Annotated in this window: 59 protein-coding genes (1 of these 59 only partly in view); 12 read left to right on the top strand and 47 right to left on the bottom strand. The window is 75.1% G+C overall.

The features are described from left to right. From nuoN to O2W17_RS12440, 18 genes are all read right to left on the bottom strand, one after another. Positions 1-590 carry the 5' portion of an NADH-quinone oxidoreductase subunit NuoN gene (gene nuoN / locus O2W17_RS12525; RefSeq protein ID WP_269192768.1) on the bottom strand. It extends 952 nt beyond the left edge of the window, so the window shows 590 of its 1542 coding nt (coding positions 1-590); the start codon lies at positions 588-590; its stop codon lies off the left edge, out of view. Further along, positions 587-2191 (bottom strand): NADH-quinone oxidoreductase subunit M, encoded by a 1605-nt coding sequence (locus O2W17_RS12520; protein ID WP_269192767.1) that lies wholly within the window; start codon positions 2189-2191, stop codon positions 587-589. Before O2W17_RS12520 ends, nuoN begins: the two co-directional genes overlap by 4 nt. Before the next feature lie 28 nt (positions 2192-2219). Next, a complete protein-coding gene (gene nuoL, locus O2W17_RS12515) occupies positions 2220-4115 on the bottom strand; it encodes an NADH-quinone oxidoreductase subunit L (RefSeq protein WP_269192766.1) in 1896 nt (631 codons plus the stop codon). A gap of 16 nt (positions 4116-4131) precedes the next feature. Then, complete coding sequence (nuoK, locus tag O2W17_RS12510) at positions 4132-4431, bottom strand: NADH-quinone oxidoreductase subunit NuoK (RefSeq protein WP_269192765.1); 300 nt, start codon at positions 4429-4431, stop codon at positions 4132-4134. After that, positions 4428-5282 carry an NADH-quinone oxidoreductase subunit J gene (locus tag O2W17_RS12505; RefSeq protein ID WP_269192764.1) on the bottom strand — a complete coding sequence of 285 codons (855 nt, stop codon included), beginning with the start codon at positions 5280-5282 and terminating at the stop codon, positions 4428-4430. The genes nuoK and O2W17_RS12505 overlap by 4 nt, the downstream gene beginning before the upstream one ends. Continuing rightward, positions 5279-5914, bottom strand: a complete 636-nt coding sequence (gene nuoI / locus O2W17_RS12500) for an NADH-quinone oxidoreductase subunit NuoI (protein WP_269192763.1) — start codon at positions 5912-5914, stop codon at positions 5279-5281. Before nuoI ends, O2W17_RS12505 begins: the two co-directional genes overlap by 4 nt. Continuing rightward, a complete protein-coding gene (gene nuoH / locus O2W17_RS12495) occupies positions 5907-7394 on the bottom strand; it encodes an NADH-quinone oxidoreductase subunit NuoH (RefSeq protein WP_269192762.1) in 1488 nt (495 codons plus the stop codon). The genes nuoI and nuoH overlap by 8 nt, the downstream gene beginning before the upstream one ends. Continuing rightward, positions 7391-9883, bottom strand: a complete 2493-nt coding sequence (locus tag O2W17_RS12490; protein ID WP_269192761.1) for an NADH-quinone oxidoreductase subunit G — start codon at positions 9881-9883, stop codon at positions 7391-7393. Before O2W17_RS12490 ends, nuoH begins: the two co-directional genes overlap by 4 nt. Continuing rightward, a complete protein-coding gene (gene nuoF / locus O2W17_RS12485) occupies positions 9880-11208 on the bottom strand; it encodes an NADH-quinone oxidoreductase subunit NuoF (protein ID WP_269192760.1) in 1329 nt (442 codons plus the stop codon). Before nuoF ends, O2W17_RS12490 begins: the two co-directional genes overlap by 4 nt. Positions 11209-11211: 3 nt before the next feature. Continuing rightward, complete coding sequence (gene nuoE, locus O2W17_RS12480; RefSeq protein ID WP_269192759.1) at positions 11212-12291, bottom strand: NADH-quinone oxidoreductase subunit NuoE; 1080 nt, start codon at positions 12289-12291, stop codon at positions 11212-11214. Further along, positions 12288-13619 carry an NADH-quinone oxidoreductase subunit D gene (locus O2W17_RS12475; protein ID WP_269192758.1) on the bottom strand — a complete coding sequence of 444 codons (1332 nt, stop codon included), beginning with the start codon at positions 13617-13619 and terminating at the stop codon, positions 12288-12290. The genes nuoE and O2W17_RS12475 overlap by 4 nt, the downstream gene beginning before the upstream one ends. A gap of 13 nt (positions 13620-13632) precedes the next feature. After that, positions 13633-14382 (bottom strand): NADH-quinone oxidoreductase subunit C, encoded by a 750-nt coding sequence (locus O2W17_RS12470; protein WP_269192757.1) that lies wholly within the window; start codon positions 14380-14382, stop codon positions 13633-13635. Between the two features lie 13 nt (positions 14383-14395). Beyond that, a complete protein-coding gene (locus tag O2W17_RS12465; protein WP_442864566.1) occupies positions 14396-15070 on the bottom strand; it encodes a NuoB/complex I 20 kDa subunit family protein in 675 nt (224 codons plus the stop codon). 13 nt (positions 15071-15083) lie between these two features. Further along, positions 15084-15449 (bottom strand): NADH-quinone oxidoreductase subunit A, encoded by a 366-nt coding sequence (locus tag O2W17_RS12460; RefSeq protein WP_442864565.1) that lies wholly within the window; start codon positions 15447-15449, stop codon positions 15084-15086. Positions 15450-15539: 90 nt separating this feature from the next. Beyond that, positions 15540-16811 (bottom strand): geranylgeranyl reductase family protein, encoded by a 1272-nt coding sequence (locus tag O2W17_RS12455; RefSeq protein WP_269192756.1) that lies wholly within the window; start codon positions 16809-16811, stop codon positions 15540-15542. 90 nt (positions 16812-16901) lie between these two features. Next, a complete protein-coding gene (locus O2W17_RS12450; RefSeq protein ID WP_269192755.1) occupies positions 16902-17561 on the bottom strand; it encodes a phosphoribosyltransferase in 660 nt (219 codons plus the stop codon). 227 nt (positions 17562-17788) lie between these two features. Next, the gene (locus O2W17_RS12445; protein WP_269192754.1) at positions 17789-19291 is read right to left on the bottom strand and encodes an HNH endonuclease signature motif containing protein; all 1503 of its coding nucleotides are present in this window, start codon (positions 19289-19291) and stop codon (positions 17789-17791) included. A gap of 66 nt (positions 19292-19357) precedes the next feature. After that, a complete protein-coding gene (locus O2W17_RS12440) occupies positions 19358-20080 on the bottom strand; it encodes a demethylmenaquinone methyltransferase (protein ID WP_269192753.1) in 723 nt (240 codons plus the stop codon). Between the two features lie 35 nt (positions 20081-20115). Here O2W17_RS12440 and O2W17_RS12435 point away from each other — a divergent pair, with 35 nt between their 5' ends. Beyond that, positions 20116-21360 (top strand): isochorismate synthase, encoded by a 1245-nt coding sequence (locus O2W17_RS12435; protein ID WP_269192752.1) that lies wholly within the window; start codon positions 20116-20118, stop codon positions 21358-21360. Between the two features lie 101 nt (positions 21361-21461). Here the strand turns inward: O2W17_RS12435 and O2W17_RS12430 are convergent, their stop codons facing one another. Continuing rightward, a complete protein-coding gene (locus O2W17_RS12430) occupies positions 21462-22052 on the bottom strand; it encodes a TetR/AcrR family transcriptional regulator (RefSeq protein ID WP_269192751.1) in 591 nt (196 codons plus the stop codon). A 93-nt stretch (positions 22053-22145) separates the two neighbouring features. On the opposite strand from O2W17_RS12430, the gene O2W17_RS12425 reads away from it, so the two are divergent. Next, positions 22146-22625, top strand: a complete 480-nt coding sequence (locus tag O2W17_RS12425; RefSeq protein ID WP_269192750.1) for a hypothetical protein — start codon at positions 22146-22148, stop codon at positions 22623-22625. On the opposite strand, the gene menD is transcribed toward O2W17_RS12425, so the two are convergent. Beyond that, positions 22622-24310, bottom strand: coding sequence for a 2-succinyl-5-enolpyruvyl-6-hydroxy-3-cyclohexene-1-carboxylic-acid synthase (gene menD, locus O2W17_RS12420; protein ID WP_269192749.1), 1689 nt, complete (start codon positions 24308-24310; stop codon positions 22622-22624). The genes O2W17_RS12425 and menD overlap by 4 nt on opposite strands. Continuing rightward, positions 24307-25272, bottom strand: coding sequence for an o-succinylbenzoate synthase (locus tag O2W17_RS12415; protein ID WP_269192748.1), 966 nt, complete (start codon positions 25270-25272; stop codon positions 24307-24309). The genes menD and O2W17_RS12415 overlap by 4 nt, the downstream gene beginning before the upstream one ends. 41 nt (positions 25273-25313) lie before the next feature. Between O2W17_RS12415 and menE the strand changes: the two genes are divergently transcribed. Continuing rightward, the gene (menE, locus tag O2W17_RS12410) at positions 25314-26465 is read left to right on the top strand and encodes an o-succinylbenzoate--CoA ligase (protein WP_269192747.1); all 1152 of its coding nucleotides are present in this window, start codon (positions 25314-25316) and stop codon (positions 26463-26465) included. A 2-nt stretch (positions 26466-26467) separates the two neighbouring features. After that, positions 26468-27337, top strand: a complete 870-nt coding sequence (locus O2W17_RS12405) for a 1,4-dihydroxy-2-naphthoate polyprenyltransferase (RefSeq protein ID WP_269192746.1) — start codon at positions 26468-26470, stop codon at positions 27335-27337. Between the two features lie 4 nt (positions 27338-27341). On the opposite strand, the gene O2W17_RS12400 is transcribed toward O2W17_RS12405, so the two are convergent. Then, positions 27342-27665 (bottom strand): DUF4229 domain-containing protein, encoded by a 324-nt coding sequence (locus O2W17_RS12400; protein ID WP_269192745.1) that lies wholly within the window; start codon positions 27663-27665, stop codon positions 27342-27344. Continuing rightward, positions 27658-28095, bottom strand: coding sequence for an Lrp/AsnC family transcriptional regulator (locus O2W17_RS12395; protein WP_269193293.1), 438 nt, complete (start codon positions 28093-28095; stop codon positions 27658-27660). The genes O2W17_RS12400 and O2W17_RS12395 overlap by 8 nt, the downstream gene beginning before the upstream one ends. A 122-nt stretch (positions 28096-28217) precedes the next feature. Between O2W17_RS12395 and O2W17_RS12390 the strand changes: the two genes are divergently transcribed. Next, positions 28218-28406, top strand: a complete 189-nt coding sequence (locus O2W17_RS12390; protein ID WP_269192744.1) for a hypothetical protein — start codon at positions 28218-28220, stop codon at positions 28404-28406. 23 nt (positions 28407-28429) lie between these two features. Here the strand turns inward: O2W17_RS12390 and O2W17_RS12385 are convergent, their stop codons facing one another. The 15 genes from O2W17_RS12385 to O2W17_RS12315 all read right to left on the bottom strand — a co-directional run bounded on the left by O2W17_RS12385 (position 28430) and on the right by O2W17_RS12315 (position 43073). Beyond that, positions 28430-28714 (bottom strand): hypothetical protein, encoded by a 285-nt coding sequence (locus O2W17_RS12385; protein WP_269192743.1) that lies wholly within the window; start codon positions 28712-28714, stop codon positions 28430-28432. A gap of 123 nt (positions 28715-28837) precedes the next feature. Then, entirely contained in the window at positions 28838-29794 is a 957-nt protein-coding gene (ccsB, locus tag O2W17_RS12380) for a c-type cytochrome biogenesis protein CcsB (protein ID WP_269192742.1), read from the bottom strand. Further along, the gene (gene resB, locus O2W17_RS12375) at positions 29787-31406 is read right to left on the bottom strand and encodes a cytochrome c biogenesis protein ResB (protein WP_269192741.1); all 1620 of its coding nucleotides are present in this window, start codon (positions 31404-31406) and stop codon (positions 29787-29789) included. Before resB ends, ccsB begins: the two co-directional genes overlap by 8 nt. Further along, positions 31403-32239: a cytochrome c biogenesis CcdA family protein gene (locus tag O2W17_RS12370; protein WP_269192740.1), complete on the bottom strand. Its 837-nt coding sequence runs from the start codon at positions 32237-32239 to the stop codon at positions 31403-31405. Before O2W17_RS12370 ends, resB begins: the two co-directional genes overlap by 4 nt. A 2-nt stretch (positions 32240-32241) precedes the next feature. Then, positions 32242-32817, bottom strand: a complete 576-nt coding sequence (locus O2W17_RS12365) for a TlpA family protein disulfide reductase (RefSeq protein WP_269192739.1) — start codon at positions 32815-32817, stop codon at positions 32242-32244. Beyond that, positions 32814-33449, bottom strand: a complete 636-nt coding sequence (locus O2W17_RS12360) for a histidine phosphatase family protein (RefSeq protein ID WP_269192738.1) — start codon at positions 33447-33449, stop codon at positions 32814-32816. The genes O2W17_RS12365 and O2W17_RS12360 overlap by 4 nt, the downstream gene beginning before the upstream one ends. Then, on the bottom strand, positions 33446-34813 hold the full coding sequence (gene hemL / locus O2W17_RS12355; protein ID WP_269192737.1) for a glutamate-1-semialdehyde 2,1-aminomutase: 1368 nt from the start codon (positions 34811-34813) through the stop codon (positions 33446-33448). Before hemL ends, O2W17_RS12360 begins: the two co-directional genes overlap by 4 nt. Continuing rightward, positions 34810-35292 carry a hypothetical protein gene (locus tag O2W17_RS12350; protein ID WP_269192736.1) on the bottom strand — a complete coding sequence of 161 codons (483 nt, stop codon included), beginning with the start codon at positions 35290-35292 and terminating at the stop codon, positions 34810-34812. The genes hemL and O2W17_RS12350 overlap by 4 nt, the downstream gene beginning before the upstream one ends. A gap of 21 nt (positions 35293-35313) precedes the next feature. Next, positions 35314-36318, bottom strand: a complete 1005-nt coding sequence (hemB, locus tag O2W17_RS12345; RefSeq protein ID WP_269192735.1) for a porphobilinogen synthase — start codon at positions 36316-36318, stop codon at positions 35314-35316. Next, positions 36315-37859 (bottom strand): uroporphyrinogen-III synthase, encoded by a 1545-nt coding sequence (locus O2W17_RS12340; protein WP_269192734.1) that lies wholly within the window; start codon positions 37857-37859, stop codon positions 36315-36317. The genes hemB and O2W17_RS12340 overlap by 4 nt, the downstream gene beginning before the upstream one ends. Before the next feature lie 121 nt (positions 37860-37980). Continuing rightward, entirely contained in the window at positions 37981-38961 is a 981-nt protein-coding gene (hemC, locus tag O2W17_RS12335) for a hydroxymethylbilane synthase (RefSeq protein ID WP_269192733.1), read from the bottom strand. Then, positions 38958-40310, bottom strand: a complete 1353-nt coding sequence (locus O2W17_RS12330; protein ID WP_269192732.1) for a glutamyl-tRNA reductase — start codon at positions 40308-40310, stop codon at positions 38958-38960. The genes hemC and O2W17_RS12330 overlap by 4 nt, the downstream gene beginning before the upstream one ends. Continuing rightward, entirely contained in the window at positions 40307-40966 is a 660-nt protein-coding gene (locus O2W17_RS12325; protein ID WP_269192731.1) for a redox-sensing transcriptional repressor Rex, read from the bottom strand. Before O2W17_RS12325 ends, O2W17_RS12330 begins: the two co-directional genes overlap by 4 nt. A gap of 231 nt (positions 40967-41197) precedes the next feature. Beyond that, positions 41198-41446, bottom strand: a complete 249-nt coding sequence (locus O2W17_RS12320) for a glutaredoxin family protein (protein ID WP_269192730.1) — start codon at positions 41444-41446, stop codon at positions 41198-41200. Next, positions 41439-43073 (bottom strand): AMP-binding protein, encoded by a 1635-nt coding sequence (locus O2W17_RS12315; protein WP_269192729.1) that lies wholly within the window; start codon positions 43071-43073, stop codon positions 41439-41441. Before O2W17_RS12315 ends, O2W17_RS12320 begins: the two co-directional genes overlap by 8 nt. Before the next feature lie 201 nt (positions 43074-43274). Here O2W17_RS12315 and O2W17_RS12310 point away from each other — a divergent pair, with 201 nt between their 5' ends. From O2W17_RS12310 to O2W17_RS12300, 3 genes are all read left to right on the top strand, one after another. Further along, complete coding sequence (locus tag O2W17_RS12310; RefSeq protein WP_269192728.1) at positions 43275-44042, top strand: sigma-70 family RNA polymerase sigma factor; 768 nt, start codon at positions 43275-43277, stop codon at positions 44040-44042. Positions 44043-44142: 100 nt separating this feature from the next. Further along, entirely contained in the window at positions 44143-45318 is a 1176-nt protein-coding gene (locus O2W17_RS12305) for a DUF5667 domain-containing protein (protein ID WP_269192727.1), read from the top strand. Between the two features lie 101 nt (positions 45319-45419). Continuing rightward, the gene (locus tag O2W17_RS12300) at positions 45420-46463 is read left to right on the top strand and encodes an HAD family hydrolase (protein WP_269192726.1); all 1044 of its coding nucleotides are present in this window, start codon (positions 45420-45422) and stop codon (positions 46461-46463) included. Here the strand turns inward: O2W17_RS12300 and O2W17_RS12295 are convergent. The 6 genes from O2W17_RS12295 to O2W17_RS12270 form a co-directional block, all read right to left on the bottom strand. Beyond that, entirely contained in the window at positions 46421-47332 is a 912-nt protein-coding gene (locus O2W17_RS12295) for a lysophospholipid acyltransferase family protein (RefSeq protein WP_269192725.1), read from the bottom strand. The genes O2W17_RS12300 and O2W17_RS12295 overlap by 43 nt on opposite strands. After that, positions 47325-48431, bottom strand: a complete 1107-nt coding sequence (locus tag O2W17_RS12290; protein WP_269192724.1) for an NAD-dependent epimerase/dehydratase family protein — start codon at positions 48429-48431, stop codon at positions 47325-47327. Before O2W17_RS12290 ends, O2W17_RS12295 begins: the two co-directional genes overlap by 8 nt. 10 nt (positions 48432-48441) lie before the next feature. Continuing rightward, a complete protein-coding gene (locus tag O2W17_RS12285; protein ID WP_012854759.1) occupies positions 48442-48540 on the bottom strand; it encodes a 30S ribosomal protein bS22 in 99 nt (32 codons plus the stop codon). Between the two features lie 246 nt (positions 48541-48786). Further along, entirely contained in the window at positions 48787-49128 is a 342-nt protein-coding gene (locus tag O2W17_RS12280) for a helix-turn-helix domain-containing protein (RefSeq protein ID WP_269192723.1), read from the bottom strand. Between the two features lie 331 nt (positions 49129-49459). Then, complete coding sequence (proC, locus tag O2W17_RS12275) at positions 49460-50278, bottom strand: pyrroline-5-carboxylate reductase (protein ID WP_269192722.1); 819 nt, start codon at positions 50276-50278, stop codon at positions 49460-49462. Then, positions 50275-50934: a hypothetical protein gene (locus O2W17_RS12270; protein WP_269192721.1), complete on the bottom strand. Its 660-nt coding sequence runs from the start codon at positions 50932-50934 to the stop codon at positions 50275-50277. Before O2W17_RS12270 ends, proC begins: the two co-directional genes overlap by 4 nt. Positions 50935-50993: 59 nt before the next feature. Between O2W17_RS12270 and O2W17_RS12265 the strand changes: the two genes are divergently transcribed. Next, a complete protein-coding gene (locus O2W17_RS12265; RefSeq protein ID WP_269192720.1) occupies positions 50994-51560 on the top strand; it encodes a type 1 glutamine amidotransferase domain-containing protein in 567 nt (188 codons plus the stop codon). A gap of 16 nt (positions 51561-51576) precedes the next feature. Here O2W17_RS12265 and O2W17_RS12260 read toward each other — a convergent pair whose 3' ends face one another. Both O2W17_RS12260 and O2W17_RS12255 read right to left on the bottom strand, forming a co-directional pair. Beyond that, the gene (locus O2W17_RS12260) at positions 51577-52371 is read right to left on the bottom strand and encodes a hypothetical protein (RefSeq protein ID WP_269192719.1); all 795 of its coding nucleotides are present in this window, start codon (positions 52369-52371) and stop codon (positions 51577-51579) included. Further along, complete coding sequence (locus O2W17_RS12255; RefSeq protein WP_269192718.1) at positions 52371-53315, bottom strand: Ppx/GppA phosphatase family protein; 945 nt, start codon at positions 53313-53315, stop codon at positions 52371-52373. Before O2W17_RS12255 ends, O2W17_RS12260 begins: the two co-directional genes overlap by 1 nt. A 40-nt stretch (positions 53316-53355) precedes the next feature. On the opposite strand from O2W17_RS12255, the gene O2W17_RS12250 reads away from it, so the two are divergent. After that, a complete protein-coding gene (locus tag O2W17_RS12250) occupies positions 53356-54183 on the top strand; it encodes a hypothetical protein (protein WP_269192717.1) in 828 nt (275 codons plus the stop codon). On the opposite strand, the gene O2W17_RS12245 is transcribed toward O2W17_RS12250, so the two are convergent. Then, the gene (locus tag O2W17_RS12245; RefSeq protein WP_269192716.1) at positions 54076-55155 is read right to left on the bottom strand and encodes a helix-turn-helix domain-containing protein; all 1080 of its coding nucleotides are present in this window, start codon (positions 55153-55155) and stop codon (positions 54076-54078) included. The genes O2W17_RS12250 and O2W17_RS12245 overlap by 108 nt on opposite strands. Positions 55156-55236: 81 nt before the next feature. Between O2W17_RS12245 and O2W17_RS12240 the strand changes: the two genes are divergently transcribed. Then, entirely contained in the window at positions 55237-55455 is a 219-nt protein-coding gene (locus O2W17_RS12240) for a hypothetical protein (RefSeq protein ID WP_269192715.1), read from the top strand. A gap of 10 nt (positions 55456-55465) precedes the next feature. Then, positions 55466-55657 (top strand): DUF3072 domain-containing protein, encoded by a 192-nt coding sequence (locus O2W17_RS12235; RefSeq protein ID WP_269192714.1) that lies wholly within the window; start codon positions 55466-55468, stop codon positions 55655-55657. Positions 55658-55820: the final 163 nt, after the last annotated feature.

The following is a 55820-nucleotide window of genomic DNA, read 5'->3' as shown; positions in this document are numbered from 1 at the left end:
GAGGCGAAGGCCCCGAGCAGGAAGTACTTGACGGCCGCCTCCTGGGACAGCAGCCGACGCCGCCGGGCCATCCCGCTGAGCAGGTACAGCGGGAGGCTCAGCACCTCCAGGGCCACGAACATGACCAGCAGGTCGTTGGCCGAGACGAACAGCATCATGCCGCCGATGGCGAACAGCGCCAGCGGGTAGACCTCGGTCTGCACGCGGGGGACCGTCGTCAGCTCCCGGTCGCGCGGGCTGCCGGCCGGGACGGCGGCGCTCACCACGAACGCCGACCGCGCGGGGTCGAGCGCCCGCTCGGCGAACAGCAGGACCGACAGCGCGCCGAACCCGGCGATCATGGCCTGCAGGAAGAGCGCGGGGCCGTCGACGGCGAGCGCGCCGACCGCGGTCACCTCGTCCGGCTCGCCGGCGATGAGCAGCGTCGCGACGAGCCCGCCGACGGTGCCGACGAGGGCCAGGCCCACCTGCACCGGGTGCCGGGACTCGCGGGGCGCGAACGCCTCCACCAGGACCCCGACGCAGGCCGCGCCGAAGACGACGAGCATGGGCGCGAGAGCCGCCCAGGAGAGGTCGGGCGCCTCGATCATCGGTCGGTCCCTCCGGGGGCACCCAGGTCGCCGAGGGTGGCGACGACGGCGGGTTCGATCAGGTCGATCAGCGGCTGGGGGTAGACGCCCAGCGCGATGATCAGCACCACCAGGGGCGCGACCACGGCCAGCTCGCGCCGGCTCAGGTCGAGCACCCGGAGAGTGCGGTGCGGAGCGGTGCGGGCGGCGGTCGCGGTCGCGCCGCCGCCGGAGGGCAGGGGATCGGCGGGCAGGGGCTCGGCGGGATCCTCCTGCAGCAGCACCCCGCGGGCCGGTCCGTGCATGGTCCGCTGGTACATCAGCAGCACGTACAGAGCGGCCAGGATGATGCCGATCGTGGCCAGGACGGTGAAGACCGGCCGCTCGGGGAACGCGCCGATCAGCACGAGGAACTCGCTGACGAAGCTGTTGGTGCCCGGCAGCGCCAGGGACGCGAGGCCCGCCACCAGGAAGGCGCCGGCCAGCAGCGGCGCCTTCGCCGCGACGCCGCCGTAGTCGCGGATCTGGCGCGAGCCGCCCCGGCTGATCAGCATGCCGACGACGAGGAACAGCAGACCCGTCGCCAGGCCGTGGTTGACCATGTAGAGCACCGCGCCGGTGGCCGCCTCGGTGGTGAAGGCGAAGATCCCCAGCGCGATGAAGCCGAAGTGCGAGATCGACGTGTAGGACACCAGCCGCTTCATGTCGCTCTGACCCATCGCCAGCAGGGCGGCGTAGAGGATGCCGACCACCGCCAGGACCAGCACGAACGGCGCGAAGGAGCGGGAGGCGTCGGGGAAGAGCGGCAGGCAGTAGCGCAGGAAGCCGAACGTGCCCACCTTGTCGAGGACGCCGACCAGCAGCACCGACCCGCCGATCGGCGCCTCGGCACCGGAGTCGGGCAGCCAGGTGTGGAAGGGCACCAGCGGCGCCTTGATGGCGAAGGCGATGAAGAAGCCGAGGAACAGGAGCTTCTGCACGTCGGGGTCGATGTCCAGCTGGCGGAGGGCGTCGAAGGCGAACGTGCCCTCCCCCAGCTGGCTGGTGCTCACCACGTACAGCCCGATGACCGAGGCGAGCATGACCAGCCCGCCGACCAGGCTGTAGACGAAGAACTTCACGGCCGCGTACTGCCGACGCGGCCCGCCGAAGCTGCCGATCAGGAAGTACATCGGGACGAGCATCGCCTCGAAGAAGACGTAGAAGAGCAGCACGTCGGTGGCGGCGAAGACGCCGACCATCATCGCCTCGAGCAGCAGCAGCCAGGCGAAGAAGACCCGGGCCGGCCGGGATCCGGCGTCGGCCTCGTGCCAGGAGGCGGCGACCACCAGCGGGACCAGCACGCCGATGAGCAGCAGCATCACCAGGGCGATGCCGTCGACGCCGAGGGCGAACTCCGATCCGAAGTCGGGAATCCAGGAGACCGCCGTCGTCAGCTGGAAGCGCTCGCCGTCGACGTCGAACGCGAGCGTGGTGAGCACCGCCAGCAGCAGGACGACGAGGCTGACCCCGAGCGCCACCTGCTTGGCCAGCAGGTCGCGCCCGCGGGGCAGCGCGGCGACGACCGCGGCCCCGACCGCCGGGACGGCGATCATCGCGATGAGGAACGGGAAGTCGCTCACTGTCGGTATCCCTCTCCGAAGGTCCTGCTCATCCCGCCGTCACCGCCAGCAGCGCACCGGCCACGACCACCACGCCGCCGAGCATGCCGAGCGCGTAGGTGCGCACGAAGCCGGTCTGCACGCGGCCGAGGCGCGAGGACGACCCGCCGAGCCCGGCGGCCAGGCCGTTGACCGCGCCGTCGACGCCGCGGTTGTCCACCCACACCAGGGCGCGGGTGAGCCACTGGCCAGGGCGCATGAACAGCGACTCGTTGACCGCGTCGGCGTAGAGCGCGTGGCGGGCCGCCCGCGTGACCGGGGAGACCCGGACCGGGGCGGTCACCGGCACCTCGCGGCGGCCGACGAAGAGCCAGGCGAGCGCGGCACCGGCGAGGGCGACGAGGGTGACGACGAGCCCGACGAGGGCCGGGGCCACCACGTGCGCCGCCTCCTCCGGCTCGCCGAACACCGGCTCCAGCCAGCCCGAGAGCGGGAGCACCGAGACCAGCAGGGCGCCGGCGAACACCGACCCGAAGGCCAGCACGATCATCGGCGCGGTCATGATCGACGGCGACTCGTGCGGGTGGACGCCCTCGTCCCACCGGGCCCGGCCGAAGAACGTCATGAGCATCAGCCGGGTCATGTAGAAGGCGGTCAGCCCGGCGCCCAGGACCATCACGCCGCCGAGCACCCAGCCCCAGACGTCGTCCCGGTCCAGCGCCACCTCGATGATCGCGTCCTTGGTGAAGTAGCCGGACAGGAACGGGAAGCCGATCAGCGCCAGGTAGCCCAGCCCGAAGGTCGCGAAGGTGATCGGCAGCTTCTTCCAGAGCGCGCCGAACCGGCGCATGTCCACCTGGTCGTCCATCGCGTGCATGACCGAGCCGGCGCCGAGGAACAGCCCGGCCTTGAAGAAGCCGTGCGCCAGCAGGTGCGCCAGGCCGGCCACGTAGCCGGCCGGGCCGAGCCCGACCGCCAGGAACATGTAGCCGATCTGGCTGACCGTGGAGTAGGCCAGCACCTTCTTGATGTCGTCGTAGGCGCAGCCGGCGATCGCGCCGATGAGCAGGGTCAGCGCACCGACCGCGAGGACGACCGCCCGCGCCGTCGGCGTCAGGTCGTAGATCGGGGCCGAGCGGGCGATCAGGTAGACGCCCGCGGTGACCATCGTGGCGGCGTGGATGAGCGCCGAGACCGGGGTCGGGCCCTCCATCGCGTCGGGCAGCCACGCCTGCAGCGGGAACTGGCCGGACTTGCCGCAGGCGCCCAGCAGCAGGAGCAGCCCGATGGCGGTGATCGTCCCGCCCGCCAGGGTGCCCACGGACCCGAAGACGCCGGCGTAGGACGTCGTCCCGAGCTGCGCGAACATCACGAAGATGGCCAGGGCCAGGCCGACGTCGCCGACCCGGTTCATGATGAACGCCTTCTTCGCCGCGGTCGCCGCGGCGGGGCGGGTGTACCAGAACGCGATGAGCAGGTAGGACGCCAGACCCACGCCCTCCCAGCCCACGTAGAGCGCCACGAAGCTGTTGCCGAGGACCAGCAGCAGCATCGCCGCGACGAAGAGGTTCAGGTAGGCGAAGAACCGGCGGCGCGCTGGGTCGTGCGCCATGTAGCCGATCGAGTAGACGTGGATCAGCGAGCCGACACCGGTGATCAGCAGGACGAACACCGCCGACAGCGGGTCGTAGAGCAGCCCGGCGGTGACGTCGAGTTCGCCGGTGGCGATGAAGGTGAACAGCTCGACGTCGGCCGCGCGCTCGTCGAGGCCGGCCAGCTGCACGGTGCACGCCACGGCGAGGACGAAGGCCGCCACGACCGTCGCCGTCCCCAGCAGGTGACCCCAGCGGTCGGTGCGCCGGCCACCCAGCAGCAGCACCGCAGCACCGGCCAGCGGCAGCGCGATCAGCAGCCAGGAGGCGGCCAGGAGCCCTTCAGCAGGCACTGCAACCCCGTCCCGGTCAGTACTTCAGCAGGTTGGCGTCGTCGATCGACGCGGACCGGCGGGTCCGGTAGATCGACATGATGATGGCGAGGCCCACGACCACCTCGGCGGCGGCGACGACCATCACGAACAGCGCGATGATCTGGCCGTCCACGGTCCCGGTGGACCGGGCGAAGGTGATCAGCGTCAGGTTCACCGCGTTGAGCATCAGCTCGATGCACATGAAGACGACGATGGCGTTGCGCCGCACCAGGACGCCGACGGCGCCGATGGTGAACAGGATCGCGGCCAGCACCAGGTAGTAGCTCAGTGTCACCGGTGCTCACCACCCGTCCGGCCGCCCGGGGTGTCGCTGACCGTGGGCTGGAGGGACCCGAGCGCGGCGTCCGGGGAGCCGAGCTGCTCCCGGCCGGTCGGGCGGGGCATCTGCTCGACCTGCTCCGGCTCGATCCCGGTGCCGAAGCTGTCCTCGGCGAGGCTGCCGTCGGGCAGCAGCGCCGGCACGCCCACCGAGGTGGCGCGGGCGTGCACGCCGGGGCCGGGCAGGGTCTGCGGCCGGTCGGTGAGGAAGCGGGCCCGGGACCGCTCCTTCTGCGTCTGCTTCGTACCCGGTTCGCGCTCCACGTGGGTGAGCAGCAGCGCGCCGACGGCCGCCACGATGAGCAGCGCGCCGGTGACCTCGAAGGCCAGCAGGTAGCGGGTGTAGAGCAGCCCGGCGATCGCCTCGACGTTGCCCGACGCCGGCCCGCGGACCCCGCCCTGCACCGCCTCGAGACCGATCACCGGGAGGTCCTGGGTGGCGCGGGCGATGCCGGCGCCGACCAGGGCGGCGAAGCCGGCGCCCAGCGCCAGGGCCGCCACCCGCTGCCCGCGCAGCGTCTCGACCACCGAGTCGGAGGAGTCCCGGCCGACCAGCATGAGCACGAACAGGAACAGGATCATGATCGCGCCGGTGTAGACGATCACCTGCACCGCGCCGAGGAAGGGCGCCTCCTGGACGACGTAGAAGACGCCCAGCGAGAGCATCGTCAGCACCAGCCACAGCGCGGAGTGCACCGCGTTGCGGCTGAGCACCATGCCCAGCGCCCCGGCCAGGGCGAGCGGGCCGAGGATCCAGAAGACGACGGCCTCGCCGGTGCCGATGACGACGGTCTCCAGCCCGTTCACACCGTCTCCTCGACGACCGGTTCCGCGGTCGAGCCCTTCTCGGGCACGCGGAGGTAGTAGTCCTTCTCGTCGTCCCCGAGCCGCATGGGGTGCGGGGTGGCCTCCATGCCGGGCAGCAGCGGAGCCATCAGCTGCTCCTTGGTGTAGATCAGGTCCTGGCGGTTGTCGTCGGCCAGCTCGAAGTCGTTGCTCATCGTCAGCGACCGCGTGGGGCAGGCCTCGATGCACAGCCCGCAGAAGATGCAGCGCAGGTAGTTGATCTGGTAGACCGCGCCGTACCGCTCACCGGGCGAGAAGCGGGCGTCCTCGGTGTTGTCGCCGCCCTCCACGTAGATGGCGTCGGCCGGGCAGGCCCACGCGCACAGCTCGCAGCCGACGCACTTCTCCAGCCCGTCGGGGTGCCGGTTGAGCACGTGCCGGCCGTGGTAGCGCGGCTTGGTCACCTTCGGCTCGAACGGGTACTGCTCGGTGGTCACCGTGCGGAAGATCTGCGCGAAGGTGACGCCGAACCCCTGGACGGCGGCGGGCAGCAGCCGGTCGCGGACCGCCGGGCGCTTCCGGTCGTCCCCGCCTGCCTTTTCGACCTCCCCGCCGGACCGTCGGGCCACGTCGCGGTCGCTGCGCTCAGACATCGTCCTCCTCCTGGGAAGTGCTCGTGGCGCCGCGCCGGCCGGTGCCCACGACCGCTCCCGGCACCGGCTCGCCGTCGGGGCTCACCGGCTGCCGGCGCAGCCGGGGCGACGGCGGGACGACGAGGTCCATCGGCGGCACCGGGAAGCCGCCCTCGGCCCGGCTCGGGCCTCCGGTAGGCCGCCGGCGCGGGCCGGCCGGGGCCAGCACCTCGGGCTCGGTCTCCGTCGGGTGGTTGGAGCCGGCGGCCGCCTCGACCGCGGCCAGCCGGGTGTCGCGGTGGCCGGCGCGGCCGGCGAACCAGAGGCCCACCAGCAGCACGAGCGCGATGGGCACCCCCACGTAGACCGCCACCTCGCCGGCGGAGAGGTCGGCCTCGCGGGACACGGTCCGCATCGTGGCGACGACGAGGATCCACACCAGCGAGACCGGCACCAGCACCTTCCAGCCGAACCGCATGAACTGGTCGTACCGGAGCCGGGGCAGCGTGCCGCGCAGCCAGATGAAGACGAAGAGCGCGGCGACGACCTTGAGGAAGAACCACAGCAGCGGCCACCAGCCGCTGTTGGCGCCGTCCCAGATGGAGATCGGCCAGGGTGCCCGCCAGCCACCCAGGAAGAGGGTCGCGGCCAGCGCGGAGACGGTGACCATGTTGATGTACTCGGCCAGGAAGAACAGCGCAAACTTCAGCGACGAGTACTCGGTGTGGAAGCCGCCGACCAGCTCGCTCTCGGCCTCCGGCAGGTCGAACGGCGCGCGGTTGGTCTCCCCCACGACGGCGATCGCGTAGATGACGAAGGAGACCGGCAGCAGCACGATGTACCAGCTGGGCCCGGTGAACTCCCACCCGAAGAAGGACAGCTCCGACCCGTCGGCCTGAGCGGCGACGATCTCCGACGTCGACATCGTCCCGGCGTAGAGGAACACCGCGACCAGCGACAGCCCCATCGCGATCTCGTAGCTGATCATCTGGGCCGCGCTGCGCAGGCTGCCCAGCAGCGGGTACGTCGAGCCGGAGGCCCAGCCGCCCAGGACGATGCCGTAGATGCCCATGGCCGACATCGCCAGGATGATCAGCACGCCGATCGGGGCATCGGTGAGCTGCAGCGGCGTCTGCTGGCCGAAGATGCTCACCACCGGGCCCAGCGGGATGACCGAGAAGGCGACGAAGGCCGGGATGGTGGCGATCACCGGGGCCAGGAAGTAGACCGGCTTGTCCGCGAGCGCCGGCATGATGTCTTCCTTGAACGCCAGCTTCAGCCCGTCGGCGAGGCTCTGCAGGTAGCCGCGCGGCCCGACCCGGTTGGGGCCGATGCGCTGCTGCATCCGCGCGACGACCTTGCGCTCGAACACGATGGCGAACAGCGTCATCAGCACCAGCACCGCGAAGATGCCGACGATCTTGATCAGCACGATCCACCAGACGTCCTGGCCGAAGTCCGCCAGCGTCGGCTGGTCGGCCTCGAGGGCCCAGGCGGTCATCGCACGCCCTCCCCGGTCCCGGCGCCGCTGCGGGCCAGCCGCACGACGCTCCCGGGTCCGACGCCCAGCGCCGTCCGGATCTCGCTGCCGGGCGAGCGCATCGGCAGCCACACCACCTGGTCGGGCATCGGGGTGATCCGCACCGGCAGGCTGACCGAGCCGGTGCTCCCGCTGACGGTGAGCCGGTCGCCGTCGGCGAGGCCGAGCCGGGCGGCCGCCTCGGCGCCGATGCGGGCCACCGGGTGCCGGGCGGTGCCGGCGAGCTCGGGCTCGTCGCGCTGCAGCGTGCCGACGTCGAGCAGCTGGCGCCATGACGCGAGGACCGCCTCGTCGGGGCGCAGCACCGGCGCGGCCGGGGGCGCGACGTCCGGTGCGGGACCCTCGGCGGCCGACCGGCGGGCGCCCAGGGCGGCCAGCGCGGCGCGGGCGACGTCGGGGGTGGGCACCCGCAGGTCGACGTCCATCTCGTCGGCCAGGCCGTGCAGCACGCGACCGTCGGAGAGCCGGCCGGTGTCGTGCAGGGTGGCGTCGAAGGGCCGCAGCCGGCCCTCCCAGTCGAGGTAGCTGCCGGCCTTCTCCGACGCGGCGGCGACCGGCAGGACCACGTCGGCGCGCTCGGTGACCTCGCTCGGGAACATCTCCAGGCTGACGACGAACGCCGCGGCGTCCAGCGCCGCCCGGGCCAGGGCGGGGTCGGGCAGGTCGGCCGGGTCGACGCCACCGACGAGCAGCCCGGGCAGCCGGCCGGCGCGGGCCGCGGTCAGGATGCCGGTGACGTCCCGGCCGGGTGCGGCGGGCACGGCGGCGGGGTCGATGCCCCACACCCCGGCCACCTCGGCGCGGGCGGCGTCGTCGTCGACGGCGCGGCCGCCGGGCAGCAGGGTCGGGAGCGCGCCGGCCTCGACGGCGCCCCGCTCGCCGGCGCGGCGCGGCACCCAGGCCAGCCGGGCTCCGGTGGCGCGGGCCAGCTCGAGCAGCGCGGTGAACGCGCCGGGAGCCTCGGCCAGGCGCTCACCGGCGAGGACGACGGCGCCCGGCCGGCGCAGCGCCTCGACGGCGGGGCCGCCCCAGCTGCCCTCGGCGAGGGCGAGCAGCGACCGCGCCTCGGCGCCGGGGAACGTGGTCAGGACGGTGGCCTCCAGCTTCTCGGCCGCGCGGCTGGCGAAGGGGGCCAGGTCGAAGACCGCGAGGTCGGCGGTGCGCACCGCCCGCCGCAGCCGCAGGAACAGGATCGGTGACTCCTCCTCCGGCTCCAGGCCGGCGAGCAGCACCGCGGGCGCGGAGCCGACGTCGGCGTAGGTGACGGCGCCGGTCGCCGGTCCGGTGCCGGCGATCGCCGTCCCGAGGAAGGCCAGCTCCTCGGCGGAGTGCGCCCGGGCCCGGGCGTCGACGTCGTTGGTGCCCAGCGCCACCCGGGCGAAGGTGGCCCAGGCGTAGGCGTCCTCGAGCGTGAGCCGGCCACCGGGCAGCACCCCGACGCCGCCCTCTGCCTTCGCCTGCAGCAGGCCGGCGGCGGCCGCGGCCCACGCCTCGGGCCAGGACGCGGGCTCCAACCGGCCGTCCCGCCGGACCAGCGGGGTGGTCAGCCGCTCGTTGGCGGTGGCGTAGCGGAACGCGTAGCGGCCCTTGTCGCAGGTCCACTCCTCGTTGACCGCGGGGTCCTCCCCGGCCAGCCGCCGGGTGACCTTGCCGCGCCGGTAGTCGGTGCGCATCGCGCAGCCCGAGGCGCAGTGCTCGCAGACGCTCGGCTCGCTGCGCAGGTCGAACGGGCGGGCGCGGAAGCGGTACTGGGCGCTGGTGAGGGCGCCGACCGGGCAGATCTGGGTGGTGTTGCCGGAGAAGTAGGACTCGAACGGCTCGTCCTCGTAGATCGCCACCTGCTCCAGCGCACCGCGCTCGAACAGCTCGATGAACGGGTCGCCGGCGACCTGCTGGGAGAACCGGGTGCAGCGGGCGCAGAGCACGCACCGCTCCCGGTCGAGCAGGATCTCGCTGCTGATCGGCAGCGGCTTGGGGTAGGTCCGCTTCTCGTCGACGAACCGGCTCTCGGCGCGGCCGTTGCTCATCGCCTGGTTCTGCAGCGGGCACTCACCGCCCTTGTCGCAGACCGGGCAGTCCAGCGGGTGGTTGATCAGCAGCAGCTCCATCGTGCCCTGCTGCGCCTTGTCGGCCACCGGACTGGTCAGCTGGGTCTGCACGACCATGCCCTCGGTGACCGGCATGGTGCAGGAGGCGGCCGGCTTGCGCTGGCCCTCGACCTCGACCAGGCACTGGCGGCAGGCGCCGATCGGCTCCAGCAGCGGGTGGTCGCAGAAGCGCGGGATCTGGATGCCGACCATCTCGGCGGCGCGGATGATCAGCGTGCCCTTCGGCACGGCGACGTCGAACCCGTCGATGGTGCAGTGGACGGCGTCCGGCGGGGTGTGCGGGCCGGGGGCACCCGGCGGCACGGCGGCGGCGGGTGGCGGATTGGTGGGCGTGAGCGTCATGACGCGGCTCCGACCGGCTCGAGGCGGAGGGAGCGGCCGAGCCGGGCCTGCTCCTCGGGTGGCAGCAGGGCGACGTAGTCGTCCTTGAAGTACTTGAGCGAGCTGGTGATGCAGCTGGTCGCGCCGTCACCGAGGGCGCAGAACGAGCGGCCGAGGATGTTGTCGCAGGTGTCGACCAGGACGTCGAGGTCCTGGGCGGTGCCCCGGCCGCGCGCGATCCGCTCGAGGACCTGCACCAGCCAGTAGGTGCCCTCGCGGCAGGGGGTGCACTTGCCGCAGCTCTCGTGCGCGTAGAACTCGGTGAACCGCAGGGTGGCCTCGACGATCGAGTCGGTCTCGTCGAAGACCATGAGCGCGGTGGTGCCGAGCATCGAGCCCGCGGCGGCCACGGAGTCGAAGTCCAGCGGGACGTCGAGGTGCTCGGCGGTGAAGTACGGCGTCGACGAGCCGCCCGGCGTCCAGAACTTCAGCTCGTGGCCGGGGCGGACGCCGCCGGCCATCTCGAGCAGCTCGCGCATCGTCGTCCCCATGGGGGCCTCGTACTGGCCCGGCCGGACGACGCGGCCCGACAGCGAGTAGATCTTCGGCCCGGGCGACTTCTCCGGGCCGAACGCCTTGAACCACTCGGCCCCGCCGCGGACGACGAACGGCACGCTGGCCAGCGTCTCGACGTTGTTGATGACCGTCGGGGCGCCGTACAGGCCGGCGACGGCAGGGAACGGCGGCTTGAGGCGCGGCTGGCCGCGGTAGCCCTCGAGCGAGTCGAGCAGCGCGGTCTCCTCGCCGCAGATGTACGCGCCGGCGCCCGCGTGCACGATCAGCTCCAGGTCGTAGCCGGAGCCGAGGATGTCGGTGCCCAGGTAGCCGGCGGCGTAGGCCTCCCCCACGGCGTTGAGCAGCCGCCGGTGGGCGTGCACCGCCTCGCCGCGGACGTAGATGACGGCCACCTTCGACCGGATGGCGTAGGACGAGATGATCACGCCCTCGATCAGCGAGTGCGGATCGGCCATCATCAGCGGCAGGTCCTTGCAGGTGCCCGGCTCGCCCTCGTCGGCGTTGACCACGAGGTACTTGGGCATCGCCGCGGGGCCGGTGGGCTCCTCCCCCGGCTTCGGCTGCGGGATGAAGCTCCACTTCATGCCGGTCGGGAAGCCGGCGCCGCCGCGGCCGCGCAGGCCCGAGTCCTTGACCAGGGTGACCAGCTCGTCGGGCTGCATCGACAGCGCGGTGCGCAGCGCCGAGTAGCCGTCGAGCCGCTCGTAGGTGGACAGCCGCCACGAGTGCTCGGCGCCCCAGCGGGTGGTGAGGACGGGGGTGAGTGGCATGGCTCAGCGCCTCCGCGAAGGGCCGCGGCCCTCGATCGTCCGGGACGGGCCGTCGGGCCCCTGGGTGGCTGGGGGTGCCTCGGCCGGGCGCTGCTCGCTCGTCCCGGGCTCGTGGCCGGCCGGGGTGTCGGTGCCCTCCCGGCCGTCGGGCAGCCGCCGTCCGGCAGGCTCGGGCGCGTCCGGGTGCGAGGCCGCGGCACCCGCCTTCTCCGCCGGGCTGTCCGCGGCGGCGACGCGGGCGTCGGCCGCCTCCTGCCCGGGGGTCTCCCCCGTGGTCCCGGACGGCCGCACCGTCTCGCGGGGTTCCCCGGTGTCGGCCGGCTCCGGCTCGGGGCCGCGCATCGGCGGCGCCTGCTCACCGCGCTCGGCGGCCAGCCGCAGCCCGCGCAGGGTCGGCTCGTAGTTGCCCGGCGCGTCGACGGCCGCGGCCGCGGCTGCGGCGTCCGGGTACTGGGAGAAGCCGGCCAGCTGGCGCTCGATCCCGCGGAAGTCCGTCAGCGGTGCGCCGCGGGTCGGCAGCGGCTTCTCGCCGCGGCGCAGCGCCGCGACGAGCTCGCGGGCGCTGTCGACGTCCTGCTGGTCGTAGAACTCGTAGTCCACGGTGACAACCGGCGCGTAGTCGCAGGCGGCGAGGCACTCGGCGTGCTCGAGGGTGATCGAGCCGTCGGCGGCGGTCTCGTCGTGGTGGACGCCGAGGTCCGCCGACAGGGCGTCCATGATCCGCTGGCCGCCCAGGACGGCGCACAGCGTGTTGGTGCAGACGCTGACCAGGTGCCGTCCGGTCGGCCGGCGCTTGTACATCGTGTAGAAGGTCGCGACCGCGCCGACCTCGGCCTTGGTCAGCCCGAGCTCCTCCGCGCACAGCGCGACGCCCTCGGGGCTGACGTAGCCCTGGTAGCTCTGCACCAGGTGCAGCATCGGCAGCAGCGCCGACCGGGCGACCGGGTAGCGGGCGATGATCTCCCGCGCCTCGGTCCGGGCCTGCTCGGTCAGCGGCGGCAGGTCCAGCGGTGCAGGCTCGACCGGCGTGGAGTCCAGGCCGGTCACAGCAGTTGCCTCGGGAGATCCCGGCAGCGCGCTCATCTGTCCACTCCCCCCATCACGGGGTCGATCGAGGCGATCGCGGCGATGACGTCGGCGATCATGCCGCCCTCGCTCATCGCCGCCGTGGCCTGCAGGTTCACGAAGCTGGGGTCGCGCACGTGGACGCGCCACGGACGGGTGCTCCCGTCGCTGACCACGTGGTAGCCGAGCTCCCCGCGGGGCGACTCGATCGGCACGTAGACCTGGCCGGCCGGCACCCGGAAGCCCTCGGTGACCAGCTTGAAGTGGTGGATCAGGGCCTCCATCGACTGGCCCATGATGTGCCGCACGTGGTCGAGGGAGTTACCCATGCCGTCGGGGCCGAGGCTCAGCTGCGCGGGCCAGGCGATCTTCTTGTCCTCGACCATCACCGGTCCGGGCTCGAGCCGGTCCAGCGCCTGCTCGATGAGCTTCAGCGACTCGTTCACCTCGGCCATGCGCACCAGGTAGCGGCCCCAGGCGTCGCAGGTGTCCGCCGTCGGCACCTCGAAGTCGTAGCTGTCGTAGCCGAGGTAGGGCTCCACCTTGCGCAGGTCCCAGGCCAGGCCGGTGGCGCGCAGGACGGGCCCGGTGATGCCGAGCGCGACGCAGCCGGTGAGGTCGAGGTACCCGGCGTCCTTCAGGCGGTTCTGCCAGATCGGCTGGCCGGTGAGCAGCCGGTGGAAGTCCGCGACCCGCTTGGGCATGACCTCGAGGAATTCGCGGATGTGCTCGACCGAGCCTTCGGGCAGGTCCTGCGCCAGCCCGCCGGGGCGGATGTAGGCGTGGTTCATCCGCAGCCCGGTGATCTCCTCCAGCAGGTCGAGGACCATCTCGCGCTCGCGGAAGCCGTTGGTCATGCCCGTGAGGGCGCCCATCTCCATGCCGAAGGTGGCGAGCGCGACCAGGTGCGAGGCGATCCGGTTGAGCTCCATCACCAGCACGCGGATGGTGGCGGCGCGCTGCGGGATGTCGATGCCGAGCAGCTTCTCGACGGCCATGCAGTAGCCGGCCTCGTTGAACAGCGGGGCCAGGTAGTCCATCCGCGTCACGAAGGTCGTGCCCTGCACCCAGTTGCGGTACTCGGTGTTCTTCTCGATGCCGGTGTGCAGGTAGCCGATGACCACCCGGGCCTTGGTCACCGTCTCGCCCTCGAGGTCGAGGACCAGCCGGAGCACGCCGTGGGTGGAGGGGTGCTGCGGTCCCATGTTGACGACGAGACGTTCCTCGCCGTGCGGGTCGGCCCCCAGCGTGAGGTCCCAGTCCCCACCGGTGACGGTGTAGACGCGGCCCTCGGTGGTCTCCCGCGAGCCGGCGTAGGGGTCGCTCGGGTTGTACGTGGTGCTCATCGGTAGGCCCCTCTCACCGGTAGGCCCGACGCGTGTCCGGCGGCGGGATGGTCGCGTCGTGGTACTCCACCGGGATCCCGCCCAGCGGGTAGTCCTTCCGCTGGGGGTGGCCGTCCCAGTCGTCGGGCATGAGGATCCGGGTCAGCGCCGGGTGGCCGTCGAAGACGATGCCGAACATGTCCCACGTCTCGCGCTCGTGCCAGTCCGCCGTCGGGTAGATCCCGGTGACCGACGGGACGTGCGGGTCCTCCGCGCTCACCGCCACCTCCAGCCGGATGCGGCGCCGGTAGGTCATCGACGTCAGGTGGTAGACGGCGTGCAGCCGCGGCCGGCCGGGAGCCACGGCCGGGCCACCGCTGTCGAGGTAGTCGACGCCGGAGACGCTGCTGCACAGCTCGAAGCGCAGCGCCTCGTCGTCGCGGAGGGGCTGCACCAGGGTGAGCAGGTGCTCGCGGGCGACGAAGTAGGTGATCTCGCCCCGGTCGACCAGCACCCGCTGGACGGCGGCGGCGTAGGTAGCCTCCCCCACCGCCTCGATCAGCGCGTCGGTGACCTCGTCGAAGTACCCGCCGTAGGGGCGCTCGGTGGAGTGCAGCGCCACCGCCCCGCCGGGCTCGACGCGCACCAGCCCGCCGAAGCCGGAGGTGTCGCCGCTGCCGCTGACGCCGAAGGCGCCCTTGCGGAAGCCGCCCGAGGGCGCCGTGCTGTCGTCGTACCCGGCCTCCTCGCGACCCGGGACGACCTCACCGCCGTCGTTGCTCATCGCTGCGCCCCGCTCATCGCCGGTCACCCGCGCCCGGCAGCAGCACCGCGTTGCCCTCGCGCTGCTCCATGAGGAACTGACCGGTGCGGCCCTCGGCGGCGGCCTGCTCGTAGGCACGGCGGGCGGCCTTGTCGACGCGGACCGTGGAGGGCATCTCGACGTGCAGCTCCTTGGCCGTGCCGTCCCGGCGGGCCTCCCGCTGCTGGCGGGCGCGCTTGTCGCCGAGCGGCTCGTGCTGGATCTTGTGGTGCAGCTTGAGGATCGCGTCCATCAGCATCTCCGGCCGCGGCGGGCAGCCGGGCAGGTACATGTCCACGGGGACGACGTGGTCGACGCCCTGGACGATCGCGTAGTTGTTGAACATGCCGCCGGAGCTGGCGCACACGCCCATCGCCAGCACCCAGCGCGGCTCGGGCATCTGGTCGTAGATCTGGCGCAGGACCGGCGCCATCTTCTGGCTCACCCGGCCGGCGACGATCATCAGGTCGGCCTGCCGCGGCGAGGCGCGGAAGACCTCCATCCCGAACCGGGCCAGGTCGTACCGGCCGGCCCCCGAGGCCATCATCTCGATGGCGCAGCAGGCCAGGCCGAAGGTCGCGGGCCACAGCGACGACTTGCGGGTCCAGTTGACCAGCTTCTCCACGCTGGTCAGCAGGACCCCGCTGGGGATCTTCTCCTCGAGTCCCATCAGGTGCTCCCTGTCAGTCCCACTCGAGCCCGCCGCGCCGCCACTCGTAGGCGAAGGCGAGGAAGACGGTGCCGATGAAGACGACCATCGCGACCAGACCCCACACACCCAGCGCGTCGTTCGCGACGGCCCAGGGGTAGAGGAAGACGATCTCGATGTCGAAGACGATGAACAACATCGCGGTCAGGTAGTACTTGACCGGGAAGCGGCCGCCGGTGAGCGGCTGGTCCACCGGTTCGATGCCGCACTCGTAGGCGGCCAGCTTGGCGCTGTTGTAGCGGCGCGGCCCCACGAACGGGGCGACGGCGACCGAGAACAGCGCGAACCCCGCGGCGAGCACGAACAGCCCGACGATCGGTACGTAGGTCGACAGCATCATCGCCACCCTAGGGTGATGCCGGTCACGCAGAGGTCACGCTTGGGCCACGGAGCGTCCGTGTCGGGTCGACATATCGTCACAGCAGCCACCTCACGTCGCCGGCGTCAGTCGGAGGAGCACGGTGAGCGCGCGGTCGACCGCGTCGCCGTCCCGGCCGTCGGTCAGGTTGCCGAGCACCCGTAGCGCCGCGTCGGCCAGCGCGGGCCGGCGCAGCCCCCGGCCGGCGAGGAGCCGGACGACGGACGGGCGGGTCAGGAGCGCCAGGAAGCCCAGACCGAGACGGTGGTGGCGGCCCAGCTCGGCGCGCAGCTGCTCGGGGTAGCGCTGCAGCACCGCCTCGCGCGCGGCACCGGCGGGTGCCCTGAGCGCGGCGACGGCGGCCTCGGCGGCCATCCGACCGCTCTCCACGGCGTAGCTGATGCCCTCACCGTTGCAGGGGTTCACCGTCCCGGCGGCGTCGCCGGCGAGCAGCAGCCCGCGCGTGTAGGCGGGGCCCCGGCTCAAGGCCATCGGCAGGCCCGCGCCGCGCAGCGGGCTGACCGCGTCGTCCTCCCCCAGCCCGTCCTCGGCCGGGAAGGTGTCCAGCCATCGCCGCAGCACCATCCGGCGGTCGGCGCCGGTGCCGCGGCGGGTGTCGAGCAGGCCGTACCCCACGTTCGCCGTGCCGTCGCCCATGCCGAAGATCCACCCGTAGCCGGGCATCGCGTCGCGGGGAGGGCCCTGTGCCGTGAGGTCGAAGGCGATGTCGAGGTACTGGTCGTCGCTGCGCCGGCTGCGCGCGTAGCGCCGCAGGGCGACCCCGAGCGGCCGGTCGGTGCGGCGCAGCAGGCCGAGGCTCTTGGCCAGGCGCCCGGACAGCCCCTCCGCGGAGACCACCAGCGGAGCGCGCCAGGTGACCGGCTCGCCGTCCTTGCCGGCTTCGCCCCGGACGCCGACCACCCGGCCGGCGTCGTCGACGAGCGGCTCGGTGACCGTCGTACCGGTGAACAGCCGGGCGCCGGCGCGCACGGCGTGGTCGGCCAGCAGCGCGTCCAGCTCGCGGCGGGTGCGGACCAGGCCGTGGTCGGGCCAGGAGTCCAGCCGTGGCCAGTCGATCTCGGCCACCCGGCCGCCGCCGTGCACCCGCAGCCCGCGGCGACGCACCCAGCCGGGGGTGGCGGTGTCGACGCCCATGTCGTGCAGGGCCTTCACCCCGCGGGGGGTCAGCCCGTCGCCGCAGACCTTCTCGCGCGGGAACTCGGCCTTCTCGAGGACCGCCACGTCGACCCCCGTGGAGGCGAGATGCCAGGCGGCGGCAGAGCCGGCCGGCCCGGCACCGACCACGACGACGTCGGCCGCGTGCTCGATCGAGGCCTGCGCCACGTCGCCACCTCCGGTCCGTCGCCCGAGTCCGGTCCACCTTGTGAAAAGGTTCACAAGGTCGGTCGGTCCGAGTCTAGGCCGCCGTGTGATCTACCCGACAGTCCCCCCTCGGTCCAATGCGGCCAGCACCTCGTCGTCGGGGGTGTCGGAGAAGTGCTCGTAGGCCTGCCCGACCGAGCGGAAGGCGGTGGGCGCCTGCAGGCACACCACCTCGTCGACGGCGCCGACCAGCGCTTCGACCGCCCCGGGCGCGCCGACCGGGACGGCGACGGTGATCCGCGCGGGACCGCTCCGCCGCACCGCTCGGACGGCGACGCGCATGGTGGCCCCGGTGGCCAGGCCGTCGTCGACGAGGAGGACGTGGCGGCCGGAGATCGCGGGGGCAGGGCGCGGGCCGCGGTAGGCCGCGGTGCGCCGGCGCAGCTCGGCCAGCTCCCGGTCGTGGACCGCGGACACGGCTGCCGGGTCGGGCGCGGCACGGTCGAGGACGCTGCTCACCCACACCGCCTCGACGGCGTCGCCGACCGACGCGATGGCGCCCATCGCCAGCTCGGGGTGCCCGGGGACGCCGAGCTTGCGGACGACGAGGACGTCGAGCTGCGCACCGAGGGCGGCGGCCACCTCGGCGGCGACCACCACTCCCCCGCGCGGCAGACCCAGCACGAGGGCGCCGCTGCCCGCCCGCTCGCCGAGCGCAGCGGCGAGCGCCCTGCCGGCGTCCCGCCGGTCGGCGTAGCGGGCGGGCGTCACGGTGCTGTCAGACCACCGGCACGGGGTCCGACTCGGGACGCGGGGTACCCGGGTCGTCGGGGTCGGGCTTCGGGATGGGATCCGGCAGTGGCTCGACGGGGTCCGCCGGCGAGGAGCCGGGATCCTGGGGCTGCGGCGTCGGAGAACTGGTCATGGTCCGACGCTAGACCTGCTCCAGGGGGTGCCGCAGACCCGCGGCCACCACATCCGGTGCAGCCGGGAGCCCGTCAGAACGGCGGTGGTTCGTCCGGCCCGGCCGGTGGTGGAGGGGGTGCCGGCCGCGCCGGTTGCCCGGTGAGGTCGCGGAGCCCCGGCGGCCGGGTCGTGCGGGTGATCCCGCCGGGGGTGGTGACCCGCAGGACACCGTGCTCGGTGAGCACGAACCGCCATCCGCGGACGAACGTCTTGAGCCGGTGGTGGCGCCGGCAGAGGCAGCACAGGTTGCTGCAGTCGGTCGGCCCGCCGTCACCGTAGGCGGTGACGTGGTCGAGGTCGGTGCGACCGACCGGCTGGCCGCAGCCAGGATGGCGGCACCCGCGGTCCCGCTGCCGCTGGAACCTCCGCTGCGCAGCGTTGGGGGTGTAGCCGTCCACAGCCGGCGGCGGGCCCAGCACCGGGCAGCCGCACCCGGCCGTGCCACCGGCTGCCTCCGGGTGCTCGCCGCAGCTCTGCCGGGCGATGCGGGCCAGCTCTCCGCGGCCGGCCGTGGCCAGCAGTGCCCCGGACCCGTCGGTCACCGCCACCTCCAGCGACCCCCCGGCCGGCGCCTGCAGGCCACCGGGGCAGAGTGCGTCCAGCTGAACGAGCAGCTCCCGCACGTGCGCGGCGGTGATCGGCTGACCGGCCACCTCCCCCGGCGGGCCGGCGCCCGGCCCCAGCGACGCCAGTGGGCTCACCACCGTCAGGTGCGCGGTGACCGGCGGGCGGGTGGTGTCCCACGGCCGCAGGATCAGGTCGGCGACCACCCCGGCCCGCAGCTGCCCGATCGGCCGCGGGTCGCCGTCGGCCTTCGCCATCTGCGCCAGTTGGTCCACCGTCGACCAGCACGCCGCCGCCAGCGGCGCCGGCAGCTCCGTGCTGAACTCGGCCATCCCGTCGCCGGTCGGGTACAGACGCACCTGCGCGGCCCGCTCCGCCTCGGCCCGCCGCACCTCGGAGGCGTCGGCATCCACCGCCAGCACCTCGCGGGTGAGCGCCGCCCGCAACCGCCGGAGCGACAACCCGGGCGCAGAAGGCAGCACCCGCGGCGCGACCTGCTCGGCGACCCCGTCGGCGGTCGGACCCAGCACGTCGACGAACACCTGCCCCCGCGGCCGGTCCAGCGTCTCGTCGGCCATCGCCGCCCACACGCACGGCAGCCGCTCCACCAAGATCCAGGAATCCCCGGCCAGCCGGTCGGCCGCAACGCTCGAGGTGTTGCAGACCACCGCGAGCTCCTCGACGAAGAACTCGCTCGCCCCGGGGACCGGCGACGACGAGGAGGCGCTGTGGCCCGGCTCCCCCGACCGCGGGTCGTCGGCCTCCGGCCGCTGCCCGGCCAGCGTCACCACCAGCGCCGCCTCGTAGGCCGCCAGCGCCGCCTTCAGCTGCTGGACCCGCTCCAGTTCCAGCGACAGCTCGGCGTCCGGCATCGACGCGAGCGGCAGCGCCTCGGCCAGCCGCGCCGGCCCACCGCCGGCGGCCGGGCCGCGCGGGACCACCGTCAGGTCCACGCCCCATCCCTCGAACACACCGCCACGCTAGCGCCGGGGTACGACGGTTCCAGGTCGCTGACCAGGGACGACGCAGCGCCGCGGTCAGGCGGGCTTGCGGCCCCGGTGCAGCGCCACGATCCCGCCGGTCAGGTTCTGCCAGGCGACGTCGGCCCAGCCGGCGTCCTGCAGCCGGCCGGCGAGCGCGGCCTGGCCGGGCCAGGCGCGGATCGACTCGGCGAGGTAGACGTAGGCCTCCGGGTTGCTGCTCACCGTTCGGGCGATGCGGGGCAGCGCCTTCATCAGGTACTCGGTGTAGACGGTGCGGAACGGCGACCAGGTGGGGCTGGAAAACTCGCAGACCACCAGCGTCCCGCCGGGCTTCGTCACCCGCGAGAACTCCCGCAGCGCGGCGTCCGGGTCGGCCACGTTCCGCAGGCCGAAGGAGATGACGACGCCGTCGACGCTCTCGTCGGCCAGCGGCAGCGCCATCGCGTCACCGGCCACCTTGGGCACCGGGCGCGACGCCCCGGCGCGCAGCATCCCCTGCGAGAAGTCGCAGGCGATGGCGTGCACGCCACCGGCGGCGAGCTCGACGGTCGAGACGGCGGTACCGGCCGCGACGTCGAGCACGGTCTGCCCGGGCCGGGCCCCCAGCGCCTCCCGGGTGGCCCGCCGCCAGCCGGCGTCGAGGCCGCCGGAGAGCACCGTGTTGGTGACGTCGTAGCGCTCGGCGACCCGGTCGAACATGGCCGCGACGTCGGCCGGTCGCTTGTCCAGCCCGGCTCGCAGTCCGGCGGTGTGCGGGGGGTCTCGCCGGTCTGCCACGGCGTCGACGCTACAAGGGCTCCTACTCTGATCACGTGACTGCCGCCGCCCTCACCTCCCCGGCAGCGGCGTCGCGCACCGTCACGACGGTCCGGTCGGACGCGGCCGCCGAGCTGCTCGACCTGCTCCCCGCCTGCGGCGGGCTGTCCTGGGTCCGCCACGGCGAGGGCCTGGTGGGCTGGGGCGAGGCGGCGCGGCTGGAGGTCTCCGGCCCCCGCGCGCTGGCCGACGCCGCCGAGTGGTGGGACGACTACGCCGCCGGGCTGGACGTCGCCGACGAGCTGGGCGTGCCCGGCACCGGGCCGGTCCTCTTCGCCAGCATCGCCTTCGACCCCGTCCGCGGGACGTCGGTCTTCGTCGTCCCCGAGGTGGTGGCGGGACGGCGGGACGGCGTCGGCTGGATCACCGCCATCGGGGTCGCGCCGGAGCTGCCGGCGACGGTCCCGGCCGCCGACGGCCCGGCTCCCCGGCTGCGCTACGCCGACGGCGCGCTCGACCCCGCCAGCTGGTGCGCCGCCGTGTCCGCCGCCGTGGCCCGCATCGACGCCGGCGACCTGGAGAAGGTGGTGCTCGCCCGCGACCTCCTGGTCTCCGCCGACGCCCCGCTCGACCCGCGGCGGATGCTGCGCCGGTTGGCCGCCCGCTTCCCGGGCTGCTGGACGTTCGCCGTCGACGGCCTGCTGGGCGCCACCCCGGAGCTGCTGCTGCGCCGCACCGGGAGGCGGCTGTCCTCCCGCGTGCTGGCCGGGACCGCGCCGCGCGGGGCCGGCGCCGAGGACGAGCGGCTGGCGGCGGCGCTGCTGGACTCGGAGAAGGACCGCGGCGAGCACGCGCTCGCCGTCGACTCCCTGGTGCGCGCGCTGCAGCCGTACTGCCGGGAGCTGACGGCGCCGGCCGAGCCCGAGCTGCTCACCCTGGCGAACGTCCGGCACCTGGCCACCGACGTCGTCGGCACCCAGCGCGGCTCCGCCGGCCTGCTCGAGCTGGTCGGCGCGGTGCACCCGACGGCCGCCGTGTGCGGCACCCCGACGCCGGACGCCGCCGCGCTGATCCGCGAGCTCGAGGGCATGGACCGCGGCCGGTACGCCGGGCCGGTCGGCTGGCTGGACGCGACCGGCGACGGCGAGTTCGGACTGGCGTTGCGCTGCGCCGAGCTGGTCGGAGACGACGGCGCGCGGCTCTTCGCCGGCTGCGGCATCGTCGCCGGCTCCGACCCCGCCGCCGAGCTGGCCGAGACCCAGTCGAAGTTCGCCGCGTTCCAGGCGGCCCTCGAGGGCTGACGGAGTGCCGGTGGACTCCGGACCGTTCGACGGCGCCACGATCCGGGCGCGCGGACGGGAGGTCCCGTCCACCCTGCTCGGCCCGGGCTGGGTGCTCGGGCTCAGCGCGGATCCGCGGCGCCGGGCCCTCCGCTGCGTCGATCGGTCGGGGGCCGGTCGAGCAGCAGATCGGCGGCGCGGGCGACGACCTCGGCCCGGGTACGGCGGCCGTGGTCCGCGACGAGGAAGTGCTCGCCGATCGCGACGCAGAAGGCGATCAGGCTGCGGGCCTCGACCTCGTCGGGGTCGGAGCAGAAGGACCCGATCATCTCGCGCAGCAGCGCCATGCGCCGGTTGTCCACGCGGCGCAGGCGCTCGGCGACCGCCTGGTCCCGCCGCGCCCAGTCGCGGACCGCGAGGTCGATGGGCAACAGGCGGTCGTCGGAGAAGGTGAGCACGCCCGCGCGCTGGATCTTGTCCCTCGGGTCGCCACCCCCGGCCTCGACGGTCTCGATCACCTCGTCGGTGCTCTCGCGCTCCCAGGCGTCGAGCATCGCGTCGAGCAGTGCGTCGCGGTCGGCGAACGACCCGTAGAACCCGCCCTTCGTGACGCCGAGCCGCTTGGCCAGACCCTCGATGCGGACGGCGTCCGGCCCACCGGCGGCCAACGCACGCAGGCCCTCCTCGATCCACTTCTCGCGTGGCGTCTTCATCGCCGAAGATCTCACCTTCTGGGGTATACGCACCCGTATAAATGGGCTAGCCTCGCTCTATACGCAACCGTACATTCCACTGGAGGTCCTGCCATGGGTCCCGCTTCCGTGACGAGCGCCGTGGGGACCGACGACGTCCCTGCCGCCGTCCTCGCGCTGAGTTCCTTCCCCGCCATCGACTACGCCGACCTCTTCGCTCTGACCACCGACCTCCAGGCCACGCCGGAGGAGTGGGCCCGGGCGATGTTCGGCGACGTCCCGGACCTCGCCCAGCAGTTCATCTGGCACGTGCTCCTGCGCCTGCAGCTCCACGGAGGACGGTCGCCCGACACCGTCGCCGGGTGGCGGATCGGCGACCGCGACGACGACTGGATCCGGCTCGAGGCGGGTTCCCCGTTGCTGACCGGCAACCTCGTGGTCCGCGCCGCCGAGGGGCGGGTGTCGCTCGCCACCTTCGTGCGCTACGACCGCCCCGTGGGGCGGGGAGTGTGGCTGCTGCTGTCGGCCGTGCACCGCCGCCTGGTTCCCCGGGTGCTGCGGGAGGCGGAGGGCCGCCTGCGCTCCTCGCCCTAGGAGGCGAGCGCCGCCGCGGCGGCCGCCCGGAGCTCGGCCGCCAGCGCGGCCTCGGCGCGCTGGTCGGTGCCGACGACGACGATCCGCGGCCCGCCCTGCGCCAGCGCGGCCGGCAGCTCCTCCGGCGTCGACACCCGTGACGCCGCCCAGCCCAGCGACTCCGCCACCGCCACCAGGTCCCGGCCGTGCGGCGTGCCGAACACCCGGCGGTAGTCGCGGGCGTGCCGGTCCTGCCCCGGCTCGAGCTGGGCGAAGATGCCGCCGCCGTCGTTGTCGGGGACGACCACGGTGAGATCCGGCCGGGGCTCGCCGTCGCCCACCAGCAGCCCGGTCAGGTCGTGCAGGAACGTCAGGTCGCCCATCAGCGCGAACGCCGGGCCGCCGTGCACCAGCGCCGCACCCACCGCCGTGGAGATCGTGCCGTCGATCCCCGCGACCCCGCGGTTGGCCAGCACGGAGACGTCGGCACGCGGCACGGCCAGCCGGTCGACGTCGCGCACCGGGGTCGAGGAGCCGAGGACCAGCAGCGCACCGGCGGGCAGGGCGGCGACGACGTCGCGGGCCAGCCGGGCGGCGGTCAGCGCCAGTGCGCCGTCGAGCACCGCGTCGACGGCAGCCCCCACCCGTCCGGCGGCCGCGGACCAGGCGGCGGCCCACTCGGCGTCGACGGGATCATCGGGCTCGGCCCCGGCGAACAGCCGCGCGACCCGGCTGCTCGACCGGCCGGCGTCGGCCCACCGCGGGGACGCGCTGACCGTCTCCACCGCGACGGCGGGGTCGGCCAGCAGGGCGCTGACCGGCCGGGAGAGCGTCGGCCGCCCCACCACCACGACCCGCTCGGGCCGGTGCGCGGCCAGCCAGCCGGGCGCCCCGAGCGCCAGCACGCCACCGCGCACGCTGCCCGGCAGGCCCCAGAACGCGCTGCTCGGCTCGGCGACGACGGGCCAGGCGGAGCCCTCCGACAGCGCCGGCGCGGCGTGCAGCGGCCCGTCGCCGGCGATCACCAGCGTCCGCGGCGGCAGCCGGTGCGCCTGCGCCGCCCAGCCGGCCGACGGCTCGGCCGCCGTCCACGGTCGCCCGCCGGGGCGGCCCGCCCAGGGCGCCGGCAGCTCGGCCGGGGGCTCCTCCTCGGGCAGCAGCGGCTCGCGCAGCGCCAGGTTCAGCTGCACCGGCCCGGGGTCGGCCGACAGCGTGCCCGCGGCGATGGTCAGCGCCTTGGCCACCACCGACCGCCAGTAGCGGTTCTGCGCCTCCTCGCGCCCCGCCTCGGGCACCCCGACGTCGGCCGCCCAGCGCGCGGCCGCCCCGTACAGGCCGGCCTGCTCGATCGTCTGGTTCGCGCCCGTGGCCCGCAGCTCGGGCGGCCGGTCGGCGGTCAGCGCCAGCAGCGGCACCCCGCTCGCGTCGGCCTCCAGCACGGCGGCGTGCAGGTGCGCGGTCGCCGTCCCGGAGGTGGTGAGCACCGGGACCGGGCGACCGGAGGCCTTCGCCAGCCCGAGGGCGAGGAACGCCGCGGTCCGCTCGTCGATCCGCACGTGCAGCCGCAGCCGGCCGGCCCGCTCGGCCGCGACCAGGGCCAGCGCCACCGGAGCCGACCGGGAGCCGGGCGAGAGGACGGCGTCGGTGACTCCGCCGCGCACCAGCTCGTCGACCAGCACGCGGGCGAACGCGGTGGACGGGTTCACGCGGCCCGCACCTCGGCGACCCGCGCCAGCCAGCGGCCGGTGGTCCCCGGACCCGCGGCCACCGCGGCGAGCCGGTCGGGCTCCCGCCGGACGACCGGCAGCGCGCCGTCGACCGGCAGCAGCGGAGCACCGCTGACGTCGTCGGCGAGCAGCGCGACCGTGGCCAGCCCGCAGGCGAACGGCAGCTCCGGCAGGGCGGCCGCCAGCGCGACCCCGGCGGCGATCCCGACCGAGGACTCCAGCGCCGAGGAGACGACGCACGGCAGGCCGTGCGCCTCGGCGACCCGCAGCGCCGCCCGCACCCCGCCCAGCGGCTGCACCTTGAGGACGACGACGTCGCAGGCCTCGCTCAGGTCGACCCGCAGCGGGTCGTCGGCCCGGCGCACCACCTCGTCGGCGGCGATGCGCACGTCGATCCGGCGGCGCAGCGCGGCCAGCTCGGCCAGGGACGCGCACGGCTGCTCGACGTACTCCAGGCCGACCCGGTCCAGCTCGCGGATGCGGGCGACGGCGGTGTCGACGTCCCAGGCGGCGTTCGCGTCCACCCGGATGGCGCCGGAGGGGCCGAGGGCGTCGCGCACCGCCGCCACCCGCGCCAGGTCGTCGGCCGCGCTCTGCCCGGGCTCGGCGACCTTCACCTTCGCCGTCCGGCAGCCGGAGGCGCGGACGATCGCGTGCGCCCGCTCCGGCCCGACCGCGGGGACCGTGACGTTCACCGGCACCGCGTCGCGCACCGGCGCCGGCCAGCCGTCGACGGCCGATTCCACCGCCGAGGCCCACCAGCGGCGGCTCTCCGCGGCGTCGTAGTCCCAGAACGGGGAGAACTCCCCCCAGCCGGCCGGGCCGCGCAGCAGCACGCCGTCGCGGACGTCGATGCCGCGGAACCGGGTGCGCATGGGCACCTCGTAGACCGCCAGCTCGGTGATCCCCGCCGGCAGGGCGGCGGCGGGGGCGGCGGTCATGCGGATCAGCGTAGTTCGGCAGGGTCGTAGGCTTGCGCGTCGTGGCGGGATCGGGAGGGGGCGGCGCAGCACGGCGGCTCACCCTCGTGCCCGCGGCCCACCTCGCCGACGCCGACCTGCGCGCCGCCCTCGACGGCGGACGCCCGCTCGCCGTGCTGCCGGCCGGCCCGCCCGCGGTGGTCGACGCGGCCCGGGCGCTGCTGCGTCCCGACGAGCCGCTGGAGCCCGGCACCGACCTCGTCGTCGTCACCTCCGGCTCGACCGGGAGCGGCCGGGGGGTGCTGCTGCCCGCGGCGGCCCTGCGGGCGTCGGCGGCCGCCACGCACGACCGGCTGGGCGGCCCCGGCAGCTGGCTGCTCGCCCTGCCGGTGTCGGCGATCGCCGGGCTCCAGGTGCTCTGCCGCGCGGCGCTGGCCGGGCGGCCGGCGACCCGGCTGGAGTCCGGGGAGACGCTGACCGGTGCCGTCGCCCGCATGCCGGCCGGCGGCCGCCGCTACACCTCGATGGTCCCCACCCAGCTGCGCCGGGCCCTCGACGCCGAGCCCGGCGCCCTCCGCGCCTTCGACGCGGTCCTCGTCGGCGGAGCCGCTGCGGACCCGGCGCTGCTGGACCGGGCCCGCGCCGAGGGGGTCGCCGTCGTCACCACGTACGGGATGACCGAGACCGCCGGCGGCTGCGTCTACGACGGCCGGCCGCTGGACGGCGTCGGTGTGCGCGTCACCGACGGCGGGATCGATCTCGCCGGGCCCACGCTGGCCCTCGGTTACCGCGGCGATCCGCAGGCGACCGCCGCGGCGTTCGCCGACGGCTGGTTCCGCACCCGCGACGCCGGCGCCCTGGCCGCCGACGGCCGGCTCACCGTGCACGGCCGGCTGGACGACGTCGTCATCACCGGCGGGGTCAACGTGGCGCCCACCGCGGTCGAGGCGGCGCTGCGCGAGCACCCCGACGTCGCCGACGCCGTGGTCCTGGGCCGCCCTGACCCGGAGTGGGGGCAGCGCGTCGTCGCCGCCGTCGTCCCCTCCCCCGGCGCAACCCCCGACCTCGCCGCGCTGCGGCCGTGGGTGAGCGAGCGGCTGGGCGCGCCGGCCGCCCCCCGGGAGCTGCACCTCGTCGCCGCCGTCCCCCTCCTGCACACCGGCAAGCCCGACCGCCGCGCGGTCGCCGCCTCGATCCCCCAGGGAGCGCACTGACCATGGCCACCCCCGCCCAGTGGCTGGCCGGCGCCCGCCCGCGCACGCTCCCCGCGGCGCTCGCCCCGGTGCTCGTGGGCACCGGGGCGGCCGTCGCCCTCGACGGTTTCCGCCCCGGCCCGGCGGTGCTCGCGCTGCTGGTCGCCCTGGCGCTGCAGGTGGCGGTCAACTACGCCAACGACTACTCCGACGGCACGCGCGGCACCGACGCCGACCGGGTAGGCCCGATGCGGCTGGTCGGCTCGGGCGCGGCCTCCCCGCGGCAGGTGCTGGGAGCGGCGCTGCTGGCCTTCGCCGTCGCCGGTGTGGCCGGGCTGGCGCTGGCGGCGCTGTCCAGCTGGTGGCTGGTCGCGGTGGGCGCCGTGTGCATGGCCGCCGCGTGGACCTACACCGGCGGCCCGCTGCCGTACGGCTACCGGGCCCTCGGCGAGGTCTTCGTCTTCGTCTTCTTCGGGCCGGTGGCCGTCGTCGGGACGACGTTCGTGCAGACCGGCACCCTGCCGGGGCTGGCCTTCGCGGTGTCGGTTCCGATCGGGCTGCTCATCGTGGCGATCCTGGTGGTGAACAACCTGCGCGACATCGCGGGCGACGAGCAGGTGGGCAAGCGCACCCTCGCGGTGCTGCTGGGCGACCGCGCCACCCGCCTCGCGTTCGCGGCGCTGCTGGTCGTGCCGTTCCTCGGGATCGCCGCCGTCGGCGTCACCCGGCCGTGGGCGCTGCTCGCCCTGGCCGCCGCGCCGCTGGCGCTGTCCCCGATCCGGACCGTCCTCGCCGGGGCCCGCGGGCCCGCGCTGATCGCGGTGCTGCAGGCGACCGGCCTGCTCACCCTCGTCACCGGCGTGCTGCTGGCCGCCGGGCTCGCCCTGTCCTGAGCGGCTACTGCGCGCCGTCGCCGCTCAGCCGGTTGCGCAGGTCCTCCTTGGCCGCGCGCCGGGCGAGGCTGCGGGCGGCGAGCGCCTCGGTCAGCCGCTCGCGCGACGGGCGCAGGAGCAGGTAGGACACCGGCATCGACAGCAGCAGCCCGAACAGCAGACCGGGGAAGCTGCCCAGGCCGGCCCACCAGAGGATCAGCACCAGCGCGGCGGCGATCGCGAACCGGCCGATCGTGTAGACGAGCAGCCAGGGCAGCACCTTCGGCGGGGTTGCGGTGCCCCCCGCCGGGCTCACCGGTGTGCTGCCGGTCGGGTTCTGCTCAGCCATGACGGCCCTCCCACTTGGTCGAGAGAACGACCGTCGTCCTCGTGCGTGCGACCCCTCTGATCCGGTTCAACGCATCGATGGCCGCTTCGAGTGCCGGGATGTCGGTCACGCGCACCTTGAGCACGTACCCCTCGCTGCCGGCGACCCGCCAGCAGTCCTCCACCTCGGGGATCTCGCGCAGGCCCGCCTCGAGCCCGGTGTCGTCGACCGCGTCGCTCTCGATCACGCTCACCAGCGCGGTGACGTGCAGACCCACCGCCGGAGGGTCGACGACGGCGGTGTAGCCGGTGATCACGCCGGCGGTCTCCAGCTTGCCCACCCGCTCGTGCACGGCCGGCGAGGACAGCCCGACCTGCCGCGCGAGCTCGGCGTAGCTGGCCCGGCCGTTGGCGCGCAGCAGCTCGACGAGCTGCTGGTCGACGGCGTCGATGGGAGTGCTCCGTCCTGCCCCGGAACGGGGATCGTCCGATTTCTCGGCACCGAGTATCGCCGCGGACGTACGCTGGGTGCCGACGAGGGGGTGGGCCCGTGTTGTTCCTGGTGGTTCTCGTAGTGGCAGTGGTTGTCGTGGGCCTGGTGGTGCGCGCCGCGGCCAACGCCGACCCGGAGGGGCGTCCGCGTCCCGAGCGACGTCCGCAGCAGCCGCGTGGCCCGGTGCGCTTCGTCGCCCCGGACGACGACCCGGAGTTCCTGCGCGAGCTCGAGCGCCGGGCGCGCCGGGACGACGGCTCCCCGGCCTGACGCCGCCCGCGGGCGACCTGGGCTCAGGCCGCCCGCGCGGCTCCGAACAACCGGCGCCAGCCGCGGCGCGGGCGCGCCGGCGTGCTCCCGTCGGGCTCGGCGCCCGGCGTCGCGCCGTCGGCGTCCCCGGGCCAACCCAGTCCGCCGCCCTGACGGTCGGGATCACCCGGCCAGCCGAGGTCGCCCTCCTCCGCGGCACCCTGCGGGCTCCCGCGGTGCGCACCGGGGACGTCGGCCGCCCGGCCGGCGAGCGCGGCCTCGACGAGCGGGTGCGATGCCGCCCCGTCGGCCGCCGTGTGCCTACCCACGCCGCATCTCCCGGCGGGCCCGTGCGCTGCTGGTCAGCTCCATGAGGGCATGGAAGCACGCAGGCCCGGCCCCGGTCACCGCTCCGCGCCGCGTCGCTCCCCGGACGGGGGAGGACGGTCGGCTCAGTCGAGCCCGCCGTAGCTGTGCAGGCCGGTCGAGACCATGTTCACGTAGAGCAGGTTGAACAGCACGACGGCGAAGCCCACCACGTTGATCCAGGCCGCCGGCCGGCCGCGCCACCCCGCCGTCGTCCGGGCGTGCAGGTAGGCGGCGTAGACGACCCAGGAGATGAACATCCAGGTCTCCTTGGGGTCCCAGCCCCAGAACCGGCCCCAGGCGCTCTCCGCCCAGATCGCGCCGGCGATCATGGCGAAGGTGTAGATCGGGAAGCCGAAGACGGCGGTGCGGTGCGCCACCCGGTCCAGCCCCGCGGCGGACGGCAGCCGGTCGATCAGGCCGCCGCCGGACCCGGGCTCGCCGGCGGTGCGGCGGGTGCGGACGAGGAACAGCGCGCTGGCGATGCCGCTCACCAGGAAGATCCCGGACCCCAGGATGGCGCTGGACACGTGGATGCCCAGCCAGCTCGACCGCAGGGCGGCGACCAGCGGCCCGGCCTCGGTGTAGAGGAACAGGCCGATGCCGACCATCGCGAGGATCACCGGGCCGAGCACGAAGACGCCGATGTGCCGCAGCGAGGGCTGCCGGACGGCCAGCACGAAGTAGGCGACCACGGCGACCAGAACGACGGCCGTGGCGAACTCGTACATGTTGCCCCAGGGCAGCCGGTCGGTGGCCATGCCGCGGGTGACGAGGACGCCGGCGTGCGCGACCGCGCCCAGCGCGGTGAGCGCCATGCCGAGCAGACCCCAGCGGGTGCCCTGCGCCGTCTCCGGCGCCTCCTGCCCGGCCGGGGGCGTGGGAGCTCCCGGGCCCCCGCCGACCCCGGCGAGCTCGCGGCTGCGCACGCTCCGCCGGCCGAAGGCCAGCTGGGCGCAGAAGGCGAGCAGCGCGACCGAGTAGAGCGCGACGCTCACGGAGAAGAGGTTGTCGGACAGCTCGGCCAGCGAGGAGTCAATCACGCGGGGGGACCTCCGGTTCGGGTGCGGTGGGGGCGGCGTCCGGGGCGTCCAGCGCGTCCCGCAGGTCGTCGGACAGGATGGCGAACCGGGAGCCGCTCTCGCCGCCGCCCCGCGTCAGCGAGGCGAGCGTGAGCACGGTACCGCCGCCGTCCCGGGCGGGTTCGGCCCGGGCGAAGACGCGCTCCCGGCGCAGCAGGAGCATGCCGAGCAGCCCGGCGAGCAGGGTGATCGAGGAGCCCAGCACCCACACCTGCCCGGGGTCGTGGGAGAACTGCATGGCGGCGAACTCCTTGACCCCGCTGAAGGTGATCCGGGTGCCGTCGGGCAGGTCCAGGGACTCGCCCACAGCGAGGTTCGCCGCGCCCACCTCGGTGAGCCGGCCGCGCTCGATCTGGCTCCGGTCGATCGAGTACACCGACTGCGGCAGCCCGGAGTCCAGGCCCAGGTAGCCCTGGTAGGCGAAGATCGCGACCTGCGGGGCCAGCGGCCGGGGGTCGACCGAGGTCAGCAGGCCGCCCTGGACCAGGCCGGTCGGCGCGAAGAAGCCCTCCAGCGCCAGCTGCTCCTCCTGCCCCGGGATGTCGGGCAGCTTGAGCGCGCCCTCGCTGGCCATCATCTGCGGATCGCTGGGCAGGAACGGGACGGTCAGGTCGGTGAACGTAGTGCCGTCGGGCACGGTGACGGTGAAGGTCGGGCTGAAGCCGTGGCCGGTCACGTAGACCCGGTCGCCGTCGACCCGCAGGGGGTCGTTGACCCCGATGGTGGTCGCCCGCCCCTCGGCGGAGGGCGCGCCGTAGCGGATGTCGGCGGTGAACGAGGCCGCGGTGAGGTTCTCCTCGTACTCGGCCCGGAACTGCTCGAGGTCGACGCAGAGCGCGCTGAGGTCGCCGCTGTCGACCAGCGGACCCGCGGAGTAGGTGTCGTACTGCTGGAACGCGTTGCAGAAGCCCTGGCCCTCGGTGACCAGGATGCTGCCCTCGTAGCCCCAGAGCTTCCCGCCGGCCAGGCCGAGCAGCAGGGCGAGCAGGGAGAGGTGGAAGACCAGGTTGCCGGTCTCCTTGAGGTGCCCCTTCTCCGCCGAGAGCTCGGGGCCGCGGGCCCCGTCGCGGCGAACGACCCGGTAGCGCCGCACCCGCAGCTCCTCCTCGACGACGTCGAGGGCGGCCGCGTCGCCCAGCGGGCTGCGCAGCTCCCCGGAGTCGGGCAGCCGCAGCAGGTTCCGCGGCACGGGGGGCGGCGGGGTGCGCAGCGCGCGGGCGTGCTCCAGGGCCCGGGGCACCACGCAGCCGATCAGCGAGATGAACAGCAGCAGGTACACCGCGGCGAACCACGGCGAGCTGAAGACGTCGAACAGGTACAGGTCGTCGAGGACCGGGGCCAGCGTCGGGTGGTCGGCGAAGTACTGCCGCACGTTGTTCTGCGACAGCGACCGCTGCGGCAGCAGCGAGCCGGGCACCGCCGCCAGGGCGAGCAGGAACAGCAGGATGATCGCCGTCCGCATCGCGGTCAGCCGCCGCCACCAGCGCAGCAGCAGCCCGCCGAGCCGGGACCCCGCGGAGGAGCCGTCCGGAGGCATCGGCGTCGCCGGCCGCGGAGGTGCCTCGACGCTCACAGCGAGGTCTCCGCCAGTCCGTTGGCCGCGAGCCAGGACCGCAGCCAGCCCATCATCTCGGTCCAGGCACCGGTGAGCAGGAGCAGCCCGATGACGACCAGGACGACGCCGCCGATCCGGGTCACCAGCGCCGCGTGCCGGCGCAGGAACGTCGTCGCCCCGACCGCCCAGCGGGCGCCGAGCGCGACCAGCACGAAGGGCACCCCCAGGCCCAGGCAGTACGCGACGCCCAGCACCGCGCCCCGCCCCGCCGAGGCCTCGCTGACCGACAGCGAGTAGACCGCGCCGAGCGTGGGCCCCAGGCAGGGCGTCCAGCCCACCCCGAACACGACGCCCAGCAGCGGGGCGCCGGCCAGACCGGCCGCGGGGCGGACGGAGAGCTTCTTGGTGCGTTGCAGCAGCGGCAGCCAGCCGAGGAAGGCGAGCCCCACGACCACGGTGATCAGCCCGAAGACGACGTCGACGGTGCGCGCGTACTGGAGCGCCAGCCGGCCCAGGCCGCCGAACGCCGTCGCGAAGGCGATGAAGACCGCGCTGAAGCCCAGCACGAAGAGCAGCGCGCCGAGGACCATCCGGCCGCGGGGGGCGCGCTCGTCGGCCGGCGCACGCACCGCCGTCGCGGTGCTGCCCGCGCCGCCCGGGGCCGGGACCGCCGGTGCGGGCGCGGGTGCGCGCGTGCCGCTGCCGACGAGCCCGGTGACGTAGGACAGGTAGCCGGGCACCAGCGGCAGCACGCAGGGCGAGGCGAAGCTGATCAGCCCGACGAGCGCGGCCACGCCCGCCGCCACGAGCAGCGGGCCGTCGGTCACCAGGCCGGCGAAGGTCTCCCCCACGGTCAGACCTCTTCCGCCAGCAGCAGGTCGAGGGTGCTGCGCAGGTCCTCCTGCGACACCTCGGCGGTGAAGACGGCGGCCACGCGGCCCTCCCGGTCCAGCACGATGGTCGACGGGATCGCCGTCGCCGGGTAGTCGCGGAAGGCCAGGGCCACCTCGCCGCGCGGGTCGTGGATCGAGGGGAACTCGATGTCGAAGCGCTCGACGAAGGCCAGCGCGAACTGGTCGTCGGTCTCCTTCACGTTCAGCCCGAGGAACTGCACGCCCTCGTCCCGCACGTCGGCGTAGACCTCCTGGAACTCCGGCGTCTCGACCCGGCAGGGCGCGCACCACGAGCCCCAGAAGTTGAGCACCGCGATGTCGCCGGCGAGCTCGGCGGAGGAGAACTCCCCCCCGCCGAGCAGCGTGCCGGAGAACTCCGGCGCCGAGGCCCGCTCGTCCTGCGGGATCACCTCACCGCGCGGGGTGCCGGCGACGAACCGGAACTCGCCGCCGTTGTTGACGTCCACCGCGTCGGTGCCGGTGGAGCACCCGGTGAGGAGCGCCGCCGCCAGGACGGCCGTGAGCACCCGTCTCATGCGCCCGGCACCGCGTCGGGGTCGGTGGCGCCGGCCGGCTCGGCGTAGGAGACGCCCACGAACCGGTCGTCCTCGTAGGCGATCGAGGTGACGCTGGCCAGCGAGCACTCGCGGCGGCGGGGGTCGTGGGCGAAGCGGCGGCCCTCGACGTGCAGGCGGGTGGTCCAGATGGGCAGCTGGTGGCTGACCAGCACGGCCTCGTGCCCGCGGGCGGCGTCGCGGGCGGCCTCGACGGCGGCGATCATGCGCGCGGCGATCTCGACGTACGGCTCGCCCCAGGAGGGCTGCATGGGGTTGCGCAGCTTCCACCAGTTGCGGGGCGCCCGGAAGACGCCGCCCCCGCGGCCGACGACCGTGCCCTCGAAGGCGTTGCCCGCCTCGATGATCCGCTCGTCGACGGCGACCTCCAGCCCGGTGGCCTCGGCCAGGGGGCGGCTGGTCTGACGGGCCCGCTCCAGGGGGCTGGACACCAGGTGCGTGACGTCGTGACCGCGGAACCACTCCGCGGCGGCGACCGCCATGGCCTCGCCGGCGGCCGACAGCCGGTAGCCGGGCAGCCGGCCGTAGAGCACGCCGCCGGGGTTGTGCACCTCGCCGTGCCGGAGCAGGTGGACGACGGTCGTCGTGCTCACGAGGACCGCTCGCTGTCCACCGCGCCGGTGCGGTGGGTCGCCACCTCGGCCGCGGCCCGCGCGGCGGCGGGCAGCGCCTCGAGCACCCGGTCCAGTGCCTCACCGGCGAGCTGGGCGTTGACGAACCACGCCTCGAACGCCGAGGGCGGCAGGTATACCCCGCGGGCGAGCAGCGCGTGGAAGAACGCGGTGTACCGGGAGACGTCCTGGGTGCGGGCGTCGTCGTAGTCGCGCACCTGGCGCTCGTCGGGCACGAAGAAGATCGAGAACATGTTGCCGGCCTGCTGCACCCGGTGCGGCACCCCGGCGGCGAACAGGGCTGCGCTGGCGGCGCCCCGCAGCACCGCGGAGACCTCGTCGCAGTGCGCGTAGACCTCGTCGGTGCAGTTCCGCAGGGTGGCCAGCCCGGCGGCGACGGCGACCGGGTTCCCCGACAGCGTGCCCGCCTGGTAGACCGGCCCGCTCGGCGCGAGGTGGTCCATGAGGTCGGCCCGGCCGCCGAAGGCCGCGGCCGGCAGCCCGCCGCCCATGACCTTGCCGAAGGTGAAGAGGTCGGCGTCGACGGGGTCGAGGCCGTACCAGCCCGAGCGCGAGACGCGGAAGCCGGTCATGACCTCGTCGAGGACCAGCAGGGCGCCGTGCGCGGCGGTGATCCGGCGCAGCTCGGCGTTGAAGCCGTCCAGCGGCGGCACGACGCCCATGTTCCCGGCGGCCGCCTCGCTGATGACGGCGGCGATCCGGTCGCCGCGGTCGGCGAAGACGGCCTCGACGGCGGCGACGTCGTTGTAGGGCAGCACGATCGTGTCGGCGGCCGCCCCGGTGGTGACGCCGGGGGTGTCCGGCAGCCCGAGCGTCGCCACCCCGGAGCCGGCCGAGGCGAGCAGCGCGTCGACGTGGCCGTGGTAGTTGCCGGCGAACTTGACCAGCAGCGGCCGCCCGGTGACCCCGCGCGCCAGCCGGACCGCCGAGAGCACCGCCTCGGTGCCGGAGTTGACCAGCCGCACCCGCTCCACGGGCGCCACCCGGGCGCGGATCTCCTCGGCGAGGTCGAGCTCGCCCTCGGTCGGGGCGCCGAACGACAGGCCCCGGCGGGCGGCGGTGGCCACCGCCTCGACGACGGCGGGGTGCGCGTGCCCGAGGATCATCGGGCCCCAGGAGCTGACCAGGTCGACGTAGCGCCGCCCGTCGGCGTCGGTGATCCACGGGCCGGAGCCCTCGACCATGAAGCGCGGCGTGCCGCCGACGGCGCGGAACGCGCGGACGGGCGAGTTCACCCCGCCCGGGGTGATCTCCTGCCCACGGGCGAAGAGGCCGGCCGAGACCGGGGCCTCGTAGGTGTAGGGCGAGCTGTCCAACGAGGTCACGTGCCCAGTGTCCCCTGTGTTCCCCGGGTCCGGTCGGAGGTATCGCGCACACCTGCCAGGAGCGCGGTCCGCAGCGCGGCCGGATCGCGGGTGGGCACCAGCACGGTGCGCCCGTCGATGAGCCGGAGCGGCAGCCCGGTGCGGCCGCGGGGCAGCGACCCGCCGCCGCCCAGCACCGGCGCGCCGGCGTCCACGCCCCGGTCCGCGTCGCGGAGCGCGGCGGCGTCGACCTCCCGCAGCGGCACCTGCTCGCGCCCGACGGCCAGCCCGTCGGCGTCCACCCGCACCGTCCAGACCCGCCGGGCCGCCAGGCAGCCCAGCGCGACGGCGCCCGGCGCCCCGACCAGCGCCACCACCCACAGCAGCGGGGGCAGGTCGGCGCCGGGCAGCACGAGGTCGCAGACGAGGACGAGCCCGAGGACCCCGGCGACCGCCCAGAACGGCCGCCAGGAGCCCCCGGGCTCGACGTACGGGTCCACCGTGCTGTCCCCCCGGACCGGTCAGCGCGCGACGAGCCGCGCGGCCTCGACCGCCCAGTAGGTGAGCACCTGGCCGGCGCCCGCGCGGCGGATGGCGATCAGCGTCTCGAGGATGGCCCGCTCGCGGTCCACCCAGCCGTTGGCCGCGGCGGCCTCGACCATCGCGTACTCGCCGCTGACCTGGTAGGCGCTCACCGGCACGTCGACCGCCTCGGCCACCCGGGCCACGATGTCCAGGTAGGGGAGCGCGGGCTTGACCATCACCGCGTCGGCGCCCTCGGCGAGGTCCTGCCGGACCTCGCGCAGCGCCTCGTCGGCGTTCGGCGGGTCCATCTGGTAGCTCGCCCGGTCGCCGAACTGCGGCGCCCCCTCGGCGGCCTCGCGGAACGGGCCGTAGAAGCCGGAAGCGTACTTGGCCGCGTAGGCGAGGATCGGCACCTCGGTGAAGGCGGCGCTGTCCAGCCCGGCGCGGATCGCCGCCACCTGGCCGTCCATCATCCCGCTCGGCGCCACCAGGTGGGCCCCGGCCTGCGCCTGCGCGATCGCCACCGCCGCGTACCGGTCCAGCGTGGGGTCGTTGTCCACCACCCCGGCCGGCGTGACGACGCCGCAGTGCCCGTGGTCGGTGTACTCGCACAGGCAGAGGTCGGCCATGAGCACCAGCTCGTCGCCGAGGTCGGAGCGCAGCTGCTGCAGCGCCACGTTGACCACGCCGTCGGCGGCGTCGGCCTGGGAGCCGACCGGGTCCTTCTCCCCGGGGATGCCGAAGATCATCAGCCCGCCGATGCCGGCCTCGGCGGCCTCCTGCGCGGCCTTCCGCAGCGAGTCGGGCGTGTGCTGGACGACGCCGGGCATCGAGCTGATCGGGACCGGCGCGTCGATGCCCTGCTTGACGAAGACCGGCAGCACCAGGTCGGCCGGGGCCAGCCGGGTCTGCGCGGTCAGCCGCCGCAGCGCGGGCGTCGACCGCAGCCGGCGCCCGCGCGCGAAGCCCGGGTTCGCGCCACCCCGGTGGACGTCCGTCACCTGCCCTCGCCGTCCTCCGCCTCGCGCAGCGACAGGGCGTACTCGGCGAGCGCGTCGACCAGCGGGGCGACCGCGGCGGTCTCCGGCTGGACGTCCACGCGCAGGCCGAACTCCTGGGCGCTGGCCGCCGTCGCCGGGCCGATCACCGCGACGACGGTCTTGGCGTGCGGCTTGCCGGCGATGCCGACCAGGTTGCGCACCGTGCTCGACGAGGTGAAGCAGACGGCGTCGAAGCCGCCGCCCTTGATGGCCTCGCGCACCGACGCGGCCGGCGGCGCGGCGCGCACCGTGCGGTAGGCGGTGACGTCGTCGATCTCCCAGCCCCGCTCGACCAGCCCGGCCGCCAGCGTCTCGGTGGCGATGTCGGCGCGCGGCAGGAGGACGCGGTCGATCGGGTCGAAGACGTCGTCGTAGGGCGGGAAGTCGGCCAGCAGGCCCTGGCTGGACTGCTCGCCGGTCGGCACCAGCTCCGGCTGGATCCCGAAGGCGCGCACGGCCTCGGCCGTCTGCTCGCCGACGCAGGCGACCTTGACCCCGGCGAAGGCGCGGGCGTCGAGGCCGAGCTCCACGAACTTCTCGCGGACGGCCTTCACCGCGTTCACCGAGGTGAACACGATCCAGCCGTAGCGGCCGGTGACCAGGCCCTTGATGGCGCGGTCCATCTGAGCGGGGCTCCGCGGCGGCTCGACGGCGATCGTCGGCACCTCGACCGGCACCGCGCCGTAGGCCCGCAGCCGGTCGCTCATCTCGCCGGCCTGGTCCTTGGTGCGGGGCACCAGCACCCGCCAGCCGAACAGCGGGCGGCTCTCCCACCAGGACATGCGGGCCCGCTTGTCGACGGCGGTGCCGATGGTGGCCACCACGTGCCCGCTGAGCGGGTCGAGGCCGGCGGTCTTCTCCGCCACGGCCGCGAGCTTGGCGACGATGCTCTTCTGGCCGGTCCCGGAGCCGCCGGTCGTCACCACGACCGGGGTGCTGCCGGACAGGCCGCCCTCGACCAGCCGCACGGCGGCGTCCGGGAGCTCGTCGGCGGCCCCCTGCAGGACCAGCGTGCCGCCGGCCGCGGCGGCCGCGGCGGCCAGCGCGCTGACGTCGACGCCGCTGCGCAGGTCGGCGGTCACCGCGGTGCTGCCCAGCGCCACGCCGGCGAAGGCGGGCACGGCGGTGGCGGTGGCGACGCCGGGCACGACGTCGAAGGGGATCGAGGTGCGGCCGACGGCGAGCACCTCCTTGACCACCTCGTCGGAGGTGTAGGGGTCACCGGTCACCAGCCGGACGACCACCGAGCCGTTCTTGGCCGCCGCGACGGCGCCCTTGGCGACGTCGGCGGGCTCGCCGGACACCGGGGTCAGGTCGGCCCCCGGGTTCGTCTCGCGGACGGCGTCCTGGACGGCGGGCGGCACGTCGGGGTCGACGAGGACCACCGCTGCCTCGGCCAGCGCCGCGGTGGCGCGGGCGGTGAGCATGCCCGGGTCACCCGGACCGGCGCCGACGAACACGACCCGGCCGGACTGGCCTGCGGTCTTGCGCAAGCGCGTCATCGCGTGCTCCTGATCCTGGCCCGGGAGTCCCGGGCGTCTGTCATGGCCCGGTTCCGGGCCGTTGGTGGGGTCTGGGGGTGCGGTGCGGCGGCGGGAGCCGCCGGGGACCGCGCGGGCCCGGTCACTCCCGGGCCGCCATCAGCGCGGCGGCGCCGCGGTCGAGCAGCTCGGCGGCGAGCGAGCGGCCGAGCGCGGCGGCGTCGGCCAGCGGAGCGGTGAGCGAGCCGCGAACGGAGTCGCTGCCGTCGATGGCGGTGACCGAGGCACGCAGGTACAGCTCCGGTCCGTCCTCCCCCTCGGCGACCTCCGCGTAGGCGGCGACCGGCGCGCTGCAGCCGGCCTCGAGCGCGGCGAGCGTGGCCCGCTCGGCCACCACGCAGGCGCGGGTGGGGGTGTCCTCGAGCCGGCCCAGCAGCTCCCGCGTGCGGGCGTCGCTGGCGCGGCACTCCACGGCGAGGGCGCCCTGCGCCGGGGCCGGCAGCACCTGCAGCGGGTCGAGGGTCTCGGTGATCCGCTCCGTCCGGCCGATCCGGCTCAGCCCGGCGCGGGCCAGCACGACGGCGTCGAGGTCCCCCCGGCCGCCGGCCGCGCCGGCCACCCGGCCGAGCCGGGTGTCGACGTTGCCGCGGATCGGGACGATCTCCAGGCCGAGCCCGAGGGCGCGCAGCTGGGCGACCCGGCGGGGTGCGCCGGTGCCGATCCGCGACCCGGGCGGGAGCTCCCCGAGGGTGAGCCCGTCGCGGGCCGCGAGGGCGTCGCGCGGGTCCTCCCGCGGCGGGACGGCGGCGATGCTCAGGCCCGGCTCCGGCGCCGTCGGCAGGTCCTTGTAGCTGTGCACCGCCAGGTCGACCTCGCCGGCGAGCAGGGCCCGGCGGATCGCCGCGACGAACACGCCGGTGCTGCCCATCTGGGCGATCGTGGCCTGCGAGCGGTCGCCCTCGGTGCTGATCAGCACCAGCTCGACCGGCACGCCGGTGGCGGCGGTGAGGGCGTCGGCGACCGCCTGCGACTGGGTGCGGGCCAGGACGCTGGCCCGGGTGCCCAGCCGGAGCGGCGCGGCGGTGCCCTCGGTGGTCGTCGGCTGCACGTCGGTGGCGGTCATGCCGGGCCTCCCGGACGGTCGGGGTCGACGGTGACGGCCTCGGCCAGCCGGCCGGCGCCAGGGGTGACGTCGGCGTCGATGCCCAGCCCGAACAGCGCCCGCAGGGCGCCCGCGTAGTCCGTGCCGCCCGGGGTGGCGGCCAGCTCCTTCACCCGCACGGTCGGCTCGTGCAGCAGCTTGTCGACGACGCGGCGCACGGTGCGGGCGATCTCGGCGCGGGCACGCGCGTCCAGGTCGGGCAGCCGGCCCGCGAGCCGGAGCAGCTCGGCGTCGACGACCTCGGCGGCCTGGGTGCGCAGCGCGGAGACCGTCGGCCCGACCTCGGCGGCCTGGCGCTCGGCGCGCAGCAGCGCGGCCTCGGCCTCGATCATGGCGCGCGCGGTCGTGATGTCGTGAGCGGCGACCGGGCCGGGCCCGTCCTCGCCGTCGCGCCGCTCGCCCTGCAGCAGGGCGAGGTCGACGACGTGCACCCCGGGGAGGGCGGCCACGCCCGGGTCGACGTCCCGCGGCAGCGCCAGGTCGATGACGACGAGCGGCCGGTCGCCGCGGCCGGTCATCGCCGCGGCGACGACGTCGGTGGTGACGACCAGCCCGGTGGCGCCGGTGCAGGTGAGCAGCACGTCCGCGGCGGCCAGCTCGGCGGCCGTCCGGTCCAGCGGCGCGGGACGCCCGCCGACGGTCTCGGCGAGCCGGTGCGCGGAGGACTCGGTGCGGCTGCTGACGACGACGTCGGCGCCGCGGCGGGCCAGGGTGGTCGCGGCGAGCGCACCCATCGAGCCGGCGCCGATCACCAGCACCGGACGCCCGGCGAGGTCCCCGATGCGGGCCTCGGCCCGGTCCAGGGCGACCGACACCAGCGAGGCGCCGGCCCGGTCGATGCCGGTCTCGGAGTGCACCCGCTTGCCCACCCGGAGGGCGCGCTGCGCGACCGGGTGCAGCGCCCGACCGACGGTCCCCTCCTCGCGGGCCAGCGCGTAGGCCGCGCGCAGCTGGCCGAGCACCTGGGTCTCGCCCACGACCATGGAGTCCAGCCCCGCGGCCACCGTGAACAGGTGGGCGACCGCCTGGTCCTCGTAGTGCACGGTGACGTACGGGGAGAGCTCCTCCACCGTCGCCCCCGCCTGCCGGGCGAGCACCCGGCTGACGTCGGTGACGCCGCCGTGGAACCGCTCGACCTCGGCGAAGACCTCGACCCGGTTGCAGGTGGCGAGGACCAGCGCCTCGCTGACGTGGTCGCTGCCGACCAGCTCGTGCAGCGCCTTGACCCGGTCGTCGCCACCCATCGCGAACTGCTCGAGCAGCGCGACCGGTGCGGTCTGGTGGCTCACGCCCACGGCGAGGAGGCTCACGCCGACACCTCCCCCACGGTCGTGCGCTGCTGGCCGAGGAAGGCGAGCACCTGCAGCTCGACGGAGAGGTCGACCTGGCGGACGTCCACACCGGCCGGGGCCGACAGCGTCACGGGCGCGAAGTTCAAGATGCTCCTCACCCCGGCCGCGGAGAGCCGGTCGCAGACCTGCTGGGCGACGTCGGCCGGGGTCGCGATGACCCCGATGGAGGCCTGGGTGGCCGTCACGGTCGCCTCCAGGTCGGTGATGTCCTGCACGGTCAGCCCCCCGATGCGCCGCCCGACCCGGTCGGGCGCGGCGTCGAAGAGGCCGACGATCTCGAAGCCCCGGCTGCCGAAGCCCGCGTAGTCCGCGAGCGCGGTGCCGAGGTTCCCGATGCCGACCAGCACGCAGGCGCGGGACTGCTCGGCGCCCAGCACCCGGGCGATCCGCTCGCGCAGCGCGCGCACCTCGTAACCGACCCCGCGCACACCGCAGGACCCGAGGTGGGACAGGTCCTTGCGCAGGCCCGCCGGGTTGACGCCGGCCGCGGAGGCGAGCTCGCCGGAGGAGACGGTGGTCCGGCCGCCGTCAGCGAAGCTGGTCAGCACCCGTAGGTACACGGCCAGGCGGGCGACGGTGGCCTCCGGGATGGTCCGGGGCCGCGGCTGGATCACGGGGCACTCCACAGCGGTCGCACCCGAGGGCCCGGCGGGCGCCGGGGGCGGGGCTACGACATCGGGACGCGAGCAGCACGTGCTCGCGTCCGCCACGGTAACCGCTTGTGAACGCTGGAACAAAGTCGCCGGCCGGGCACCGCCCCGCTGACCTGGCCGGATCGGACGCCAGGTGTGGCGGAGACCACCGTAGCCGCCGCGGTGGATCCACCCGGACGGGGGGTCCGCTGCTCAGTCCAGGCCGAGGTCCCGCCGCAGGCGGGGGACGTCGAGCGTGAAGTAGGCGTGCTCGCGCCCGTCGAGCAGCAGCACCGGCACCCGGTCGCCGTACTCGGCCTGCAGCTCCGGATCGCCGTCGACGTCGACCTGCCGCGGCTCGAGCCCGGCCCGGGCGGCGATCGGCGCCAGCTGCTCGGCGGCGGTGAGGCAGAGGTGGCAGCCGTCACGCACCAGCAGCTGCAGCCGCGGCTGCTCACCCACCGGTGTGCTCCCCCGCGCCGGCGCTGACCGCGGCGTCGGTACCGGCCCCGTCCTCGTCGGCGTCGCTGAGCCCGAGCTCCCGCAGCCGGGCCCGGCTGACCTTGCCGGTCAGGGAGTGCGGCAGGGACGGGAGGAAGTGCACCGACCCGGGCACCTTGTAGCGGGCCAGGGACTGCGAAGCGTGCGCCTGGAGCTGCGCCACCGTGAGGCTCTCCCCCGGCGCCAGGACGACGACGGCGCGGACCGCCGCGCCCGTGCGCGGGTCGGGCACGCCGATGACCGCGCTCTCCACGACCGCCGGGTGCTGGTCGAGCACCCGCTCCACCTCGGCCGGGTAGACGTTGAAGCCGCTGACCAGGATCAGGTCGCTGCGTCGGTCGACCAGGTGCAGGTCGCCGTCGGCGTCGCGGTAGGCGAGGTCCCCGGTGCCCAGCCAGCCGTCGGCGTCGGGACCGTCGACGCCGTCGGGCCAGTAGCCGGAGAAGAGGTTGGGGCCGCGCACCCAGATCTCGCCGGGGCCCTCGTCGGAGTCGTCGGCGTCGTGGGTCCCGCCGGTCCCCCCGGCCTCCTCGTCGCCGCCGCCGGCGGCGGTCGGGTCCGCGCCGCTCGCGGCGGTGTCGCGCAGGGCCAGCTCCAGACCCGGGAGGGGGCCACCGATGCAGGCCGGCTTGGCCCGGCCGGTGGCCAGGGTGCTGGCCACCACGGGCGCCGCCTCGGTCAGGCCGTACCCCTCCCACACGGTGACCGCGGCCCGGTCGCGCATCGCCGTCCAGACCTCCTCGGGCAGCGGCGCGGCGCCGGCGGAGGCGATCCGGACCGCGGCGAAGCCCCGCCGCAGCTCGGCGTCGGGGTGGGCGGGGTCCTCGAGGTTGCCGGCGTCGGCCGCGGCGAGCCACGCCTGGTACATCGGCGGGGCGCCCGGCACGGTCGTGACCTGCTCCTCGGCCATGACCGCCAGGGACCCGCGCGGGTCGAAGGTCTCCAGCAGCACGGCGCACGCCCCGGTCGCGGCGACCAGGCCGAAGCCCGCGTTGAGGCCGTAGACGTGGAACAGCGGGAGCACCAGCAGCACCCGGTCGTCGGCCCGGACCGGCGGCGAGGCCATGGCCAGGCACTGCTCCTGGTTGGCGCGCAGCGCGCCGGAGGTGAGCATCGCACCGCGCGGGCGGCCGGTCGTTCCGCTGGTGTAGCAGAGGAAGGCCAGCGCCTCGGGGTCGTCGGCGACGCCCGTCGCCGGCCCGTCGCCCTCGGGCGGCCCGGGGCAGACCGGCACGCCGGCCAGCGGGTCGCGGTCGGCGGCGACCACGAGCAGCGAGGAGCCGGAGTCGGTGAGGACGTGCTCGAGCTCGGGATCGGTGTAGGCGGTGTTCACCGGGACGACGACCAGCCCCGCCCGGAGCGCGCCGAGCACCGCCCGCAGCCAGTCCAGCCCGTTGGGCAGCTGGACGGCGACCCGCTCGCCGGGGGACAGCCCGCGGTCGGCGTACCCGGCCGCGGCCCGGTCCACCGCCACGTCGAGCTCGCCCCAGGTGAGCCGCCGGTCGCCGGCCACCACCGCCGGAGCCCCGGGGTCGCGCTGCGCGGCCGCGCGGACCAGCGCGGCCAGCGAGGTGCCTGCCTCGGACACTGACATCTCCTGTCGTCGGTGCGGCGCAGCCGGGCGCCGCCGCGCGCTCGTGGATGCTTGCGGGCAGGCTGCCGTGGACGAGCTGGGCCGATGTTGTCACCATGGGCCCCGCGCCGCAGCCCGCCGCGCGCCCTTCTGGCGTGCGCGGGTGTTCGAGGACGGTCCAGGCACAGCGGGCCGACGAGGAGGTCGATCGCCCGCATGCCGCACCCGCTGGACGCCGGGCGCCCTGCCGGCGCGGCCGCCTGCCCCGGGCCCGGCCCGCTCCCGACCCCCTTCTCCCGGGCGAGCTCCGTGGCGCTGCCCCCGCCCACCCGCGCGCCGGTCGGCGACGCGCCGGGGGGCCGGCCGGAGGGGACCGCCGCGCTTCCTCCCGAGGTGGTCGCGGAGCTCGCGGCCCGAGCCGGTGCCACCGCGGCCGGGGACGTCGACGTCTGGGCGCTGGTCCACCGGGCCCAGGGCGGGGACGCCGAGGCGTTCGGCCGCCTCTACGACCACTACGTGCCACTGGTGCACCGCTACGCCTACCACCGCGTCGGCGACCGGGCCACGGCCGAGGACGTCACGAGCGAGACCTTCGTGCGGGCGCTGCGGCGGATCGACTCGCTGTCCTTCCAGGGCCGCGACGTGGGCGCCTGGCTGGTCACGATCGCCCGCAACATCATCCGGGACCAGGTGAAGAGCAGCCGGTTCCGGCTGGAGGTCGCGACCGCGGACATGCGCGACGCCGACCGGGCCACCGACGGCCCCGAGGACGCGGTGCTCCAGCACCTCACCAACGAGCAACTGCTCGCCTGCGTCCGGCGGCTGAGCAGCGAGCAGCAGGAGTGCATCGTGCTGCGCTTCCTGCACGGCCTGTCCGTGTCCGAGACCGCCGAGATCATGGGCAAGAAGGACGGCGCCGTCAAAGCGCTCCAGCACCGTGCGGTCCGGCGGCTGGCGGGCCTGCTCCCCGAGGGCCTCCGGTGACCCGGGCGCGCCGGGCCCGCGTAACCGGCCGGGCCGTCCCGTCGTTGGGCACGTCGCAGCGCGCTCCCGGCACGAGCGGGACGACGACGGGAGGTGGCAGGTGCTCCGGCACGACGACGGCTCGACGCTGACCGGCCCGCCGGCCGCACCCGGGCCCGAGGCCGCGCTCGTCGCCCGTCTCGAGCAGCTCTCGGCGCACCTGGACACCGGCCCGGACCCGCAGTACCGGGCACGGGCACGCGCCCGCCTGGTCGCGATGGCCGCGGTCCGCACCCCCGAGCCGGCTCCGCGCACGCTGCGCGACCGGCTGCTCGCGGCGCAGGCCGTCGACCGGCCGCCGTCGCGCTGGCGCGGGCGGATCACCGCCGCGCTGGCCGGCACGGCCGTGGCGGCCACGGGGCTGGCGGCGCTGGTCGCCGTAGCTGCCGGCGCGGAGCCGGGCGACGCGCTCTACGACCTCAAACGCGGCACCGAGCAGACCCAGCTCGCGCTGGCCGGCGACAGCCGCGGCCAGACCCTCCTGGAGCTGGCGGGCACCCGGCTCGAGGAGCTCGGGCTGATCACCGGCGAGGGGGACGCGACGCTGGTCGTGCGCACGCTCGCCACGATGGACCGGCACACCACCGAGGGGGCCGCCTGGCTCACCCGGCGGGCGGTCGGCACGCAGGACACCGGGCCACTGGAGGCGCTCGCCGGGTGGACCGCCGAGCAGTCCGCCGGCCTGACCGCCCTGGAGGCGGCGGTCCCGGCGGGCGCCGAGCTCGCCTTCGGGCGGTCGGCCGACCTGCTTGGGGCGCTGACCGTCCGCGCCGAGGGCCTGCAGGCCGCCCTGGGGTGCGCGACCGGCCTCGCCACGGCCGGGGACGACGCCCTGGGCCCGGTCCCCGGTCGCTGCCCGGCGGACTCCCCGGCCGAGGTGGCCGAGGCACCTGCACGGCCCGGCACGGATGTCGTCACGGACGCCGGGCCGGGCCTCCCGCCGTCGGCGGGGCCGGCCGACCCGGCGAGCCCGGCTGTCCCCGCGCCGTCATCGGCACCCGTCGGCACCCCGCCGAGCACTCCTCCCGGAACCGCACGGGTGCCCGGACCGGGCTCCGTCCCGACGGAGGTCCCGGTCCCGCGGCAGGACGGCGGCCTCCTGCCGCCGCTGCCCACCCTGCGGCTGCCCGGCGGCGCCGGGGCGACCGGGACGCCGCCGCCCCCGGTCGTGGCCGTCCCGCTGCCGGGGCCGGGCCGCGTCTGCCTGCCGCCGCCGGCCGCGATCGGGGACTGCTGACCGCGGTCTGGACGCGCCCACCGATCCGGCTAGGGTCGGGGCCGGGGCAGCAGCCCGCTCGTCCCCGGCGGATCGAGACGCACCGAGTCAGGGAGGTCGCCGTGCCGCGACTGCCGGTACGCGGACGCCGTGCCGCGCAGCCCACGGAGCGGTCCCCCGAGGAGACCCGCGCGCACGTCGCCGGCGCGGCGTCGGCGGCGGCCGCGGCGGTCGCCGCCCCCTCGGCCGCCGAGCCCGACCTCACCGGGGCGGCGTTCTTCGACGTCGACAACACGATGATGATGGGCGCGTCGCTGTTCTGGTTCGCCCGCGGCCTGGCGGCCCGGAAGTACTTCTCCAGCCGCGATCTCACCCGGTTCGTCTGGCAGCAGGCCAAGTTCCGCATCGCCGGCAACGAGAGCGCCGACGACATGCTCACCATCCGCGAGAACGCGCTGGCCTTCGTCGCCGGTCGCGAGGTCTCCGAGATCCAGCAGGCGGGCGAGGAGATCTACGACGAGCTGATGGCCGACCGGATCTGGTCGGGTACCCGGAGCCTCGCCCAGCAGCACCTCGACGCCGGGCAGCGGGTGTGGCTGGTGACGGCCACGCCGATCGAGCTGGCATCGATCATCGCCCAGCGGCTGGGCCTGACCGGCGCCCTGGGCACCGTCTCGGAGATCGTCGACGGCCGCTACACCGGCCGGCTGGTCGGCGAGCTGATGCACGGCCCGGCGAAGGCCGAGGCGGTCCTGGCGCTGGCGGAACGGGAGGGGCTGGACCTGTCCCGGTGCACCGCCTACAGCGACTCGGCCAACGACCTCCCGATGCTGTCCCTGACCGGGACGGCGGTGGCGGTGAACCCCGACACCGAGCTGCGCGCCGTCGCCCGCGCCCGCGGGTGGACCATCCGCGACTACCGCACCGGCCGGAAGGCGGCGAAGATCGGCGTCCCCACGGTCGCCGCGGCCGCCGTCTCGGGCGGCCTGGTGGGCGGCGCGCTCGCGCTGCGCCGGCGCAACAAGCTGCCCTGGTGGGCCGCCGAGCCGGAGGCCCCGACCGTCCGGCCCCGCACGGCGCTGCAGGCGCTCCAGGCCTTCCACGCCTTCCAGACGCAGGCGCTTCAGGCGCCGAAGACGCTCTTCCGGCGCAGCAGCAGCTGGTAGAGCGAGTGCTGGATGGTCTCCCGCACCTGATCGGTGAGGTTGAAGACCAGCATCGGGTCCTCTGCCGCGGCCGGGCCGTAGGAGGCGGTCTCGATCGGCTCCCCGAAGGCGATGAGCCACTTCGACGGCAGCGGCACGAGGCCCAGCGGGCCCAGCAGCGGGAACGTCGGCGTGATCGGGAAGTACGGCAGCCCCAGCAGCCGGGCGGCGGTCTTCGCGTTGCCGACCATCGGGTAGATCTCCTCGGCGCCCACGATCGCGCACGGGATGATCGGTGCCCCGGTGCGCAGGGCCGCCGACACGAAGCCGCCGCGGCCGAAGCGCTGGAGCGTGTAGCGCTCGCGGAACGGCTTCCCGATGCCTTTGAACCCCTCGGGGAAGACACCCACCAGCTCGCCCTCGGTGAGCAGCCGCTCGGCGTCCTCGTTGCAGGCCAGCGTGGCGCCGAGCTTGCGCGCCATGGCCCCGACCACCGGGATGTCGAACACCAGGTCCGCGCCGAGCAGGCGGAACCGGCGGGCGGCCGGGTGCTCGTCGTGCAGCGCGACGGTGGTCATGAGCGCGTCGATGGGCAGCGTGCCGGAGTGGTTGGCCACCACGAGGGCGCCGCTGTCGGCCGGCACGTTCTCCAGCCCGACGGTCTCCACGCGGAACCACTTGTGGAACAGCGGCCGCAGCGCGGGCAGCAGGACGTGGTCGGCCAGGTCGGGGTCGAAGCCGAACTCGTCGGTCCGGTAGTCGCCGGTCAGCCGGCGCTGCAGGAACTCCACCCCGCCGGTGAGCTGCTCCTCCCAGCCCGGCTGCGGGGCCGCGGGGACGAAGGGCTCGTCGTCGTCGGGGCGCAGCGGGATCACGCGGGCCTCAGGCATCGCGCACCGCCCGCAGGCCGGGCGGCGGAGGAGTCGGTCGCAGCCGCTGCTCCACGGCGTTCGCCGTGTCCCCGACCCGGCCGAGCACCGAGCGCAGCCCACCGGCGACGGTGCGGACGGCGCCCGGGTCGAGGACGGGGGGGACGGTGCGGGCGTAGTCGGCCAGGGCGGCCTCCGTGGAGTAGCGGGGTGTGTAGCCGAACTCGGTGCGCAGGACGGTGGTGTCCACGACCCGGCCGAAGTTCAGGAAGCGCATCTGCTCGGGCGAGTAGTCCACGAAGCCGAAGCGACGGGAGACCCGGCCGACCGAGCCCAGCGTCGGCGAGGGCAGCGGCAGCTGGATCCGGCCGAGCCTGCGGATGGCCTGCGAGAGCAGCAGGGTGCCCTGACCGCCCACGTTGACGGTGCCGACGAAGTCGCCGGTGCTGGCCCGGGTGAGCACGGCCAGGGCGTCGTCCTCGTGCAGCAGCTGCACGCGGGCGTCGTAGCCCAGCGCCGTCGGGACGACGGGCATGCGGAGGAAGCCGGTCAGCAGCGAGTCGATCCGCGGGCCGATGAAGTTGGTGAAGCGCAGCACCGCGACGTCGACCTCGGGACGGCGACGGGCGAAGGAGCGCACGTAGCCCTCGATGTCCACGCTGTCCTTGGCGAAGCCCCCCGAGGGGACCTGCCGGGCCTGCATGGCCTCGGTGAAGACCGCGGGGTCGCGCGAGGAGGCGCCGTACACGGCGCTGGTGGACTTCAGCACGAACCGGCGCACCGACGGCGTGCGCTGGCAGGCGGCCAGGAGCTGCATCGTGCCGATGACGTTGAGCTCCTTCATCGGCACCCGCCCGCCGGAGCCGGCGGGCGTGGAGCTGATGTTCATGTGCACGACGGTGTCGACCGACGCCGCCGCGATGACCTTGCCGATCAGCGGGTTGCGGATGTCGGCCCGCACGAACTCCGTGCGACCCAGCCGGCGGAGCATGGCCGGCGACGGCGGGACGGTGTCCACGCCGATGACCCGGCGGATGCGCGGGTCCGCTGCGAGCTCGGCCGCCAGCGCACCCCCCAGCCACCGGCTCACGCCGGTGACGAGGACGACCGCGGGCGGCACGAGCGTCAGCTCACTTCTTGTTACGACGCTGAACGCGCGTCTTCTTGAGCAGCTTGCGGTGCTTCTTCTTCGCCATCCGCTTGCGCCGCTTCTTGATGACCGAACCCACGTGGTGCTCCCGACGTCGACTAGAGATGATCAGCTCGAACGCGACAGCGGATCGTGCCCGGTGTCGCTCGACGACCGAGGGTACCCGAGCCACCCCGCGGCGATGCCACGGCGATGACACCGTCACCCTCCGGGCGGCACCGCGGCCACGTGCCGGCTCCTGTCGGGTGGAGCCGACCCGTCACTCCTCGCGGGAGCCTCCGGCCCCCACTCGTCGCGACGCTGCGAGCAGAGCGGGGCGCTTCTCTCAGGCGATGTCGGTGTAGGCGTCGCGCAGGTAGTCCTGGACCGCGCGCTCCGGCACGCGGAACGAGCGGCCGACGCGGACGGCCGAGAGCTCGCCGGCGTGGACGAGGCGGTACACGGTCATCTTGGAGACCCGCATCATCGAGGCGACCTCGGCGACGGTCAGGAAGGTGACGGCGGCGCGGGGGGCCGGGACGGCGGTGCGGCCGATCGGCATGGCGGCGGGGTGCTGGGCCGGAACGGGGCGGGCGAGCGTGGCGGCCATCGGGCGGCCCATCGGGCGGGGGACGGGCATCCCCGGACGGACGACGGTGGCGGCAGCGTGGCGCTGGGGCATGGTCATGTCTTCGTCTCCGGAACCTAGCTCGTGTCGTGGCGCCGGCTTCCCCACCGGCAACTGAACACGCACGCGCTGGTACTGAGAGTAAGGGGACTGACGTGACTGAAGCGATGGGTGAAACGAACAGGCGGACCGGTCCGTACTAGGCAGAACTACACCTATGCAACACGGTGCACACGCGTTCCGGCGCGTTTCGCGACACGGTGAGAGAACGGTGACGCTGCGTGGCACCACCGGACCCGGATGTGCACTAACGTGTTCGCCCGCTCACGCCGGGTGCCCGTCGACCTGTCGACACGGGAAGGCACCGGCACCGCGTCCCGCGCTGTCGACGTCAGGACTTGTCGACGCCGAGCTCCACCGACCGGGCGTGCGCCGCCTCGATGGCGGCCATCAGCGCCGCACGGACGCCGTGCTTCTCCAGCTCGCGGATCGCGGCGATGGTGGTACCGCCCGGGCTGGAGACCGCTTCCCGCAGCTGGACGGGGTGCTCCCCCGAATCGCGCATCATCACCGCGGCGCCCAGCGCGGTCTGCACGATGAGGTCCGCCGCCAGCGCTCGCGGGAGACCCAGCAGGATGCCCGCGTCGACCATCGCCTCGACGAGGTAGAAGAAGTACGCCGGTCCGCTGCCGGACAGCGCCGTGACGGCGTCCTGCTGCGACTCCGGCACCCGCCGCACCTTCCCGACGGCGGCCAGCAGCGCCTCGGCCTCGTCCAGGTGCTCCTCCCCCGCGTGCGCCCCGGCCGAGAGCACGCTCATGCCCTCGTCCACCAGCGCCGGCGTGTTCGGCATGACCCGCACCACCGGCACCCCGGCCGGCAGCGCCGCCTCGATCCGCCGCGTCGGCACCCCGGCCGCGACCGAGACCACCAGGTGCCCGTCGTCGACGTGGCCGGCGACCAGGGCGAGGAGCGTGTCGATGTCCTGCGGCTTCACCGCCAGCAGCAGCACCCGTGCCCGGGCGGCGGCGTCGGCCAGCTCCACCGCGGGGACGCCGTAGCGCTCGGTCAGCTCCGCCCCGCGCTCGGCGCTGCGCTCCACGACGAGGAGCCCGTCGGCCCCGCCGCGGCGGACCAGGCCGGACAGCAGCGCCTCGCCGATCTTCCCGCCCCCGATGACGGCCAGCCCGCGGCGGCCGGTGGCGGTCACGCCCGGGCTCCCGCGACGGGCACGAGCACGCGGACGGTGTGGCCGGCGGCCAGCAGGCGGTGCTGGTCCTCGGTCGGTTCTCCCCAGGGCATGACGTGCTCCCAGCTGTCGGGCGCGCGGCCGTTCCAGGCCGCGCGCTCACCGGTGATGGCGATCAGACGTGGATCGGTGGTGGCGACGGCCGGTTCGCCGTCCCCGGCCATCAGGACGTTCAGGCAGCGGACGAAGGCCAGCTCGGCCACCGCTCCCCGGCCGGCGACCAGGCGGACCCGTCCTCCGGCGAGGGCACGGCAGCGGTCCTCGGCCGACGGCTCGCCGGCCGGGACCACCACCCGGGCCCCGGGCAGCGCCCGCGCCACGGGGTCGACGACGCCGGGCGGTCCGGCGAGCGCGACGCCGAGGCCGCGGGCCACGAGCTCCTCCGCCGCACCCGTGTCCGCGGGCAGCGTCACCTCGCAGGCGGTGGGCGGCCCCGCGCCGAGCACCCGGGTGGCGAGCTCGACCGCGACGCCGGCGGACACGGCGCGGGAGAGGCCCAGCGCGACCAGCCGGCCGGCGGCGACCAGGTCGCCGGCGACGCGGACGGCGTCCTCCTGAGCCAGCCCGCCGCGCACGCGGCGGCCGGGCAGCCGGCGGGAACGCGGACGGACGGACACGCCCGAAACCGTAGTGCGCCGGGGTGTGCGCGGTCCGGGGGCCGGGTAGCGCCGCCCGCATGGCAGGAGAACTGGACGGGATGAGGGTGGCCGTGCTGGCCACCGACGGCGTGGAGCAGGTCGAGCTGGACCGGCCCTGGCAGGCCCTCGAGGAGGCCGGTGCCGAGCCGGAGCTGGTCTCGTTCGCCACCGGCACGATCACCGCCTACGAGCACATCGACAAGGGAGAGCGCCGCACGGTCGACACCGACCTGGGTTCGGCGGACCCCGACGACTACGCGGCCCTGGTGCTGCCCGGAGGCGTCATCAACGGCGACTTCGTGCGCGCCGACGCCGACGCCGTCACCTTCGTGAAGGCGTTCTTCGACGCCGGCAAGCCGGTGGCCGCCATCTGCCACGCGCCCTGGGTGCTGATCGAGGCCGGCGTGGTCCGCGGCCGGCGCATGACCTCGTGGCCCTCGCTGCAGACGGACCTCCGCAACGCCGGCGCGAACTGGGTGGACGAGGAGGTCGTCGTCGACGGCAACCTCGTCACCAGCCGCAAGCCCGACGACCTGGACGCCTTCGGCGCCGCGATCGTCGAGGAGTTCGCCGCCTCCCGCGAGGGGGAGCCGGCCGACGCCTGACCGCCGTCCCCGGCGGTCAGGAGGTGGCGAGGAGCGTGGCCGCCGGGGCGATGGTCAGCAGGGTGCCGGCGAAGACGAGGACGGCGAGCATGCGGGCACCCACGGGCTCGCTGCCCTGGCGCCGGCGCCACAGGTTCACCCCGGCCACCAGGCCGGTGACGGCGAGCGGCGCCAGGAAGACCGCCAGGTGCGGGATGATCTCCCACAGCACCATGGCGGCGAAGTAGATGCCCACGCCGGCCGCCAGGGCGATGACCAGCTCGCCGGCGAACCGGAGCCAGGCCAGCGCGCTCTCCCGCGGTGTGGTGTCCAGGTCGACGTCGTCGGCGCGCACCACCGGGATCGGCCCCGTGGAGGCGACCCCGCCACCGGCGGGCGCAGTCCGCGACGCCGCGCGGCCGGCCGAGCGCTGGGCCCCTGCCGCCGTCGCTGCCGCCGCCGTCGCCGCCGTCGCTCCGGAGGTCCCGGCGGCCTCGGCCGGCCGCCGCAGCGGCGGGTGCGGGACGCCGGGCTTGCGGTCGGGCCGCAGCCCCGGGATGGCGGCGGTCACCGGGTCCGGGGCGGTGCGCCTGGGCGACCGCCGCTCCCGCGCCGGCGCCGCCTCGGAGACCTGCAGGTCGCTGCTGCGCCGCCCGTAGCCGGCGCGGTCGGCGGCGGCCGCGTCGTCGGCACGCCGCTGGCGGATACCGGTGTCGTCGTCGTCGACGCGGCGCCTGCGGGCGGTCCGGGCCGCGGACTCGATGCCGGCCTCGCGCAGGATCTCGGCGAGCGACCGCCCTCCCGTGTCCGGGTTCCAGTCCGGTTCGGCCATCACGCCCCTCCCATCGAGTCCAGCCGCCGCAGGATGACTCCCTCGCGCAGCGCCCACGGACAGATCCGCACGCACGGTACGTCGAGCGCACGCAGAGTTGCGGCAGCGACAACAGCTCCAGCGGGAACCTGGTGCGCGCGGTCGGCCGAGACGCCCGGCAGCTCGGCCAGCGCCGCCGACTCGATGCGCGACACGAAGCCCACCAGCTGGCCCAGCCCGGTGGCGCTCAGCTCGCGGGGCACCCGCAGCCCGGCGGCGGACGGCGCGGCACCGGCGAGCCGGGCCACCGTGCGGAAGGTCTTGCTCGTGGCGGCCACCAGGTCGGGGGCGCCGACCGCGGCGATCTTCTTCGCGGCGGGCGCCAGCAGATCGGTGGCGTAGTCGGCGAGCTCCTCCAGGGCCGCGAGATCGGGGCGGCCCCCGTCCCGTGCCGCGGGCAGGAAGCGCCGGGTCATCCGCCCGGCACCGAGCGGCAGCGAGAGGGCGACCTCCGGGTCCTCGTCGATGCCGGCGGCGAGCTCCAGGGAACCGCCGCCGATGTCGAGGACCAGCAGCCGGCCGGCGCTCCAGCCGAACCAGCGCCGGACCGCGAGGAAGGTCAGCCGCGCCTCGTCCTCCCCGGTGAGCACCTGCATCTCCACGCCGGTGCGGTCCTGGACCCGCTCCAGCACCTCCAGGCCGTTGGCCGCCTCCCGGATCGCGGAGGTCACCAGCGCCATGAACTCGTCGCAGCCCAGCTTCTCCGCCCGGCGGCAGGCGTTCTGCACCGCGCTGAGCAGCGCCTTCTCCCCCGCCTTGGACAGCATGTCGTCCGGTCCCACGTGCTCGGCCAGCCGCAGCACCGACCGCTCGTCGTGCATCGGCGTGGGGTGCGCACCGCGATGGGCGTCCACCACCAGCAGGTGCACCGTGTTCGAACCGACGTCCAGCACACCGAGCCGCATGGGGCGATTCTGCCGGTCGACCTCGACCTAGGCTGGCCCGGTGCGGAACGAGCCCCCCGAGGAGGTCGGCCTCGACTTCTCCCGGGAGTGGGTGGAGTTCCCCGATCCCGAGGATCCCGAGCACCTCGTCCGGGCCGACCTGACCTGGCTGACGTCGGCCTGGACGTGCGTCTTCGGGCGCGGCTGCGCCGGTGTCGTGGCCGGCCGGCCCGACGACGGGTGCTGCAGCCACGGCGCCTTCTTCACCGACGAGGACGACCTGCTCCGGGTGACCGCCGCGGTCGCGGACCTGACCGACGAGGACTGGCAGCTGGCGCCCGCCGGACGCGGCGCCTGGACCGAGGAGGACGACGCCGACGACGCCGACGGCACCGAGGACGCCGATCCGGTGCGGTCGCTGCGCACCCGCGTCGTCGACGGGGCCTGCGTGTTCCTGAACCGGCCCGGGTTCGCCGGCGGCAGCGGCTGCGCCCTGCACCGCATGGCGGTGCGCACCGGGCTGCACCCGCTGACCACCAAGCCCGACGTCTGCTGGCAGCTCCCGGTGCGCCGGGAGCAGGAGCACGTCGACCGCCCCGACGGCACCCGCGTGCTCGTCTCGACCATCGGCGAGTTCGACCGCCGCGGCTGGGGGCCGGGCGGGCACGACCTGCACTGGTGGTGCACCGGATCGCCGACGGCGCACGTCTCCCCCGAGCCGCTGGTGCTCACCTACGCCGCCGAGCTCACCGCGCTGCTCGGCGCCGCGGCGTACGCGGAGCTACGCCGGCTGACCGAGGCCCGTCTCGACCAGGGTCTCGTCGCCCCCCACCCGGCCAGCCCGCGGCCGGTGCCGGTCGAGCTGCACCGGCGGCGTCCCGGGGGGTGAGGCCGCGCCCGACCGGAAGGTCTGCCGGTAGGCGCGCGGCGAGACACCGCGCCGGCGGCCGAACTGCTCGCGCAGCCCGGCGGCGGCCCCGAACCCGACCAGCCGGGCGATCTCCTCGATGGAGGCGTCGCTGTTCTCCAGCAGTTCCTCGGCCGCGGCCAGGCGCTGGCCCAGCAGCCAGGCATGCGGCGTCGTGCCCGTGGTCGCCTTGAACCGGCGGGCGAAGCTCCGGGAGCTCATCAGGGCGCGGCGGGCCAGGTCGTCGACGCTGATGTCCTCGGCCAGGTGGGCGGCGGCCCAGTCCAGGACGACGCCCAGCAGGTCGTCCCGGCAGGCGGGCACGGGCGCGTCGATGAACTGCGCCTGGCCGCCGTCGCGGTGCGGCGGGACCACCATCTCCCGGGCGAGCGCGTTCGCCGCGCCGGCCCCCCACTCGCGCCGCACGAAGTGCAGCAGGGTGTCCACGCCGGCGGCCGTCCCGGCACCGGTGATGACCTGCCCGTTGTCGACGTAGAGGACCGACGGGTCGACGGTCACCGACGGGAACCGGGTGGCCAGCTCGCCGGCGTACTTCCAGTGCGTGGTGACCCGCTTGCCGTCGAGCAGCCCCGCCGCGGCGAGCACGAAGGCGCCGGTGCAGTGGCTGATGATCGTGGCGCCCCGGGCGTGCGCCGTCCGGAACGCGTCGAGCAGGGCGGGCGAGGGAACGCGGTCGAACAGCTCCCACGCGGTGATGGAGACGATGTCGGAGTGCGCCAGGCGCTCCAGCCCGTGCTCGACGGTGATCGGGATGCCGGTGTCGGTGCGCAGGACGCCCGGCGCCTCCGTCACCAGGCCGAAGTCGAACAGCGGCAGGCCCATGTGCCGGCGGTCGTAGCCGAACACCTCGCAGGAGACGCCGAGACCGAAGCTGCCGACGAGGCCGTCGGCGACGACGACGCTGACCACGAGCGGACGACCGGGGAGAGCCATGCCGACATCATGGCAGGAACACTGCGATCGCGGTCACTTCTGCCACTCGTCGGAGCCGGCCGCCGCCGCCAGGCTGGGCCCATGCTGTGGATCACCTGCCCCGTCACCCGCTCCGACGAGCTGGTCGCCGACCGGCGGATCCGGTCGGTCACCAACCACCCGACGCACATCGCGCTGCACGTCGCCTGCCCCGCCTGCGGGGAGGTGCACGTCTACCGGACCGGGCGGCGCTGGGACGCGAGCCGAGCAGCCCGCACCGCGGACGCCGCCCGACAGGCACGACAGCCCGCCCACGCCTAGCATCGAACACATGAGCGAAGCCAACTCCGCCGACCAGACCACCGAGAAGGACCCCGACACCTGGGTCACCGGCGACGAGCCGGCCACCGGGGCGCAGAAGAGCTACCTGGAGACCCTCGCCCGGGGCACCGACGAGGAGATCCCCGAGGACCTCTCCAAGGCCGACGCGTCGAAGAAGATCGACGACCTCAGGAACGACTGAAGGGCCTGTCGTCAGGCCTCGTCCATGGGCCTGACTCCACGCCCCGGTCCGCTCCTCGCTCGTTCCTCGCTGCGATGCTCCCGGGGCTGTCGTCAGGCCTCGTCCATGGGCCTGACTCCACGCCCCGGTCCGCTCCTCGCTCGTTCCTCGCTGCGATGCTCCC

Origin of the sequence: Blastococcus sp. VKM Ac-2987 (genome assembly GCF_026967805.1) — a bacterium.
GTDB lineage: Bacteria > Actinomycetota > Actinomycetes > Mycobacteriales > Geodermatophilaceae > Blastococcus.
This window is presented reverse-complemented; position numbering and strand designations above follow the sequence as displayed.

Coding starts and splice junctions, on each gene's coding strand:
- nuoI (WP_269192763.1), bottom strand. CDS start 5,914: ATGTCTGAGCGCAGCGACCGCGACGTGGCCCGACGGTCCGGCGGGGAG.
- nuoH (WP_269192762.1), bottom strand. CDS start 7,394: ATGACCGCCTGGGCCCTCGAGGCCGACCAGCCGACGCTGGCGGACTTC.
- O2W17_RS12490 (WP_269192761.1), bottom strand. CDS start 9,883: ATGACGCTCACGCCCACCAATCCGCCACCCGCCGCCGCCGTGCCGCCG.
- nuoF (WP_269192760.1), bottom strand. CDS start 11,208: ATGCCACTCACCCCCGTCCTCACCACCCGCTGGGGCGCCGAGCACTCG.
- nuoE (WP_269192759.1), bottom strand. CDS start 12,291: ATGAGCGCGCTGCCGGGATCTCCCGAGGCAACTGCTGTGACCGGCCTG.
- O2W17_RS12475 (WP_269192758.1), bottom strand. CDS start 13,619: ATGAGCACCACGTACAACCCGAGCGACCCCTACGCCGGCTCGCGGGAG.
- O2W17_RS12470 (WP_269192757.1), bottom strand. CDS start 14,382: ATGAGCAACGACGGCGGTGAGGTCGTCCCGGGTCGCGAGGAGGCCGGG.
- O2W17_RS12465 (WP_442864566.1), bottom strand. CDS start 15,070: ATGGGACTCGAGGAGAAGATCCCCAGCGGGGTCCTGCTGACCAGCGTG.
- O2W17_RS12460 (WP_442864565.1), bottom strand. CDS start 15,449: ATGATGCTGTCGACCTACGTACCGATCGTCGGGCTGTTCGTGCTCGCC.
- O2W17_RS12430 (WP_269192751.1), bottom strand. CDS start 22,052: ATGAAGACGCCACGCGAGAAGTGGATCGAGGAGGGCCTGCGTGCGTTG.
- O2W17_RS12425 (WP_269192750.1), top strand. CDS start 22,146: ATGGGTCCCGCTTCCGTGACGAGCGCCGTGGGGACCGACGACGTCCCT.
- O2W17_RS12415 (WP_269192748.1), bottom strand. CDS start 25,272: ATGACCGCCGCCCCCGCCGCCGCCCTGCCGGCGGGGATCACCGAGCTG.
- O2W17_RS12405 (WP_269192746.1), top strand. CDS start 26,468: ATGGCCACCCCCGCCCAGTGGCTGGCCGGCGCCCGCCCGCGCACGCTC.
- O2W17_RS12400 (WP_269192745.1), bottom strand. CDS start 27,665: ATGGCTGAGCAGAACCCGACCGGCAGCACACCGGTGAGCCCGGCGGGG.
- O2W17_RS12365 (WP_269192739.1), bottom strand. CDS start 32,817: ATGAGACGGGTGCTCACGGCCGTCCTGGCGGCGGCGCTCCTCACCGGG.
- O2W17_RS12340 (WP_269192734.1), bottom strand. CDS start 37,859: ATGACGCGCTTGCGCAAGACCGCAGGCCAGTCCGGCCGGGTCGTGTTC.
- hemC (WP_269192733.1), bottom strand. CDS start 38,961: ATGACCGCCACCGACGTGCAGCCGACGACCACCGAGGGCACCGCCGCG.
- O2W17_RS12310 (WP_269192728.1), top strand. CDS start 43,275: ATGCCGCACCCGCTGGACGCCGGGCGCCCTGCCGGCGCGGCCGCCTGC.
- O2W17_RS12295 (WP_269192725.1), bottom strand. CDS start 47,332: ATGCCTGAGGCCCGCGTGATCCCGCTGCGCCCCGACGACGACGAGCCC.
- O2W17_RS12280 (WP_269192723.1), bottom strand. CDS start 49,128: ATGACCATGCCCCAGCGCCACGCTGCCGCCACCGTCGTCCGTCCGGGG.
- O2W17_RS12265 (WP_269192720.1), top strand. CDS start 50,994: ATGGCAGGAGAACTGGACGGGATGAGGGTGGCCGTGCTGGCCACCGAC.
- O2W17_RS12260 (WP_269192719.1), bottom strand. CDS start 52,371: ATGGCCGAACCGGACTGGAACCCGGACACGGGAGGGCGGTCGCTCGCC.
- O2W17_RS12255 (WP_269192718.1), bottom strand. CDS start 53,315: ATGCGGCTCGGTGTGCTGGACGTCGGTTCGAACACGGTGCACCTGCTG.
- O2W17_RS12245 (WP_269192716.1), bottom strand. CDS start 55,155: ATGGCTCTCCCCGGTCGTCCGCTCGTGGTCAGCGTCGTCGTCGCCGAC.
- O2W17_RS12240 (WP_269192715.1), top strand. CDS start 55,237: ATGCTGTGGATCACCTGCCCCGTCACCCGCTCCGACGAGCTGGTCGCC.
- O2W17_RS12235 (WP_269192714.1), top strand. CDS start 55,466: ATGAGCGAAGCCAACTCCGCCGACCAGACCACCGAGAAGGACCCCGAC.